The organism is Azospirillum formosense (genome assembly GCF_040500525.1).
In the GTDB taxonomy this organism is placed as follows: domain Bacteria; phylum Pseudomonadota; class Alphaproteobacteria; order Azospirillales; family Azospirillaceae; genus Azospirillum; species Azospirillum formosense_A.
On sequence record NZ_CP159402.1, the window covers coordinates 2,239,388 to 2,294,309 of the forward strand.

The 54,922-nt window shown below is 69.9% G+C and carries 55 protein-coding genes and 1 pseudogene (2 of these 56 cut by a window edge); 30 read left to right on the forward strand and 26 right to left on the reverse strand.

All coding sequences use genetic code 11. The features are described from left to right. On the reverse strand, positions 1 to 679 hold the 5' portion of the coding sequence (locus ABVN73_RS10705) for a universal stress protein (protein ID WP_353857975.1). 161 nt of this gene lie to the left of the window's left edge; 679 of the gene's 840 nt are visible here — the first part of the coding sequence; the start codon lies at positions 677 to 679; the stop codon falls past the left edge of the window. 458 nt (positions 680 to 1,137) lie between these two features. Between ABVN73_RS10705 and ABVN73_RS10710 the strand changes: the two genes are divergently transcribed. After that, positions 1,138 to 2,886 carry an EAL domain-containing protein gene (locus ABVN73_RS10710; RefSeq protein WP_353857976.1) on the forward strand — a complete coding sequence of 583 codons (1,749 nt, stop codon included), beginning with the start codon at positions 1,138 to 1,140 and terminating at the stop codon, positions 2,884 to 2,886. A gap of 49 nt (positions 2,887 to 2,935) precedes the next feature. Here the strand turns inward: ABVN73_RS10710 and ABVN73_RS10715 are convergent, their stop codons facing one another. Beyond that, entirely contained in the window at positions 2,936 to 3,571 is a 636-nt protein-coding gene (locus tag ABVN73_RS10715; protein WP_353857977.1) for a glutathione S-transferase N-terminal domain-containing protein, read from the reverse strand. Between the two features lie 208 nt (positions 3,572 to 3,779). Here ABVN73_RS10715 and ABVN73_RS10720 point away from each other — a divergent pair, with 208 nt between their 5' ends. Further along, the gene (locus tag ABVN73_RS10720) at positions 3,780 to 5,180 is read left to right on the forward strand and encodes an aspartate aminotransferase family protein (RefSeq protein ID WP_353857978.1); all 1,401 of its coding nucleotides are present in this window, start codon (positions 3,780 to 3,782) and stop codon (positions 5,178 to 5,180) included. A 73-nt stretch (positions 5,181 to 5,253) separates the two neighbouring features. Here the strand turns inward: ABVN73_RS10720 and ABVN73_RS10725 are convergent, their stop codons facing one another. Beyond that, positions 5,254 to 5,655, reverse strand: coding sequence for a hypothetical protein (locus ABVN73_RS10725; RefSeq protein ID WP_353857979.1), 402 nt, complete (start codon positions 5,653 to 5,655; stop codon positions 5,254 to 5,256). Between the two features lie 455 nt (positions 5,656 to 6,110). Between ABVN73_RS10725 and hemA the strand changes: the two genes are divergently transcribed. The 3 genes from hemA to ABVN73_RS10740 all read left to right on the forward strand — a co-directional run bounded on the left by hemA (position 6,111) and on the right by ABVN73_RS10740 (position 8,954). Continuing rightward, on the forward strand, positions 6,111 to 7,325 hold the full coding sequence (hemA, locus tag ABVN73_RS10730; RefSeq protein ID WP_353857980.1) for a 5-aminolevulinate synthase: 1,215 nt from the start codon (positions 6,111 to 6,113) through the stop codon (positions 7,323 to 7,325). A 194-nt stretch (positions 7,326 to 7,519) separates the two neighbouring features. Then, positions 7,520 to 8,065, forward strand: a complete 546-nt coding sequence (locus tag ABVN73_RS10735; RefSeq protein ID WP_353857981.1) for a hypothetical protein — start codon at positions 7,520 to 7,522, stop codon at positions 8,063 to 8,065. Between the two features lie 112 nt (positions 8,066 to 8,177). Further along, on the forward strand, positions 8,178 to 8,954 hold the full coding sequence (locus ABVN73_RS10740) for a response regulator (RefSeq protein ID WP_353857982.1): 777 nt from the start codon (positions 8,178 to 8,180) through the stop codon (positions 8,952 to 8,954). Positions 8,955 to 9,157: 203 nt separating this feature from the next. Here the strand turns inward: ABVN73_RS10740 and ABVN73_RS10745 are convergent, their stop codons facing one another. Next, positions 9,158 to 9,895, reverse strand: coding sequence for an SDR family oxidoreductase (locus ABVN73_RS10745; RefSeq protein WP_014239345.1), 738 nt, complete (start codon positions 9,893 to 9,895; stop codon positions 9,158 to 9,160). 142 nt (positions 9,896 to 10,037) lie between these two features. On the opposite strand from ABVN73_RS10745, the gene ABVN73_RS10750 reads away from it, so the two are divergent. Next, complete coding sequence (locus ABVN73_RS10750; RefSeq protein WP_353857983.1) at positions 10,038 to 11,213, forward strand: ChaN family lipoprotein; 1,176 nt, start codon at positions 10,038 to 10,040, stop codon at positions 11,211 to 11,213. Between the two features lie 7 nt (positions 11,214 to 11,220). Here the strand turns inward: ABVN73_RS10750 and ABVN73_RS10755 are convergent, their stop codons facing one another. After that, positions 11,221 to 11,805, reverse strand: a complete 585-nt coding sequence (locus ABVN73_RS10755) for an NUDIX hydrolase (RefSeq protein WP_353857984.1) — start codon at positions 11,803 to 11,805, stop codon at positions 11,221 to 11,223. A gap of 176 nt (positions 11,806 to 11,981) precedes the next feature. Here ABVN73_RS10755 and rmuC point away from each other — a divergent pair, with 176 nt between their 5' ends. From rmuC to ABVN73_RS10790, 7 genes are all read left to right on the forward strand, one after another. After that, a complete protein-coding gene (gene rmuC, locus ABVN73_RS10760; protein ID WP_353857985.1) occupies positions 11,982 to 13,472 on the forward strand; it encodes a DNA recombination protein RmuC in 1,491 nt (496 codons plus the stop codon). 201 nt (positions 13,473 to 13,673) lie between these two features. After that, positions 13,674 to 13,883, forward strand: a complete 210-nt coding sequence (locus tag ABVN73_RS10765) for a cold-shock protein (protein WP_014239340.1) — start codon at positions 13,674 to 13,676, stop codon at positions 13,881 to 13,883. 108 nt (positions 13,884 to 13,991) lie between these two features. Further along, the gene (locus ABVN73_RS10770) at positions 13,992 to 14,222 is read left to right on the forward strand and encodes a hypothetical protein (RefSeq protein WP_014239339.1); all 231 of its coding nucleotides are present in this window, start codon (positions 13,992 to 13,994) and stop codon (positions 14,220 to 14,222) included. 141 nt (positions 14,223 to 14,363) lie between these two features. Further along, positions 14,364 to 14,870 carry a peptide deformylase gene (gene def / locus ABVN73_RS10775; RefSeq protein WP_353857986.1) on the forward strand — a complete coding sequence of 169 codons (507 nt, stop codon included), beginning with the start codon at positions 14,364 to 14,366 and terminating at the stop codon, positions 14,868 to 14,870. 25 nt (positions 14,871 to 14,895) lie between these two features. After that, the gene (gene fmt / locus ABVN73_RS10780) at positions 14,896 to 15,876 is read left to right on the forward strand and encodes a methionyl-tRNA formyltransferase (protein WP_353857987.1); all 981 of its coding nucleotides are present in this window, start codon (positions 14,896 to 14,898) and stop codon (positions 15,874 to 15,876) included. Beyond that, complete coding sequence (truA, locus tag ABVN73_RS10785; protein WP_038526072.1) at positions 15,858 to 16,595, forward strand: tRNA pseudouridine(38-40) synthase TruA; 738 nt, start codon at positions 15,858 to 15,860, stop codon at positions 16,593 to 16,595. The genes fmt and truA overlap by 19 nt, the downstream gene beginning before the upstream one ends. An 84-nt stretch (positions 16,596 to 16,679) precedes the next feature. Further along, entirely contained in the window at positions 16,680 to 18,026 is a 1,347-nt protein-coding gene (locus ABVN73_RS10790; protein WP_353857988.1) for a branched-chain amino acid ABC transporter permease, read from the forward strand. A gap of 21 nt (positions 18,027 to 18,047) precedes the next feature. Here ABVN73_RS10790 and ABVN73_RS10795 read toward each other — a convergent pair whose 3' ends face one another. The 5 genes and pseudogenes from ABVN73_RS10795 to leuC form a co-directional block, all read right to left on the reverse strand. Next, positions 18,048 to 18,488 (reverse strand): EVE domain-containing protein, encoded by a 441-nt coding sequence (locus tag ABVN73_RS10795; protein ID WP_353857989.1) that lies wholly within the window; start codon positions 18,486 to 18,488, stop codon positions 18,048 to 18,050. Between the two features lie 8 nt (positions 18,489 to 18,496). Further along, positions 18,497 to 18,874, reverse strand: coding sequence for a VOC family protein (locus ABVN73_RS10800; protein ID WP_353857990.1), 378 nt, complete (start codon positions 18,872 to 18,874; stop codon positions 18,497 to 18,499). 105 nt (positions 18,875 to 18,979) lie between these two features. Next, positions 18,980 to 19,459 (reverse strand): WYL domain-containing protein, encoded by a 480-nt coding sequence (locus ABVN73_RS10805; RefSeq protein WP_353857991.1) that lies wholly within the window; start codon positions 19,457 to 19,459, stop codon positions 18,980 to 18,982. Between the two features lie 45 nt (positions 19,460 to 19,504). Further along, positions 19,505 to 19,669, reverse strand: a pseudogene (locus tag ABVN73_RS10810) (HTH domain-containing protein); the annotation flags it as partial. Positions 19,670 to 19,751: 82 nt separating this feature from the next. Further along, positions 19,752 to 21,155 carry a 3-isopropylmalate dehydratase large subunit gene (gene leuC / locus ABVN73_RS10815; RefSeq protein WP_094301772.1) on the reverse strand — a complete coding sequence of 468 codons (1,404 nt, stop codon included), beginning with the start codon at positions 21,153 to 21,155 and terminating at the stop codon, positions 19,752 to 19,754. Between the two features lie 238 nt (positions 21,156 to 21,393). Here leuC and ABVN73_RS10820 point away from each other — a divergent pair, with 238 nt between their 5' ends. Continuing rightward, on the forward strand, positions 21,394 to 21,591 hold the full coding sequence (locus ABVN73_RS10820) for a hypothetical protein (RefSeq protein ID WP_109070759.1): 198 nt from the start codon (positions 21,394 to 21,396) through the stop codon (positions 21,589 to 21,591). 109 nt (positions 21,592 to 21,700) lie between these two features. Beyond that, positions 21,701 to 22,615: a DMT family transporter gene (locus ABVN73_RS10825; protein ID WP_353857992.1), complete on the forward strand. Its 915-nt coding sequence runs from the start codon at positions 21,701 to 21,703 to the stop codon at positions 22,613 to 22,615. Between the two features lie 222 nt (positions 22,616 to 22,837). Here the strand turns inward: ABVN73_RS10825 and rplS are convergent, their stop codons facing one another. The 5 genes from rplS to ffh all read right to left on the reverse strand — a co-directional run bounded on the left by rplS (position 22,838) and on the right by ffh (position 26,632). Further along, a complete protein-coding gene (rplS, locus tag ABVN73_RS10830; RefSeq protein WP_094301769.1) occupies positions 22,838 to 23,233 on the reverse strand; it encodes a 50S ribosomal protein L19 in 396 nt (131 codons plus the stop codon). Positions 23,234 to 23,273: 40 nt separating this feature from the next. Next, complete coding sequence (gene trmD / locus ABVN73_RS10835; protein ID WP_353857993.1) at positions 23,274 to 24,074, reverse strand: tRNA (guanosine(37)-N1)-methyltransferase TrmD; 801 nt, start codon at positions 24,072 to 24,074, stop codon at positions 23,274 to 23,276. After that, the gene (gene rimM / locus ABVN73_RS10840) at positions 24,071 to 24,676 is read right to left on the reverse strand and encodes a ribosome maturation factor RimM (RefSeq protein ID WP_353857994.1); all 606 of its coding nucleotides are present in this window, start codon (positions 24,674 to 24,676) and stop codon (positions 24,071 to 24,073) included. The genes trmD and rimM overlap by 4 nt, the downstream gene beginning before the upstream one ends. Before the next feature lie 153 nt (positions 24,677 to 24,829). Further along, positions 24,830 to 25,183 carry a 30S ribosomal protein S16 gene (gene rpsP / locus ABVN73_RS10845; RefSeq protein ID WP_014239325.1) on the reverse strand — a complete coding sequence of 118 codons (354 nt, stop codon included), beginning with the start codon at positions 25,181 to 25,183 and terminating at the stop codon, positions 24,830 to 24,832. Positions 25,184 to 25,264: 81 nt separating this feature from the next. Further along, the gene (gene ffh / locus ABVN73_RS10850) at positions 25,265 to 26,632 is read right to left on the reverse strand and encodes a signal recognition particle protein (RefSeq protein WP_038526052.1); all 1,368 of its coding nucleotides are present in this window, start codon (positions 26,630 to 26,632) and stop codon (positions 25,265 to 25,267) included. 396 nt (positions 26,633 to 27,028) lie between these two features. Here ffh and ABVN73_RS10855 point away from each other — a divergent pair, with 396 nt between their 5' ends. Beyond that, positions 27,029 to 28,393 carry a pentapeptide repeat-containing protein gene (locus ABVN73_RS10855; RefSeq protein ID WP_353857995.1) on the forward strand — a complete coding sequence of 455 codons (1,365 nt, stop codon included), beginning with the start codon at positions 27,029 to 27,031 and terminating at the stop codon, positions 28,391 to 28,393. Positions 28,394 to 28,579: 186 nt separating this feature from the next. Here the strand turns inward: ABVN73_RS10855 and ABVN73_RS10860 are convergent, their stop codons facing one another. From ABVN73_RS10860 to ABVN73_RS10875, 4 genes are all read right to left on the reverse strand, one after another. Next, the gene (locus ABVN73_RS10860) at positions 28,580 to 29,275 is read right to left on the reverse strand and encodes a hypothetical protein (RefSeq protein ID WP_353857996.1); all 696 of its coding nucleotides are present in this window, start codon (positions 29,273 to 29,275) and stop codon (positions 28,580 to 28,582) included. Positions 29,276 to 29,422: 147 nt separating this feature from the next. Continuing rightward, positions 29,423 to 30,064, reverse strand: a complete 642-nt coding sequence (locus ABVN73_RS10865) for a hypothetical protein (protein ID WP_137139302.1) — start codon at positions 30,062 to 30,064, stop codon at positions 29,423 to 29,425. A 26-nt stretch (positions 30,065 to 30,090) separates the two neighbouring features. Beyond that, a complete protein-coding gene (locus ABVN73_RS10870) occupies positions 30,091 to 31,425 on the reverse strand; it encodes a DUF2336 domain-containing protein (RefSeq protein WP_353857997.1) in 1,335 nt (444 codons plus the stop codon). Then, the gene (locus ABVN73_RS10875; protein ID WP_353857998.1) at positions 31,422 to 33,113 is read right to left on the reverse strand and encodes a diguanylate cyclase; all 1,692 of its coding nucleotides are present in this window, start codon (positions 33,111 to 33,113) and stop codon (positions 31,422 to 31,424) included. The genes ABVN73_RS10870 and ABVN73_RS10875 overlap by 4 nt, the downstream gene beginning before the upstream one ends. Positions 33,114 to 33,303: 190 nt before the next feature. Here ABVN73_RS10875 and ABVN73_RS10880 point away from each other — a divergent pair, with 190 nt between their 5' ends. The 4 genes from ABVN73_RS10880 to ABVN73_RS10895 all read left to right on the forward strand — a co-directional run bounded on the left by ABVN73_RS10880 (position 33,304) and on the right by ABVN73_RS10895 (position 36,759). Continuing rightward, entirely contained in the window at positions 33,304 to 33,978 is a 675-nt protein-coding gene (locus ABVN73_RS10880; protein WP_353857999.1) for a pyrimidine 5'-nucleotidase, read from the forward strand. A gap of 123 nt (positions 33,979 to 34,101) precedes the next feature. Beyond that, positions 34,102 to 34,944 carry a 2,3,4,5-tetrahydropyridine-2,6-dicarboxylate N-succinyltransferase gene (gene dapD / locus ABVN73_RS10885; RefSeq protein ID WP_353858000.1) on the forward strand — a complete coding sequence of 281 codons (843 nt, stop codon included), beginning with the start codon at positions 34,102 to 34,104 and terminating at the stop codon, positions 34,942 to 34,944. Between the two features lie 19 nt (positions 34,945 to 34,963). Beyond that, on the forward strand, positions 34,964 to 36,142 hold the full coding sequence (gene dapE / locus ABVN73_RS10890) for a succinyl-diaminopimelate desuccinylase (protein WP_353858001.1): 1,179 nt from the start codon (positions 34,964 to 34,966) through the stop codon (positions 36,140 to 36,142). A gap of 47 nt (positions 36,143 to 36,189) precedes the next feature. After that, positions 36,190 to 36,759: a hypothetical protein gene (locus ABVN73_RS10895; RefSeq protein ID WP_353858002.1), complete on the forward strand. Its 570-nt coding sequence runs from the start codon at positions 36,190 to 36,192 to the stop codon at positions 36,757 to 36,759. A gap of 54 nt (positions 36,760 to 36,813) precedes the next feature. On the opposite strand, the gene ABVN73_RS10900 is transcribed toward ABVN73_RS10895, so the two are convergent. The 3 genes from ABVN73_RS10900 to ABVN73_RS10910 all read right to left on the reverse strand — a co-directional run bounded on the left by ABVN73_RS10900 (position 36,814) and on the right by ABVN73_RS10910 (position 39,633). Then, positions 36,814 to 37,929 (reverse strand): UDP-3-O-(3-hydroxymyristoyl)glucosamine N-acyltransferase, encoded by a 1,116-nt coding sequence (locus ABVN73_RS10900; protein WP_353858003.1) that lies wholly within the window; start codon positions 37,927 to 37,929, stop codon positions 36,814 to 36,816. An 80-nt stretch (positions 37,930 to 38,009) separates the two neighbouring features. Continuing rightward, positions 38,010 to 38,846, reverse strand: a complete 837-nt coding sequence (locus ABVN73_RS10905; protein ID WP_353858004.1) for an ABC transporter permease — start codon at positions 38,844 to 38,846, stop codon at positions 38,010 to 38,012. After that, the gene (locus ABVN73_RS10910; RefSeq protein WP_353858005.1) at positions 38,833 to 39,633 is read right to left on the reverse strand and encodes an ABC transporter ATP-binding protein; all 801 of its coding nucleotides are present in this window, start codon (positions 39,631 to 39,633) and stop codon (positions 38,833 to 38,835) included. Before ABVN73_RS10910 ends, ABVN73_RS10905 begins: the two co-directional genes overlap by 14 nt. A gap of 108 nt (positions 39,634 to 39,741) precedes the next feature. On the opposite strand from ABVN73_RS10910, the gene ABVN73_RS10915 reads away from it, so the two are divergent. Both ABVN73_RS10915 and ABVN73_RS10920 read left to right on the forward strand, forming a co-directional pair. After that, entirely contained in the window at positions 39,742 to 41,073 is a 1,332-nt protein-coding gene (locus ABVN73_RS10915; protein ID WP_353858006.1) for an ActS/PrrB/RegB family redox-sensitive histidine kinase, read from the forward strand. A 14-nt stretch (positions 41,074 to 41,087) separates the two neighbouring features. Continuing rightward, positions 41,088 to 41,672, forward strand: coding sequence for an ActR/PrrA/RegA family redox response regulator transcription factor (locus ABVN73_RS10920; RefSeq protein ID WP_014239303.1), 585 nt, complete (start codon positions 41,088 to 41,090; stop codon positions 41,670 to 41,672). Between the two features lie 73 nt (positions 41,673 to 41,745). On the opposite strand, the gene ABVN73_RS10925 is transcribed toward ABVN73_RS10920, so the two are convergent. The 4 genes from ABVN73_RS10925 to ABVN73_RS10940 form a co-directional block, all read right to left on the reverse strand. Continuing rightward, positions 41,746 to 42,708, reverse strand: coding sequence for a DMT family transporter (locus tag ABVN73_RS10925; RefSeq protein ID WP_353858007.1), 963 nt, complete (start codon positions 42,706 to 42,708; stop codon positions 41,746 to 41,748). Between the two features lie 70 nt (positions 42,709 to 42,778). Next, complete coding sequence (locus ABVN73_RS10930) at positions 42,779 to 43,537, reverse strand: AraC family transcriptional regulator (protein ID WP_353858008.1); 759 nt, start codon at positions 43,535 to 43,537, stop codon at positions 42,779 to 42,781. Between the two features lie 81 nt (positions 43,538 to 43,618). Continuing rightward, on the reverse strand, positions 43,619 to 43,810 hold the full coding sequence (locus ABVN73_RS10935; protein WP_353858009.1) for a DUF2892 domain-containing protein: 192 nt from the start codon (positions 43,808 to 43,810) through the stop codon (positions 43,619 to 43,621). A gap of 77 nt (positions 43,811 to 43,887) precedes the next feature. After that, positions 43,888 to 44,580, reverse strand: a complete 693-nt coding sequence (locus ABVN73_RS10940) for a Crp/Fnr family transcriptional regulator (protein ID WP_353858010.1) — start codon at positions 44,578 to 44,580, stop codon at positions 43,888 to 43,890. Between the two features lie 235 nt (positions 44,581 to 44,815). Between ABVN73_RS10940 and ABVN73_RS10945 the strand changes: the two genes are divergently transcribed. The 8 genes from ABVN73_RS10945 to ABVN73_RS10980 form a co-directional block, all read left to right on the forward strand. Then, a complete protein-coding gene (locus ABVN73_RS10945) occupies positions 44,816 to 47,089 on the forward strand; it encodes a GNVR domain-containing protein (RefSeq protein ID WP_353858011.1) in 2,274 nt (757 codons plus the stop codon). 118 nt (positions 47,090 to 47,207) lie between these two features. Beyond that, entirely contained in the window at positions 47,208 to 48,653 is a 1,446-nt protein-coding gene (locus tag ABVN73_RS10950) for a flippase (protein ID WP_353858012.1), read from the forward strand. A gap of 233 nt (positions 48,654 to 48,886) precedes the next feature. Further along, on the forward strand, positions 48,887 to 50,242 hold the full coding sequence (locus ABVN73_RS10955) for a nucleotide sugar dehydrogenase (protein ID WP_353858013.1): 1,356 nt from the start codon (positions 48,887 to 48,889) through the stop codon (positions 50,240 to 50,242). 81 nt (positions 50,243 to 50,323) lie between these two features. After that, positions 50,324 to 51,322, forward strand: a complete 999-nt coding sequence (locus ABVN73_RS10960; protein ID WP_353858014.1) for an SDR family NAD(P)-dependent oxidoreductase — start codon at positions 50,324 to 50,326, stop codon at positions 51,320 to 51,322. Between the two features lie 14 nt (positions 51,323 to 51,336). After that, positions 51,337 to 52,314 carry a GDP-L-fucose synthase gene (locus tag ABVN73_RS10965; protein WP_353858015.1) on the forward strand — a complete coding sequence of 326 codons (978 nt, stop codon included), beginning with the start codon at positions 51,337 to 51,339 and terminating at the stop codon, positions 52,312 to 52,314. 6 nt (positions 52,315 to 52,320) lie between these two features. Further along, positions 52,321 to 53,607, forward strand: coding sequence for a glycosyltransferase family 4 protein (locus tag ABVN73_RS10970; RefSeq protein ID WP_353858016.1), 1,287 nt, complete (start codon positions 52,321 to 52,323; stop codon positions 53,605 to 53,607). Further along, positions 53,604 to 54,803, forward strand: a complete 1,200-nt coding sequence (locus ABVN73_RS10975) for a glycosyltransferase (RefSeq protein ID WP_353858017.1) — start codon at positions 53,604 to 53,606, stop codon at positions 54,801 to 54,803. Before ABVN73_RS10970 ends, ABVN73_RS10975 begins: the two co-directional genes overlap by 4 nt. Continuing rightward, positions 54,803 to 54,922 carry the start of a glycosyltransferase family 4 protein gene (locus tag ABVN73_RS10980; protein WP_353858018.1) on the forward strand. The gene runs 1,029 nt beyond the window's last position, so the window shows 120 of its 1,149 coding nt (coding positions 1–120); the start codon lies at positions 54,803 to 54,805; the stop codon falls past the right edge of the window. The genes ABVN73_RS10975 and ABVN73_RS10980 overlap by 1 nt, the downstream gene beginning before the upstream one ends.

Genomic DNA, 54,922 nt, shown 5'->3' on the forward strand with positions numbered 1-54,922 from the left:
TCTGGTCGGTCACGATGTGGGTGGCCTCCACCCGGCAGCCGTGGCGCGACAGGTGCTTGGCGATGTCCGCTCCAGGCTCGTCGCCGATGCCGACCGGACCGGCCTTGGGGTTGACGGCCATCACCACCACGCGCTTGGCGGCGGTCAGGATGGGCAGGGCGTCGGCCACCGCACGGGCCGCCTCGCGGCTGCCGTTCCAGGCGACCAGCACGCGCTCCCCAATGCGGGGGAAGCTGCCGGCGTAGGGCACGACGAGCAACGGACGTCCGCATTCGAACACCAGATCCTGCGGCAGGGCGATCGGGCGGTCGCGATCACGGTGCGGATCGGCCTGTCCGACCACCACCACGTCGGCGTAGCGCCCGTGCAGCGCCGCGCTGTCCGTCGGATTCCCATAGAGCGCCCGCCATTCCGAGCGGTCGGTCAGGCCGTTGCGGCGCGCCGCGTCGGTGAAGAGGGCCTCCGCCTTGGCGGCCTGGTTCTCGGTGAAACCGCGCTGCATGGCGCGCACCTCATCCGGCAGTTCGGCCTCGACATAGCCCGGCAGGGTCAGCGGCACGATGGGGTAGAGACCGGTGATGTGGCCGTCGGTGCGCGCGGCCAGTTGCGCGGCGGCATCGATTCGCGCCGCTGCGGCGGCGGTGTCGTCGACGACCACCAGCAGATCCTTGAGTGCCATGGCGATTCTCCCTCGCTCGCGCGGGTGGTGATCGTGGCGCACCACCTCTTCTCGCGCATTGGTCGAAATTATAGCCTGCGGCGGCCGGTTCTGACGACGGTCAGAATGGAGAACGCTGGCATGCCGCATCTGCGCGCCCGTCCGGTGCGGTCGCAGGCCTACGATTCAACCTTCCAATGGCCGGCGGCGGGCCGGCAACCTGTCGTGGTCCGGCGCGGATCGCCACGCGACCCGCCGGCCCGGAACACCGCCAATGCCACAAATCCAATCAACCTCCCTCAAAACATCAACCGTGATTTGCACGAATACCCGAGTATGATGGTTGGCCCGATCGTTCGGCAATTATAGTGGGGCGATGCTTTCCACCATCTTCGGCGGCTTTGGTTTTGACGGGCGGGCATTCTTTCGCGTAAGTGTTGATCGTGGATTTCCCAACGGTGTCTCGACCATTCCCGCCCATGAAGCCGGACCCTCATCTCGCCTCGCTTGCCGCAGCCCTGTCCGGCACCGTTTCCGGGGCTCCGGCGCTCGACACCCTGCGGCAACTTCTCGACGTCATGCCGGCGATGGTCGGCCTGCTCGACACGCAGCGGCGGCACCTCTACGCCAACCAGGCGTATCTGGATTACATGGGCCGCACGCTGGACACCCTCATCGGGACCACGGTGGGCGACATCCTGGGACCGGAAACGCAGCGCAACAACAGCGCCGCGGTTGAGCGGGCGCTCGACGGCGAGACGGTGCAGGTGGAGGGCTGGCTTCCCCGGTCCAACGGCGGCAACGACTATGTGATGCGGGTGCACGCGCCCTACCGCGACCCGGACGGCACCATCGCCGGCTATTTCGTCATCATGCAGAACATGACGGAGCGGCGGCGCACCCAGGACGACCTCTTCCGGCTGGCCTACTACGACCCGGTGACGGGCCTGGCGAACCGGCTGCTGCTGGTCAAGCACATGGCCGATTTCCACGCGATGGGGGAACCCTTCACGGTGGTGATCGTGGACTTCGACCGCTTCGTCGACGTGCGCACCAGCCTGGGCCAGGGCTTCGCCAACGAGATCCTGACCGACGTCGCCACGCGGCTGAGCGTGCGGGCCGGGTCGGTCGACCTGATCGCCCGCATCAGCGACCACGCCTTCGCGCTGCTGATCGGCGGCACGCAGGACCCGCTGGCGGTGGAGGAGCGGCTGTCCACCATCGCGTCGCTGGTCCGCTCCGCCAAGACGGCGTCGGGCGCCTCGGTCTTCCTGTCGGCCAGCATCGGCGTCGCCGCCTCCTGCGACACCCACACCCGGCCGGAGGACGTGCTGCGCGACGCGGAGATCGCCACCGGCCGCGCCCGCGAGCAGGGTGGCGGGCGCCACGCCTGGTTCGATCCGGCCATGCACGCCCGCGTCGTCGAGCAGGTGCGGCTGGAGCACGACCTGCGGCGCGCGCTGGAGCGCGGCGAGGAGCTGTGGGTCGCCTACCAGCCGATCGTCGAGATGGTCACCGGCGGGCTGGCCGGGTTCGAGGCGCTGGTGCGCTGGAACCATCCGGAGCGCGGCAACATCCCGCCCGGCGTCTTCATCCCCATCGCCGAGAGCACCGGCCTGATCGTCACGCTGGGCGCCTGGGTGCTGCGCGAGGCGTGCCGGCAGATCGCCGTCTGGCAGGACCAGCGCCTGCCCGGTTCCGCCAACCTGTTCATGAGCATCAACCTGTCCACCCGCCAGCTGAACGACCCCGACATGGTCGCGCTGGTGCGCGAGGTGCTGCGCGAGACCGGGGCCGAGCCGTCCTGGATCAAGCTGGAGATCACCGAAAGCGCGGTCATGGAAAAGGCCGAGCAGTCGATCCGTCTGCTGCAGACCCTGCGCGGGCTGGGCATCAAGATGTCCATCGACGATTTCGGCACCGGCTATTCGTCGCTCTCCTACCTGCACAAGCTACCCATCGACAGCCTGAAGGTGGACCGGTCCTTCGTCATGGCCATGCACCAGTCGGAGGAAAACCGCGCCATCGTCCGCATCATCATGGATCTGGCGCGGCTTCTCGGCTTCGACGTCATCGCCGAGGGCATCGAGACGAGCGCCGACGCCAACCTGCTGCGCGCGCTCGCCTGCGACTATGGGCAAGGCTACCATTTCGCCCGCCCGATGCCCGCCGCCGACGCCGACCGGCTGGTCGGGGCCGAGCATCTTCCCTGGCAGGTGCCGCGCTGAGCGGCTGATGCCGCTCCGCTTTCAAGACGGAGCGGCATTCCTCCTCCACTCAATAATAAGGGGCGCCGAGCCCTTCGGCTTCGAACGCCGCCTGGACCGCGGGGCGATCCAGCACGCGGGCGAGGTAGGGGCCGAGGTTGGGCAGGCCGCGCGCCGGGCTGCCCATGAAGCGGGTCCAGCGGGCCAGCATGAACAGGTAGGGGTCGACGACGCTGTAGCGGTCGCCCAGGAACCACGCCTTGTCCCCCAGTTCGCGGTCCAGGAGCGTGAAGCGCTCCAGCAGCCGCGCCTCCGCCATCGCCTTGACCGAGGCCTGCGCCTCCGCCCCTTCGGCGTGACGCTCCGGGTAGAAATAGACCAGCATGTCGGCCTGGATGGTGTTGGTCAGGAAAACCAGCCACTGGTAGAAACGCGCGCGCTCCGCCGTGCCGGGCGTGGGGGCCAGCCCGGCGGCCGGGTGCGAATCGGCGAGGTGCAGGCAGATCGCCGCCGCCTCGAACAGCACCAGATCGCCATCGACCAGCGTCGGCACCCGTCCGTTGGGGTTCAGCCGCAGATAGTCCGGCGCCTTGTGCGCGGCGGCGGCGCGGTCCAGCAGGACCAGTTCGAAAGGCAGCCCGATCTCGCGCAGCAGGATGTGCGGCGCCATCGACGCGCTGCTCGGCATTCCATACAAGGTGATCATCTATCCCCTTTCCTTCCGAAATTCCGGAGCCTGCGCCACGGGGCCGGGCGCCATGCAGGATGGGAATGCCCGCCCCACCCCCCGATTCTCCGTCTTTGTCAGGAGGGCCAACCATGCCTATGATCGGGAGCGCCGTTTAACATTTTCAACAGCGGCGGACCAGCACCGGCAACGACCGACTCCGGCAGCGAACACAGGGATAGAGATCATGACCGAACAGGGCGTCGCGGCGACTGAAAATTTTGGCGCAGGAAACTCCGCCGCCAGCCGCGACAAGGCGTATTTCCTCCACCCCTACACCAACCTGCACGCGCACGAGACCCAGGGCCCGCTGATCATCGAGCGGGGCGAGGGCGTGCGGGTCTTCGACGACAGCGGCAAGGAATACATCGAGGGCCTGGCCAGCCTGTGGTGCGTGTCGCTGGGCTGGGGTGAGGAGCGCCTTGTCGAGGCCGCCACCCGCCAGATGCGCAAGCTGCCGACTTACCACGTCTTCGGCCACAAGAGCCACGAGCCGGGCATCAATCTGGCCGAGCGGCTGATCAAGCTGGCCCCGGTGCCGATGTCCAAGGTGTTCTTCGCCAACTCCGGGTCGGAGGCGAACGACACGGCCGTCAAGCTGGTCTGGTACTACAACAACGCGCTGGGCCGTCCCGAGAAGAAGAAGATCCTGTCGCGCGTGAAGGCCTATCACGGCGTCACCGTGGCGACGGCCAGCCTGACCGGGCTGGTGAACAACCACCGCGACTTCGACCTGCCGATCGCGCGCATCCACCACACCGACTGTCCGCACCACTACCGCTTCGCCGAGCCGGGCGAGAGCGAGGAGGATTTCGCGACCCGTCTGGCGGAAAGCCTGGAGGCGCTGATCCTGGCCGAGGGGCCGGAGACCATCGCCGCCATGTTCGCCGAGCCGGTGATGGGCGCCGGCGGCGTCATCGTGCCGCCCGCGACCTACTTCGCGAAGATCCAGCCGATCCTGAAGAAGTACGACATCCTCCTGGTCGCCGACGAGGTGATCTGCGGCTTCGGGCGCACCGGCAATTTCTGGGGCAGCCAGACCATGGGCATGCAGCCGGACATCGTGACCTGCGCCAAGCAGCTGTCCTCCGGCTATCTGCCGATCTCCGCCGTGATGGTGTCGGACGCGGTCTATCGGGCCTGCGTCGAGGAGAGCAAGAAGATCGGCACCTTCGGCCACGGCTACACCTACTCCGCCCATCCGGTGGCGGCGGCGGTGGCGATCGAGACGCTGAAGATCTACGAGGAGCGGGATCTGGTCGGCCATGTCCAGGCCGTCGCCCCGCTGTTCCAGCGCCGGCTGAAGGCCCTGGCCGACCACCCGCTGGTCGGCGAGGCGCGCGGCGTCGGGCTGATCGGCGCCCTCGAGCTGGTGGCCGACAAGGAGACCAAGACGCCGTTCGATCCGGTGGGCCGGGCCGGCGCCGTGGTGAACGGGCTGAGCCAGGAGAACGGCCTGATCATCCGCGCCATGGGCGACAGCGTGGCGGTCTGCCCGCCGCTGGTCATCGGCGAGGAGGACATCAACCTGATGTTCGACCGCCTGACCACGGCGCTGGACGCCGCGATCCCCGTCCTGCGCGGCTGACGGCCGGTTCCGCGACAATGAAGGGCCGCCCCGCCGTCCGGCGCGGGCGGCCCTTTTCGTTCCGAGGCGGCGTTCAGGAGCGGGCGGTGTTGATGACGTGCGACGAGACCGGGACGCCCGCCGCCTCCGCGTCGCGGATCAGCGCATCGGCGGTCGGCCAGACCATGCGCCCGTTCAGCTGCACCAGCGTGTCCTCGCGCACGGCCATGTAGCCGCCCACGCTGGCCATGAAGATCAGACGCGCCAGACGCGCCGCCGGCGGCGCGGACCCGGCGGGCGGCGGCGCGCCGTCGGCGCGGGCCGGCGACGGCACGGCGGGACGCCGCGGCAGGGACGGCGCCGGAGACACCGCGGCGGCGGAAGCCGGGCGGAAGGGGATGACCCTGCTCCCGCCGGAGGCGATGGCGCCACCGCCCAGCTCCGAACCAGACACCCGGCGGCCTCGCGCGCTGTCGAAGGTCAGAACGGCATTCATGGCGCAACACTCCTCGTCAACGTCTTGAGTGAATGCTCTCACCTTCCCTTGTGAGCGTCCATATCACCTTGTTCGTAAAAGAACTCAACAAAGGTATTCGGCGCATCCGGACAGCATAGCCGGCAGACTTTGCGGTCCGTTATACCTTGGGAACATCCGCAATCACTTTGAATCATCAATGAAACGGGAGGACGAAAGGGTGTTTCCCAGCATCGGCAACGGCGCGATGGGCAGCGGGCAGGAAACGCTCCGACCGCGCGATCATCCATAGGTCGAATGGTCCCGCGGCGGTGGATCGGTGAGAATTGCCATCTCGCGGGGCGGACCTATTGACTTCGGTCAATGCCGGGTGGCAACGCGGCGACGATCATGCCATCTTCCTAACGTGCTAGGCCCGGTGGCTGGACCGCCCGGACAGCACCCGCCCCTTCGGATGAACGCGAACGGAACGCGCGATGGATTACGAGAGCTTTTTCCGCACCCAGATCGCCAGCCTGAAGCAGGATGGCCGCTACCGGGTCTTCGCCAACCTCGAACGGCACGCGGGGAACTTTCCGAAAGCCACCTTCCGCGACGCCGCCGGGAAGGAGCGGGAGGTCACCGTGTGGTGCTCCAACGACTATCTGGGCATGGGCCAGAACCCGGTCGTCCTGAAGGCGATGCACGACGCCATCGACGGCGTGGGCGCCGGCGCCGGCGGCACGCGCAACATCTCCGGCACCAACATCTACCATGTGCTGCTGGAGCGCGAGCTGGCCGACCTCCACCAGAAGGAGGCGGCGCTGCTCTTCACCTCCGGCTACGTGTCCAACGACGCGACGCTGGGGACGCTGGGCAAGCTGCTGCCGAACTGCGTGATCCTGTCGGACGCGCTGAACCACAATTCGATGATCACCGGCATCCGCAACAGCGGCGCCGAGAAGCACATCTTCCGCCACAACGACCCCAAGCATCTGGACGAGCTGCTGTCGCAGATCGCCCCGGACCGCCCGAAGGTCGTGGCCTTCGAGAGCGTCTATTCCATGGACGGCGACGTCGCCCCGATCCATGACCTGTGCGACGTCGCCGACAAGCACGGTGCCATGACCTATCTGGACGAGGTGCACGCGGTCGGCATGTACGGCCCGCGCGGCGGCGGCGTGGCCGAGCGCGACGGCGCCATGGACCGGCTGACCATCATCGAGGGCACGCTGGGCAAGGCGTTCGGCGTGCAGGGCGGCTACATCACCGGCTCCACCGCGCTGGTCGACTGCATCCGCAGCTTCGCCGCCGGCTTCATCTTCTCCACCTCCCTGTCGCCGGTCCTGGCCGCCGGGGCGCTGGCCAGCATCCGCTACCTGAAGACCAGCCAGACGGAGCGCGACCAGCACCAGGAGCGCGCGGCGACGCTGAAGCGCCTGATGGCCGAGGCCGGCCTGCCGGTGATGCCCTCGGCCAGCCACATCGTCCCGGTGATGGTCGGCGACGCCCACCGCTGCAAGCGCGCCTCGGACGAGCTGATGGAACGCCACGACATCTACGTCCAGCCCATCAACTACCCGACCGTGCCGCGCGGCGCGGAGCGCCTGCGCTTCACCCCCACCCCGCTGCACAGCGACGCCGAGATGGCCCGTCTCGTCGACGCCCTGCTCGACGTGTGGAGCCGCCTGGACCTGCGTCTGGCGGCGTAAAGTCCGGCGGCACCCCTTCTCTTCCCCCTCCCGCGCGCTTTCCCGCGTGCGGGAGGGGATTCGGTGATCTCCCGGCGATAACGGCATCGGCGCTCTGGACTTGTGGGCCGGAGCGCCTTACCTTTAGACGCTGCTGAGAACGTTTCGCAACGTTCGGTCCGCAGCCGTCGACAGCCACCGCCCAGGGGTTCGCCATGTACCGTGACAACTCGCTGATGCCGAAGGAGGCCGTGCGCCTCGCCGTCCTGGGCACGCTGATCCAGAACGGGCCGCAGCGTTACGCCGAACTGGCCGGCGCGCTCCGCCATTTCCTCGACCGCATCGTCGGCCCGTCGCTCGACCTCATGGGCACGTCGCTGGAGATGCTGCGGTATGAGGGGCTGATCGAGGCGCTGGACGGCACCGGCATGGAGGACAACGCCCTGCTCGGCGCGACCGAGGCCGGACGGACGGAGTTCGACACGCTGATGCGCGCCAACGTGCGCGCCCCCTCGGCGGACGGGCTGAACAAGCTGGTCATCGCGCTGAAGCTGCGTTTCCTGCATCTGCTGGACACCGAGTCGCAGCGCGACCAGATCGACCATCTCGCCTCCCTGTGCGAGACGGAACTGGCGCGTCTGGGTGACCTGAAGCGGGCGAGCGCGGGAACCGACGGCCATTTCGCCGACTGGCTGGAGCATGACATCGCCCAGGCTGAGGAACGGCTAAGCTGGTTCAACAACCTCCTGTCGCGGTTGTGATCGGCGCGGCGTTTTAGCCGCCTTCCATGCGGGCGTTTGTTTCGCGTTAGGGTTCTGGTGTAACTTTCGGGTCCATAATGCCTAACCCGAAAGCATAGTCAGGACCCCCGCCATGGCTTCCCACCTGTCGCCCGACGATCTTGAAGACCGCCTGCGCGTCGAATTCATGGACGACGCCCGCGACCGGCTGGAGGTGATGAACGCCGCCCTGGAAGGCGCGGCTAAGGGCACCCGCGAGCAGAGCGCGGTGATCGGCGTCCTTCGGCTGGAAGCCCACAATTTCAAGGGCATGGGCACCAGCTTCGGCTACCCGACCGTCAGCCTCGTCGCGCACCGCCTGGAAGAGTATCTGTCCGGCCTGAAACGGCTGGAGCCGCGCGAGCTGAACGACGCGCAGGTCTTCGTGGACCGGATCGCCGAACTGGTGGACCGCGCCGAGCAGCCGCAGGTTGCGGAAACGAACCGGATCATCCGCGCCCTTCCGGTGCGCTACCAGTTCGAGATCACCGACATCCAGATCAGCAACGTCGAGATCATGCTGGTCACCCCGTCCAAGGTCGTCGCCAAGAAGCTGGGCAGCGAACTGGCGGCCTGCGGCTTCCGCACCGTGACGGTCAGCGACCCCATCGAGTCGATCAGCCTCGCCGTGCGCGTCCCGCCGGACATGCTGATCGCGTCGATGGTCATGGACGGCCTGTCCGGCCTCGATCTGATCCGCGGCCTGCGCGCGATGAGCGTCACCCACAACGTGCCGATGGCCTTGCTAACCTCGATGAGCCTGGACAACCCGGCGCTCAAGGAAATCCCGCACGGCGTCTCGGTCATCCGCGTCGGCGAGCATTTCGGGGACGACTTCGCGGCGGTGGTGGCCAAGCACAACCTCGGCTGAGGTGGCTGAACACCGTTGCGGGCAAAAATATTTTCACGGATTACACGGATTTTCCTTTGATCTTGCTCAGCAGAAGCGTCTCGAAAAGCCCTTACCGAGCAAGCATCAGAAAAAAATCCGTGTAATCCGTGACAAGATCCGCGAAATCCGTGTGAATCTTGTCCGCCCAGCGCCTCACACCCAACGGGCAACCGCCCCCTGCGTCAATACAGGTGCTGCCCACCGGTGATGAACATCTCCGTTCCGGTGACGTAGCCCGAGTCGGGACCGCACAGGTAGAAGATCACCGCCGCCACATCCTCCGGCGTGCCCATCCGCTTCAGCGGAATGCGCGGGATCAGCACGTCGTATTCGGGGCCGGTCATAGCGGTCTCGATCTCGCCCGGCGCCACGGCGTTGACGCGCACGCCGATCTCGGCGAACTCCACGGCCATCTCGCGGGTCAAACCGGACAGCGCCGCCTTGGAGGTCGAATAGGCCGACCCGGCGAAGGGGTGCACCGAATGGCCGGCGATCGAGGTCACGTTGACGATCGCCCCCTTCGCCCGCGACAGCGGCGCCGCGAAGCCGCGGGCCAGCACCAGCGGGGCGAAGAAATTCAGCTCGAACACCCGGTGCCAGCCTTCGATGGCCCCGTTCAGGCAGCCGAGACGCTCCTTGATCGGCGTCTTGGGCGAGATGCCGGCGTTGTTGATCAACGCGTGCAGCGGCGCCCCGTCCAACGCCCGGTTGGCCTCCTCCAGGAAGCGGGCGCGGCTGTCCGGATCGGACAGGTCCGTGGGGATGTGGTGGGTCCAGTTCGGATCGCGCCGGCAATGGTCCGGCACCTCCTCGCGGGAACAGGAAATGACCCGCCAGCCCTCGGCGCTGAAGCGCTGCACGGTGGCGTGGCCGATGCCCCGGCTCGCGCCGGTCAGAATGACGGTTTTACGGTGCGGCATGATGTCCAAGGATACCCCGCTTCGCCGCACCGCGCCAGCGCGGCCGTCGCCGGTCAGACCACGCGCCGTTGACGGGAGCGCTGCACCGCCCAACCTTCAGCCTGCGTCCAACCGTTTCACCCCGTCCAGGAGGACCGCCGACGTGCTCCCCCGTTTGATGGCCGTCCTTCTGCTCTCCGGCGGCCTGCTGGCCGGACTGGGCGACAAGGATGCGGCGCAGGCCGCCGCCCAGACCGACGCCTGCGTGCCGCCCGGCGGCTGGGCCGACGCCGCCGCCCGTCCGCTGAACGCCGCCGACCTGCTGCGCCGCGCCGCGGCATCGCCCGCCGTGTTGCTGGGGGAACGGCACGACAACCCCGACCACCACCGCTGGCAGCTTCACAGCCTGGCGGCCCTGCACGCGCTGAATCCCGATCTGGCGGTCGGCATGGAGATGTTCCCGCGCAGCGTCCAGCCGGTCCTGGACCGCTGGAGCGCCGGGCAACTGACCGAGGCGGAGCTGCTGCGCGAGACCAACTGGCCGAAGGTCTGGGGCTACGACGCGCGCTTCTACCTGCCGATCCTGCATTTCGCCCGGATGAACCGGTTGCCGGTGGTCGCGCTGAACGTCGACCGCGGGCTGGTCAGCCGCACCGCGCGCGAGGGCTGGGCCGCCGTTCCCGCCGGCGAGCGGGAAGGCGTGGGCGACCCGGCCCCTCCCCCAGCCTCCTACACCGAGCGTCTGCGCCAAGCGATGGCCGCCCACGGCCCGACCGAGCGCCGCTCCGGCAGCTTCGAGCGCTTCGTCGAGGCGCAATCGGTCTGGGACCGCGCCATGGCCGAGCGCATCGCCGACACCCACCGCCGGACCGGCCGCACCGTCGTCGCCATCCTGGGCCAAGGGCACATCGAAGGGCGCGACGGCGTTCCCCACCAGCTGGCCGATCTGGGCGTCCGGAACAGCGTCGTCTTGCTGCCCTGGGACGAGGACCGGCCCTGCGCCGAGCTGGACGGGCGGATCGCCGACGCCGTCTATGGGCTGGGCGAGAGCGAGGCGCCGGCCGAGACGCCCCGCCCCCGGCTGGGTGTGATGCTGGAGCCGGGACCGGAGGGGGTGCGCGTGCGCTCCGTCACCGAAGGCAGCGTCGCCGCCGCCGCCGGCCTGACGGCGGGAGACCTCGTCGTCGCGGCGGCGGGGTCGCCGGTGCGCGAGGCCTCCGACCTGACGGCGGTGGTGCAGCGCCAAGCCCCCGGCACGTGGCTGCCGCTGACCGTGAAGCGCGACCAGGGCACGGCGGAGCTGGTGGCGAAGTTCCCCGCCTCCCCCGCGGTGGAGTGATCGGGGGCTAGAGCATCCGCTCCCACTGCGCCAGCACGTCCGGCGTGGGGTTCACCGCCGGGGCGAAGTCCTGGCGGCCCAGACGCGACCGGTGTTCGCGCAGGGCCCACTGGACGGTCGGGAAGGCCAGATCGTCCCACGGGATCTCCTCCCAGCGGAACAGACCGACCTCCTGGCTTTCCGGCCCGGCGGACACGTCCGGCGACAGCAGGCGGGCGCGGAAGATCAGCTGCACCTGGCTGATGCGCGGGATGTCGTAGACGGCCAGCAGCGAGTCGATGGCGATTTTAGCCCGCGCCTCCTCCCACGCCTCGCGGGCGGCACCCTCCATGGTGCTTTCCCGCTCCTCCATGAAGCCGGCGGGCAGCGTCCAGTAGCCCTTGCGCGGTTCGATGGCGCGGCGGCACAGCAGGATGCGGTCCTCCCAGGTCGCCACCGAACCCACGACGATCAGCGGGTTCTGGTAGGCGATGTAGCCGCAGTCCGGACAGGTCAGCCGCTCGCGGTCCTCGCCGGGCGGGATGGTGCGGACGCGGGGCCCCTTGAGGGGACCGTGCGGGGAGCCGGAGGGGGCGGACGGATCGTCGGGCATCCGTCGGATATGGCGCAGACGGGGACGGCGGGCAAGTCCGCTTCACCGACGCGCAGCGCAAGCGGAACGAAGCCGCGAAGAGGGTTCTTCTTTGTTCATTGCCCGTTCTCTTTCCTGATTCGTTCCTGTAGTCTCGCCTGTGGTCTCGCCATTTGTAGCGATCTTCGGGGAATTTCATGCAGTTCGCGTTCGACGCACAGTCGGTGGCTCTCGGCGGCCTGGCCGGCGCCCTTCTCGGGGCGATCCTCGCCGGCATGATCGTGCGCCTCTATGCCGCACGCGCCGAGGCGGAGGCCGCCGCCGTCCACGCCGAACTGGTCACCCGGCTCGACGTCGCGGAGCGGATCGAGGGCGACCTGCGGGAGGAGGTGGAGGCCCGCGACCACCAGATCGCCCGGCTGACCGGCGAGCTGTCCGCCGCCCGCGAACGGCAGGCGGAGCTGTCCACCACCCTGGCCCGCGAACGCGCGTCGGCGGCGGAGAAGCTGGCCCTTCTGGAGCGCGCGCAGGCCACCCTGTCCGACAGCTTCAAGGCCCTGTCGGCGGAGGCCCTGCGCTCCAACAACCAGAGCTTCCTCGACCTCGCCAAGGAGACGCTGGCGACCTTCCAGGAGCAGGCGCGCGGCGACTTGGAGAAGCGGCAGACCGCCATCGCCGACATCGTCGCCCCGGTCCGCCAGTCGCTGGAGCGCATGGACGGCCAGATCCAGGAGATGGAACGCAGCCGCGCCGGCGCCTACGAGGGGCTGAAGCAGCAGGTGCTGTCGCTGGTGGAGACCCAGGCCCAGCTCCGCGCCGAGACGGGCAACCTCGTCCGCGCCCTGCGCAGCCCGGTGGCGCGCGGGCGCTGGGGCGAGATCCAGCTCCGCCGGGTCTGCGAGATGGCCGGGATGCTCGACCACTGCGACTTCGTGGAGCAGATGAGCGTGGAGGCCGCCGGCGGGCGGCTGCGCCCCGACCTCGTGGTCAAGCTGCCCGGCGGCAAGACCATCGTGGTGGACGCCAAGACGCCGCTGGAGGGCTATCTCGACGGGGTGCAGGCGGCGGACGACGGCGCCCGTCGCGACGGGTTGTCACGCCATGCCCGCCATGTGCGGGAGCATATGAAGCAGCTCGGCACCAAGGCCTATTGGGACCAGTTCGCCGATTCGCCGGAATTCGTCGTGCTGTTCCTGCCCGGCGAGAATTTCTTTTCCGCGGCTCTGGAGCACGACCCGGCGCTGATCGAGGCGGGCATTGACCACCGCGTGATCCTGGCCACCCCGACGACGCTGATCGCGTTGCTGCGCGCCGTCGCCTACGGCTGGCGCCAGGAGCGGCTGACCGACAGCGCCCGCGAGATCAGCGCGCTGGGCGCCGAGCTTTACAAGCGCCTGCACGATTTGGGCGGCCACATGGAACGGCTGGGCGTGCAGCTCGACAAGGCCGTGGGATGCTACAACGGGGCGGTCGGCAGCCTGGAGTCCCGCGTTCTGGTCACCGCCCGCCGCTTCCGCGACCTGCACGCCACCCCGGACAGCGCCGAGGAGATTCCCCTGCTGGAACCGCTGGACCACGCCCCGCGCCCGCTCCAGGCGCCGGAGCTTCGCGCGGCCGAGCCTCGGGCAACGGAATTGAGGGCCGCGGAATTGAGAGCGGCGGAACTGCGAGCGGCAGCCAGGGCGTAGGGCCGAAGTCCGCAACCCAGATTTGCCCGTCTTGTTTCGCCTTGCAAAGGAGGGGAGCGGTCCCAATTTCCCTCCTGTCATTCTGCTTCGGACTGCCGGCCTGCTACGCCTTCGGGTGCCCAGATCGTCGCTATGCCTGGACACAGTCTGATGCGCCGCACCGGCCGATGCGGCGCCTTTCATACGAAACGGAGAGCAATCATGCCCGTCGGTACCGTCAAGTGGTTCAACAGCACCAAAGGTTATGGCTTCATTCAGCCGGACAACGGTGGCGCGGACGTCTTCGTCCACATCTCCGCGGTCGAGCGCGCGGGCCTGCGCAGCCTGAATGAAGGCCAGAAGGTGTCCTACGAGGAGCAGCGCGATCCGAAGCGCGGCAAGACCTCGGCGGAGAACCTGAAGGCCGTCTGAGCCACGTCTCACGGCACGGCATCGGAGGGGGCACCGGGAAACCGGTGCCCTTTTCCGTTGCGCGCTTTTCCTCTACAAGCACCCCCCTGACGTTCGGAGTTTCCCCCCATGGCCAAGACCAAGAAGAAGCAACCGGTGGACAGCGCCTTCGTGCTGTTCGACGTGCTGTACGAAGACGGCGCCCGCACCTCCAACCGCAAGGTCCCCGGCACGCTGGTGGGCGGGCTGGACGGCGACGAGCCGGCCCGCGGCTTCATCGAGGAGCAGGACCGCAAGATCGCCGAGATGTCCGGCAATCCCCGCGGTCCCATCAAGTCGATCACCCGCTCGCCCCTCTGAGGCATGGCCGTCCCGATGGGATCGGCCCCGATGGGATTGGCGGGTCACCGCGGGTTGCGCCTTGCGCCTTCCTTGACCTCGTGGCCCGCCCCCCATATTTTGACGGATTGTCGCACCTCCACGCACCGTTGCTGAGTTCCCATGGCCGTTCTCGATATCCTCGTCGCCCCGCACCCCGTCCTGAAGCAGAAGGCGAAGCCCGTCGACAAGGTCGACGCCCGCATCGCCAAGCTGATGGACGACATGGTCGAGACCATGTACGCCGCGAAGGGCATCGGCCTCGCCGCGCCGCAGATCGGCATCCTGGAGCGGGTGATCGTCGTGGACGTGCACGACAAGGACGAGAAGCCGAACCCCATCCGCCTCGCCAACCCGGAAATCGTCTGGAAGTCGGACGAGACGTCGGTGTGCGAGGAGGGCTGCCTGTCGGTGCCCGACCAGTACGCCGAGGTCACCCGCCCGTCGTCGGTCCGCGTCCGCTATCTGGACGAGAACAACGAGACCCGCGAGATCGAGGCCGACGGCATGCTGGCGACCTGCATCCAACACGAGATCGACCATCTGAACGGCGTGCTGTTCGTCGACTACCTGTCGATGCTGAAGCGCAACATGATCCTGCGCAAAGTCCAGAAGATGCAGCGCGCCTGATATCACCGGCTTTGGACGATCCTTCATGACGCCGCTCCGCCTCGTTTTCATGGGCACGCCGGATTTCGCCGTGCCCAGCCTGCGCGCCCTGGCCGATGCCGGGCACGAGGTGGTCTGCGTCTACAGCCAGCCGCCCCGCCCCGCGGGGCGCGGGCAGCAGGTCCAGAAATCCCCGGTCCACCGCTTCGCCGAGGAGCGCGGCATCCCCGTGCGCACGCCCAAGTCGCTGCGCAACGCCGAGGCCCAGGCGGAGTTCGCCGACCTCAAGGCCGACGCCGCGGTGGTCGCCGCCTACGGGCTGATCCTGCCGCAGCCGATCCTCGACGCGCCGCGCCTGGGCTGCCTGAACGTGCACGGCTCCCTGTTGCCGCGCTGGCGCGGCGCCGCCCCGATCCAGCGCGCGATCCTGGCCGGCGACGCCGAGACCGGCATCACCATCATGCAGATGGACATCGGGCTGGACACCGGCGCCATGCTGCTGAAGGACGCGGTGCCGATCACCGCCGGGACCACCGCCAGCACCCTGCACGACGCGCTCGCCGACATGGGCGCGCGGCTGATCGTCGAGGCGCTCCACGGTCTCGCCGCCGGCCGCCTGACCGCCGAGCCGCAGCCCGAGGCGGGCGTGACCTACGCCGCCAAGCTGACGCGCGAGGATGGCCGGCTCGACTGGACGCGCGACGCCGCTTTCGTGGAGCGGCAGGTCCGCGCCCTCACCCCGTGGCCCGGCTGCTGGTTCGACGCCCCGACGCCGACCGGCGGGGTGGAGCGCATCAAGGTGCTGAAGGCCGAACCGGCCCCCGCCCCGACAAACGACGCCCGCAAGGCGGCGCCCGGCACGCTGCTGGACGACCGCCTGACCGTCGCCTGTTCCGACGGCGCCGTGCGCCTCACCCTGGTGCAGCGGCCCGGCAAGGCCCCGGTGGACGGCGCCGCCCTGCTGCGCGGCTTCAATCTGCCCGTCGGCACCCGTCTCGGCGACGCCGCATGCAGCGCTGGAAACTGACCCTCGAATATGACGGCCGGCCCTTCGTCGGCTGGCAGCGGCAGGACAACGGCCCCTCCGTCCAGCAGACGCTGGAGGAGGCCATCGAGCGCCTGTCCGGCGAGACCGTGCGCGTCCACACCTCCGGACGGACGGACGCCGGGGTGCACGCCCTGGGGCAGGTCTGCCATTTCGACCTGGAGAAGCCCTTCACCGGGCTGAAGCTGCGCGACGCGCTGAACTTCCACCTGAGGCCCGCCCCCGTCGCCGTCCTGCTGGCCGAGGCGGTGCCGGAAGACTTCCACGCGCGCATGACCTGCCTGGGGCGCAGCTACGTCTTCCGCATCGTCAACCGCCGCGCCCCGCTGGCCCTGGAGACGGGCCGCGCCTGGCACGTCATGCGGCCGCTGGACGCCGAGGCGATGCACGCCGCCGCGCAGGTCCTGGTCGGCCAGCATGATTTCACCAGCTTCCGCGCCGCGCTCTGCCAAGCCAACTCCCCGGTCAAGACGCTGGAGCGGCTGGCCGTCGAGCGGGTCGGCGACGAGGTCCGGGTGCACGCCGCCGCCCGCTCCTTCCTGCACCATCAGGTGCGCAACATGGTGGGCACGCTGGAACTGGTCGGGGCCGGCAAATGGAGCGCCGACGATCTGCGCCGCGCGCTGGAGGCGCGCAACCGCTCCGCCGCCGGGCCGACCGCCCCGCCGGACGGTCTGTACTTCGTCGGCGCCCGCTACTGACTTCCATAAGGCGGCGTCTGGCGTTTCACATCGGGAACCGATAGATTCTCCGGCGAACGAACAACCGGCCGGGGTTCCTCCGCCGTGCACCGCCGTCCGACGCGCCTGCTCCCTCCCTTTCTCCTGCTGGTCGCCGCGCTGTTGTTGACCGGCTGCGGCGTGGACGGCGATCAGGCCGCGCTGTGCGGCAAGCTGATCCCCGCCTTCGACTCCGGACCCGTCACCATCCTGGGCACGGAAGCGCTGGGCGGCGACGAGCCGGCCTTGCGCTTGACCTACCGCACGGACGACGGCGGCGCAGAAACCGGGACCCACTGGATCGCCTGCCGCTTCGGCGGACGCTTCTTCGATTCCCGCCGGCACGAGCTGGTGGCGGTGGCGACCGACCGCACGGGGCGGCTGCGGCCCATGCAATTCACCATGCTGCGCATCTGGGCCGGCCTGCCCGCCGCCCGCCTCGGCCTGCCGCCGGAGACGAGCGGGGCGGAACGGGGTCCGCGAACGGACTGGGCGCCGCTGCTGTTCTTCCTGCAGCAGGTCATCAACGCGGCCACGGTGGCCTGCGTCTACGGGCTGCTGGCGCTGGGCTACACGCTGGTCTACGGCATCCTGGGGCAGATCAACCTCGCGATGGGCGAGCTGACCATGATCGGCGCCATGCTGACCGCCATGGGCGCGGCGGCGCTGGGCATGGCCGGGCTGGGCAGCCTGCCGCTGGCGGTGCTGGGCGTCTTCGCCACGGTGATGGCCTTCACCGCCGTCCAGGGCTGGACCATGCACCGGCTGGTGTTCCGCCGCCTGCGCCACGCCCACAACCACACGCCGCTGATCGCCGCCGTCGGCCTGTCCATGGCCTATCAGGAGGGGATGCGGCTCCTGCACGGCGCCCGCGACTGGTGGCCCTCCCCCTTCCTGGCCGACCGGCACGAGCTGCTCAGCGACGGCGCCTTCACCGTCACCGCCCTGACCTCGCAGGCGGTGATCCTGCTGATGACCGGCGGGCTCTACGCCCTGCTGTGGGCGGTCATGCAGCGCACCGCTTACGGCCGCGCCCACCGCGCCTGCGCCGACGACGTCGGGGCGGCGGAGCTGGTCGGGGTGGATGTCGACCGCACCGTCGCCACCACCTTCGCGGTGGGCGGCGCGCTCGCCGCTGCGGCGGGGGCGGTGATCGCGCTCTATTACGGCGGGGTGAATTTCTACACGGGCTATCTGATCGGCTTCAAGGCGCTGGCCGCCGCGGTGGTGGGCGGCATCGGGTCGGTCCCCGGTGCCATGCTGGGCGGTGCCCTGCTCGGCCTCGTCGAGACTTTCTGGTCGGCCTATTTCGCCATCGCCTACAAGGACATCGTGGCCTTCGGCCTGCTCACCCTCTTCCTGATCTACCGCCCGGACGGGCTGATGGGCCGCAGCCGCGGGCGGGGGGACTGAGCCCCCCAGGCCGGACGCCGGTCAGCACAGGACGGCCCCCATGGCCGCGGCGATGGTGTCCAGGTCGCGGTCGGTCACCGTGAACAGCCCGAAACGGAACGGATAGCCCCAGTTCCGCACCCCGGCGGAGAAGTCCAGCCGGTCGAGCAGGGGCAGGATCGGTGTCTCCCGACCCTCCAGCCACCGCACGTCGCGGCGGAAGGGAACGAAGCCCCCGCCCATGTCGAACGGGTAAGGCGTGCCGTCCCGCACGATCCCCACGGCGGTGAAGGACTGCAGGCGGTCCTTTCCCTGGAACCGCTCGGTCGGCGAGTAGTAGGCGACGCGGTCCCCTGGGCGGATGCGGCGCAGCGGCGCCGCCTTGCCGTGGCAGACCTGCATGAAGCCCTCCGCCCGCCCCCGCCGGACATGCTCGGCGGAGGCGACGGCGATCCAGCTGCGGCTGGCGGTGGCCCGATCCATGACGGGCCTCACGCTTCCACGGGCGCGAAGACGCGCAGGCGGTGACCGTCCGGGTCCAGCGCGACGAAGGTGTGGCCGAAATCCATGGCGGTCGGCGGCTGGGCGATGGTCAGGCCGCGCCGCACCCAGTCGGCGTGAAGGCCCTGAACCGCGTCGGCGTCCGCCACGCGGAAGCCGATCTCGCCGCTGCCGCCGAGCGGTCCCGAGGAAGCCGCCGGCTCCACCGTGTCGCGCGACCACAGCCCCAGCATGACGCCGGAGTCCAGGGCGAACATGGCGAAGGTCGGCGACGCCTCGACCGGCGGCTTGCCCGTCAGGCCGGCGTAAAAGGCGGCGCTGGCGGTCGGGCTGTCCACATAGAGGAGGATGATGTTGGCGCTGAACATGGGCTGGTGTCCTCGCTGGTCCCCGGCAGGGCCGATCCCGTCCGGCGAAGCCCAGGCTAGGCGAGGATACTGTCAGTTTCTGTCAGCAGTCGCGCGCTGGCACGTTCACCGCGCTGGGATGCCCTCGGCCTCGCGCCATTCCTTGAGCAGCGCCTGCCGCCGCCGCGGGTAGCGGGCCTCCAGCGCCGTCACCGAGACGATTCGGTCGGCGCGGAAATGGCGGATCGCCCCGCGCAGCTCGCACCATGCGACCATGACGCGCAGCCGGTCGAAGAAGCCAAGCGCGAAGGGCCAGACGATGCGCTCGCTGGCGGCCCCGTCGCGGTCGCGGTAGGCGATGGACAGCTTGCGCTCGCCGCGGATGGCCCGCCGGACGACGGCGAGGTCGACGCCGTCCCCGACGATCGGCTCCCCAGGCCCGACGAGCAGCGCCGAGGCGTCCATGCGGTCGCGGAGGTCCGGCGGCAGCACCGCCGCGATCTTGGCGAGCGCGTTCTGCGCCGCCGCCCCCAACGCGCCATCCGCCCGGTCGGCCACCCAGCGGATGCCGAGGGCGAGCGCCTCGATCTCCTCCTCGGCGAACATCAGCGGCGGCAGCAGGAAACCGGGCTGGAGAAGGAAGCCGACCCCCGGCTCGCCGTCGATGCGGGCGCCCTGGGCCTGGAGGGTGGCGATGTCGCGGTAGATCGTGCGCAGGCTGACGCCGAGTTCGTCGGCGAGGACATGCCCGCTGACCGGCCGGCGGTGGCGGCGGAGGCACTGGATCAGGTCGATGAGGCGTTCGGCGCGCGACAGCGGAGGATGCCCCTAAACACGACGAAGCGGGGACGGCTGGAAGGCCATCCCCGCTCCGGGCGTCACAGCAAACCGTGAGAGCTTACAGGCTGCGCACGTCGGTCAGGTGCCCGGTCACCGCCGCCGCGGCGGCCATGGCCGGGCTCAGCAGATGGGTGCGCCCGCCGCGGCCCTGGCGGCCCTCGAAGTTGCGGTTGGAGGTCGAGGCGCTGCGCTCGCCCGGCGACAGGCGGTCGGCGTTCATGGCGAGGCACATGGAACAGCCCGGCTCACGCCACTCGAAGCCGGCCTCGGTGAAGATCTTGTCCAGACCCTCTTCCTCCGCCTGCTCCTTGACGAGGCCCGAGCCGGGGACGACCAGGGCGCGCACGCCCTCGGCGACCTTGCGGCCCTGGGCGATCACCGCGGCGGCGCGCAGATCCTCGATGCGGCCGTTGGTGCAGGAGCCGATGAAGACGGTGTCCACCTTCACGTCGGTCAGCTTCTGGCCGGGCTCCAGGCCCATGTAGGCCAGCGAGCGCTCGACGGCGGCGCGCTTGCCGGCGTCGGCCACGTCGGCCGGGTTCGGCACGGTCGCGGTGATCGGCAGCACGTCCTCCGGGCTGGTGCCCCAGGTGACCTGCGGGACGATGTCGGCGGCGTTCAGAACGACGGTGGTGTCGTAGACGGCACCCTCGTCCGACGGCAGCGTCTTCCAGTACTCCACCGCCTGCTCCCAGGCGCCGGCCTTCGGGGCCAGGGCGCGGCCCTTCACATACTCGAAGGTCTTCTCGTCCGGGGCGATCAGGCCGGCGCGGGCGCCGCCCTCGATGGCCATGTTGCAGACGGTCATGCGGCCTTCCATCGACAGGCCCCGGATGGCGTCGCCGGCGAACTCGATGACGTGGCCGGTGCCGCCGGCGGTGCCGATCTTGCCGATGATCGCCAGCACGATGTCCTTGGCGGTCACGCCGGCCGGCAGTTCGCCGTCGACGCGGACCAGCATGTTCTTGGCCGGCTTCTGCAGCAGGGTCTGGGTGGCCAGCACATGCTCCACCTCCGACGTGCCGATGCCGAAGGCCAAGGCGCCAAAGGCACCATGAGTCGCCGTGTGGCTGTCGCCGCAGACGATGGTGGCGCCGGGCAGCGTGAAGCCCTGCTCCGGACCGACGATGTGCACGATGCCCTGGCGGACGTCGTCCATCGGGAAGTAGCGGACGCCGAAGTCGCGCGCGTTCTTGTCCAGCGTCTCGACCTGGATGCGGCTCTCCTCCTCGGTGATGCCCTTGGAGCGGTCGGTGGTCGGGACGTTGTGGTCGGGCACGGCGAGGGTCGCTTCCGGACGGCGCACCGGACGGCCGGCAAGCCGCAGCCCCTCGAACGCCTGCGGGCTGGTCACCTCATGGACCAGATGGCGGTCGATGTAGAGGATGCAGGTGCCGTCGTCCTGACGGTGGACGACGTGGCTGTCCCAAATCTTGTCGAACAGGGTGCGCGGCTTGGACATAGCAACTCTCTCTCGCGGCAATTCTCTCTCGCAAACCACAGACCGGACGAACGAAGCGTGCGGTAAGAGGGCCGCACAATAGCCGTCTCTTTCAACCAGGACAAGGCCGAGCCTGTGGGAAACATCCCGCATCCCGCAGCGAAAAATCGCCGCTTCCCCGCCCCGCCCATCGTCTGGCGGGCGGGGCGCTCCTTATGGTAGCGTCCGGCACCGCCCCCATTCGATGAAGGGTCATCCCGTGACGGACCCCACTGTCCGCTGTGAACGCTGCGAACGGCCTTATCCCGCCGACCTGCCCGGCTGCCCGAACTGCCGCCGCATCCGCCAGACCAACATCGCCATCGCCACCACCATGGTCCTTCTGGTGCTGTTCGCCATCGGCGGCTGGTTCGGCATCCAGGTCTTCACCGGCTTCTCGACCGGCGGCACGCCCTAACGCCGTCCCCCTGCGGGGCTGCCGCACCGGGAACGCAGACCTCCCGCCCCCGCCCGCGCCGTAGGATGCGGCCGAATTCGGGGTGGGAGGACTCATGGCGGATCAGGCCATGCCACGCGCCGCGGCCGGACACGGACCCGTGGGTGGTCCGGGGGCCGTGGTCTACGCGCAGCTTGCGGGAATCGTGCTGTTCTGGGGGGCCAACTGGCCCCTGATGAAGCTGGCGCTGTCCGACATCGGGCCGCTGACCTTCTGCCTTCTGCGCTTCGCCGGAGCGGCCGCGGTGCTGGCCCTGCTGTCGCGGGTGCTGCGCTTCCCCCTTCTGCCACCGCCGGGAGAGCGTTGGCCGCTGGCCCTGGTCGGGCTGCTGCAGATCGCCGGGATGCTGGACCTCAGCTCCATCGCGCTGCGGGTGGTGCCGCCGGGGCGGGCCGCGGTGCTCGCCTACACCATGCAGATGTGGGCGCTGCCGCTGGGCGTGCTGCTGGCCGGGGAACGCTTCACGCGCGGGCGGGTGATCGGCGCGCTGCTGACCTTTGCCGGCGTCCTCGTCTTCTTCAACCCGTCGCTGATGGACTGGGGCGACCCGGCGGTGCTCCTGGGCAACGGGCTGCTGCTGGCCTGCGCGCTGAGCTGGGCGCTCGGCGCCACCCTCTACCGTCGCCGCCGCGGCGGCTGGCGCACGCCTTTCTGGACCCAGACCTTCTGGCAGATCGCCGTCAGCGCCGTGGCGACCGCGCCGCTGACCCTGGCGGCGGAGCATGCCCGGCCGATCCATTGGACACCCGCGCTGGGCACCGTCCTCGCCTTCAACTGGGTGATCGCGACCGGTCTGTGCTTCTGGTGGTGGGCGAAGTCGCTGACCGCCATGCCGGCGGCCCAGGCCGGGCAGATCATCTGCCTCGTCCCGGTCACCGCCCTGCTGCTGAGCGCGGTCTTCATGGGCGAGCCGCTGACCGTCGGCGTGACGGTCGCGGTGGCGCTGATCGGCGCGGGGATTTTGACGACGATGCGGGCGCGGTAGGAGAGGTGATCGGGGCGTGGTTTCGTTGAGCCCCCACCCAACCCTCCCCCCGCTCTCGCAGGGGAGGGCTTAAATCTCCTCCCCCCGCGAAAGCGGGGGGAGGTCGGGAGGGGGGCACCGACGCAACCACGTCCTTGCCATCACTAACCCCAACGCCAAACACCCGCCCGGATCGCTCCGGGCGGGTGCTGGTGTAGGCGTACCGAACGAAAGGGCGCCGGATTACTCCGCGGCGGCCTTCGTGTTGTTCATGCCGCGGCCGGTCGTGCGCTCGGCGATACGGGCCGACTTGCCGCGACGGTCGCGCAGATAGTACAGCTTGGCGCGGCGGACGGCGCCCTTGCGGACCAGCTCGATCGACTCCAGGCGCGGGGAGTAGAGCGGGAACACGCGCTCCACACCCTCGCCGTAGCTGATCTTGCGGACGGTGAAGGACGAGTTCACGCCGGCGTTCCGGCGGGCGATCACGACGCCCTCGTAAGCCTGGACGCGCTCGCGCGTGCCCTCGACCACCTTCACGTTCACGCGGACGGTGTCGCCCGGCGAGAACTCAGGAATGGTCTTGCCGCCGAGGGCCTTCTCGATCTGCTCCTGCTCGAGCTGCTGCAACAGGTTCATGACACTACCCCTTTCCATCGGTGCGCCTCGCGGCGGACCGTCACTCTGGTTTCGGGCCGCGCCGGCGACCCCGTTTCCCAATCTGACCCTCGGCCTTGCGCCCCGCCTCGTAGCGGTCCCACAGGTCCGGTCGCCGGGCCTGGGTGATCCGCTCCGCCTCGGCGAGCCGCCAGGCGCGAACCTTCTCGTGGTGGCCGGACAACAGGATGTCCGGGACCGACCGTTCCACACCCTGCCCGTCGGTCCAGACCGCGGGCCGGGTGTAGTGGGGGTATTCGAGCAACCCCCGTTCGAAACTTTCCTCGCCCGCCGTCTCCACATTGCCCATGACACCGGGGAGCAGGCGCACCACGGCGTCGATCAGGCACAGGGCGGCGGTCTCGCCGCCGGACAGCACGAAATCCCCGAGGCTGACCTCCTCAAGGCCGTGCGCGTCCAGCACCCGCTCATCCACCCCCTCGTACCGGCCGCAGAGCAGGGTGACCACCGGGGTGGCCGCCAGCTCCTTGACCAGCTCCTGGTCGAGCACCCGTCCGCGAGGCGACAGGTAGATCGCCCGTCCGCGTCCAGGAGTGCCCGGAGGACCCGCCGTCGCGGTCAGAGCCGCGTCCAGCACGTCGGGCCGCATGACCATGCCGGCCCCTCCGCCGAAGGGGGTGTCGTCGACGGAGCGGTGTTTATCGCGCGCGAACGAGCGAATGTCCACTGATTCCAACGCCCAGACTCCATTTTCCAGCGCCTTTCCCGCGAGGCTGAGCCCCAGCGGGCCCGGAAACATCTCCGGGAACAGCGTCAGAACCTTGGCCGTCCAGGCAAGAGAACCGGAAGCGCCGTGATTCACGGGCGGGTTCCCTTGTCTTGACCGTCGTCTTGAGCGTCTTCAGCGTCATCCGCGCCTTCCGGCGCGTCCACCCCGTCCTCTTCCGCCCCGCCTTCGCGCGCCTCGATGACGGCGGGAAGATCGACCACGACGCGGCCTCCCTTCACATCGACCACCGGGACGCAGGCGCGGGTGAAGGGCAGCATCTCCAGCGGCCCCGATTCGGTGCGGATCTCCAGCACGTCACCGGCTCCGAAGTCGTACAGCGCCTTCACCGTGCCCCAGACGGTGCCGTCAGCGAGTTCCGCACGCAGCCCGATCAGGTCGGCGTGATAGAACTCGTCCTCGTCCTCCGTCTCGGGCAGGGCGGAACGGTCCACATACAGCCGGACACCGGTCAGCGCCTGCGCCTGTTCGCGCGTGGCGATGCCATCGACGCGGACCAGGAACAGGTCCTTCATGGTGCCCTGGAGCGTCAGCGCAAAGCGCCGGGCGCCCCGCTCGTCCGAGAGGGGGCCGTAGGACGCCACGGCCGGCGCGTCCTCGGTGAAGCTTTTCACCTTCACGAGGCCGCGGACGCCGTGCGCCCCGGCGAATTGGCCGACGCAGACTTTTGTGGACATGGCTTGAGCGTGTGCGTTGCGGGGCGTCTCTGCCCCCTCCCTACCCCTCCCCCGCTTCGCAGGGGAGGGAATCTCAACCCTCTCCTGCGAAGCGGGGGAGGGAGGGACCCGCGCGAAAGCGCGGGAGGGTGGGGGCAAACACGCCGATCCTTATCAGCCCTCGGCGGCGGCCTTGGCGGCGGCCTCGGCCTTCAGACGCTCCTGCGCCTTGGCCTTCGGGGCGGACTTCTTCGGGGTCTCGCGGATTTCCGGCTTGGCGATCAGGCCGGCGTTCGCCAGGAACAGGGCGACGCGGTCCGTCGGCTGGCCGCCGACCGACAGCCAATGCTTGGCGCGCTCGGCGTCCAGGACGATGCGCTGCTCGTGCTCACGCGGCAGCATCGGGTTGTAGGTGCCGATCTTCTCGATGAAGCGGCCGTCGCGCGGGCTGCGGGCGTCGGCAACGACGATCGAGTAGAACGGGCGCTTCTTGGCGCCGCCACGGGCGAGACGGATCTTCAGGGACATGGGACAGTCGCTTCCTTGGTGTAGTCGCTTGGTGTGCGGTTGAAGGTGATCGCGCTCATCGCGCGTTGCGGTCGCCGGGGATCAGTTCGGTCCCCGGAAATTCTTCGGCAGGAGGCTCTGCAGCCCGTGGCGCATCAGCCCCTTCTGCCCCAGCTTCTGCACCTGCTTCATCATGCCGCGCATGGTGTCGTACTGCTTGAGCAGCTTGTTCACCTCCTGCACGCTGGTGCCGGAGCCGGCGGCGATGCGCTTGCGGCGCGACGCCTTGATGAGCTCGGGGTGCTTGCGCTCCTTCTTCGTCATCGAGGAGATGATCGCCTCCTGGCGCTTGATCACCCCGTCGTCGATGTTCGCGTCCTTGAGCTGGTTCTTGATCTTGCCGATGCCCGGCAGCATGCCCATCAGGCCGGACATGCCGCCCATCTTGCGCAGCTGCTTGAGCTGGGAGGCCATGTCGTCGAGGTCGAAGCCCTGGCCCTTCTCCATCTTGCGGGCGAGCTTCTCGGCCTCTTCCTTGTCGATGGTCTCGGCGGCCTTCTCGACCAGCGACACGACGTCGCCCATGCCGAGGATGCGGCCGGCGATGCGGTCGGGGTGGAAGGCCTCCAGGGCGTCGATCTTCTCACCCATGCCCAGCAGCTTGATCGGCTTGCCGGTGATCTGGCGCATCGACAGGGCGGCACCGCCGCGGGCGTCGCCGTCCACGCGGGTCAGCAGGATGCCGGTGATGCCGACCTTGTCGTTGAAGTTGGTGGCGACCGTCACCGCGTCCTGGCCGGTCATGGCGTCGGCGACCAGCAGCGTTTCCGCCGGCTTGGTCGCGTCGCGCACGGCCGCGACCTCGGCCATCAGCTCCTCGTCGATGGACAGGCGGCCGGCGGTGTCGAGCATGACCACGTCGTAGCCTTCGCGGCGGCCGGTCTCGATGGCGCGGCGGGCGATGGCGACGGGGTCCTGGCCGGGGACGATCGGCAGCGTGGCGACGCCGGTCTGCTCGCCCAGGACCTTCAGCTGCTCCTGGGCCGCCGGGCGGCGCACGTCCAGCGAGGCCATCAGGACCTTCTTGCGGTCCCGGTTCTTCAGGCGCAGCGCGATCTTGGCGGTGCTCGTGGTCTTGCCCGAGCCCTGCAGGCCGACCATCAGGATCGGCACGGGGGCGGCGGCGTTGAGGTTGATCTCCTCGCCCTGCCCCAGCATCTCCACGAGGTTGTCGTGGACGATCTTGATGACCTGCTGGCCGGGGGTGATCGAGCGCAGGACCTCCTGGCCGATCGCGCGTTCCTTGACCTGGTTGACGAACTGCTTGACCACCGGCAGGGCGACGTCGGCCTCGAGCAGCGCCACGCGCACCTCGCGCAGCGCGGCGTTGACGTCCTCCTCGCTCAGCGCGCCGCGGCGGCGCAGCTTGTCGAAGATGTCGCCCAGGCGTCCGGTCAGGCCATCGAACATGGGTCAGCGGTCCTCAGTTTCGGTCTCCATCCGCTCGAACGCGATCGGCTCAAGCACAAACGAGCCAGTGCGCGAAACTCGCGGACTGGCGGAGGTCCCCGGCACGAAGGCCGATGGTACCCGGTCGATGGCTCGACGGATGCAGGTCGGCGGACTATACGCATCGCGGGGGGCGGAGTCAACCATGCTGCAACGGCCCGACCGAGCGGAGCCTCTTGCGCAACGGCGCGCAAAAGGTCACTGTTTCCATACACAACCAGGGGCTTTGCGGCCCGGGGACAGCGCCGGCGATGGAACGCATTCGAGGCGTACTTGAATAAAGCGTTACCGATTGTTAACTTTTTCTTCGCGGCTCCCCTTTAGAGTGTGCCGCGACTCCAACCCGGGATTTCCCTGATGCCCCCCGCGCAAGGCTTCGGAACGAACACGCCGCGCACCAAGCTGACGCAGAGTCAGCTGAACACAATCCTGCTCCGCCATCAGGCTTTCCGGAAAAGCCAGCCGGGCGGTGTGCGCGCGAACCTGAAGATGCGCGACCTGTCGCATCTGGACCTGTCCGGCATCGACCTGTCCGACGCCGACCTGTCCGGGGCGAAGCTGTTCAGCGCGCGGCTGACCCGGGCCAACCTGACCAACGCCAACCTCTACGCCGCCGACCTGCGGCTGGCCAACCTGGAGAAGGCCGACCTGCGCCGCGCCGACCTGCGCGGGGCCTGCCTGCGCGGCGCCGTCCTCTCGGAAGCCATGCTGGTGGAGGTGGACCTGCGCGACGGCACGCTGCTGCACTACACGCCGTCGGGCGAGATGATGGCGCACAATTTCGAGGATTCGGTGCTGACGTCGGAGCTGACGGCGGCGGTCATCCGCGGCGCCGACCTGTCGCGGGCCAAGGTGGCGAACGCCTTCGTCATGCAGACCGACCTGACCGACGCGATCCTGCGCGGCACCAAGTTCATGCGCGCGAACCTGACGAACTCCAACCTGACGGGCTGCGACCTGACCGACGCCGACCTGTCGGAGGCCAACCTGTCCGGCGCCCGGCTGTCCGGCGCGGTGATGACCAACTGCGCCATCGGGCGCGCCAACTTCACCAACGCCAACCTGATCGGCGCCATCCTGGACGCGGCCCAGCTCCGCTCGCCCAACCTGTCCGCCGCGGTGATGGCGAAGGTTCTGGAGAATCCGGACGACGACCTGCGCGACATCCTGACCCTGCACCTCTCCTGGATCGACAGCGGCGGCAAGGACGGCAAGCGCGCCGACCTCTCGTCCCTCGACCTGTCGGGGCGTGACCTCGACGGCATCAACCTATCGGCCGGCATCCTGCAATGCATCACGCTGCGCGGCGCCTCGATGACGGGCACCTCGCTGGCCATCGCCGACCTGTCGCTGTCGGACCTGCGCAAGGTGAACTTCACCAAGGCCGACCTGCGCGGCGTCAACTTCGAGCGGGCGACCCTGACCGGCGCCAACCTGACCGAGGCCCAGCTTGGCCCCGTGCACATCCAGGGGTCGAGCAGCCATGTCTGGCGGGCCAACCTGCAGCGCGCCCGCATGGGCATGGCCGTCCTGAAGGACGCCGACCTGCGCAAGGTGAACCTGTCCGGCGCCAACCTCGCCGGGGCGGACCTGCGCGGCGCCAACCTGAGCGAGGCCGACCTGACCGGCACCGACCTGACCGGCGCGGACCTCGACGGCACGGTGCTGGACGGCACCAGCCTGACCGACGCCATCGGCATCGAGGAGATGACCGGGACCTGATTTCGCCCCGGCTTTGAAGCGGAATGCCTTCCGCTTCGGACCGCGACGGTGGTCCCGGCCGCCCATGCGGCCGAAGCCCGCCTCTCGCGGGAACATCGTTCCCGCTGGCGGCAGGCGGATGCCATCGGCATCCGCTGAGAGCCGGCGCATGAGGCCATATGAGCCTAAAGCGAATAAAAATTCGCTTTAAGGCCGCCGCCGCGTCCAGGGGCCGGAGCGGTAGGCGGTGCGGACGTGGTTGATCAGCAGGTTGCGCGCGTCGATCAGCTGGGCCATGCGGTCGCGGCAGGCGACCACGCCGGTGTCGGGGTGGTAGACCGGGGCCAGCTCGCGGAAGCGCTTCACCACCCGGTCCTCGTCGAAGCACCATTCGTTGACGAAGCCGAACATCTGCGCGGCGTCGCGCACCTGCGTCAGCTTGCCGTCCAGCGGGCGGAAGGACACCCGCTCCAGCGCGTGGGCCAGCGCCTTGTTGCGGTAGGTCAGGGTTTCCACCGCCCCTTCCAGCCGCCCGGCCTCCTCGGCGGGCATCAGCCGGCAGCCGGGTTCGGCCAGCGCCAGCGCCGCCGCCAGCGCCCGGCGGATCGCCGCGTCGCCGTGGCCGGGCGGCAACCGCAAGTCCAGCACCGCCCGCTCCGCATCATCATCCGGCGCCCCCGGGTCGGGCATCCGCTCGGGCGCCAGCAGCAGCGCGGCGGCGGCGAGCGCGGACAGGTCGGTGCCGCGCCGGGCGGCCAGACGCGCGACGGCAGTCGCGAAGGCGGGGGCGCAGGGAACCCGGTAGGGGATGGCGGGCGGAACGCCGACGCTCCTGGCCGACGGGAAGAACCCGGCGTCCGCTTCGGTCAGCGCGGCGAAGGGATAGCCATCCGGAGCGGTCATGAAGGGCACCAACGCGTCGTGCGTGTGGCGCGACTCTAACGCAATCCCTGGATTCCGCGCAACGGCCCACCCCGTCGCAGGAGGTGTAACGCGGAACGCGTCATCCACCGCCCGCCCGCGCTAGCACAGCCGCGCTCATCCGGCCGGTCAGCGGTGCATCAGCGCCGGCTTGGCCGGCAGCTTCTGCAGCATGTCCTCGATGTAGGCCTCGTCGCTCTTGCCCGACATGGCGGCGAAGCCCTTCAGCATCTGGCTGCCGAAGCTGAAGACGCCGGTCAGGTCGATCTTCCACGCCCCGCCTTCGCGCACGAAGTCGGCGGGCACCAGGGCCGGGCGGTTGTCGACCATCAGGATGGCCGAGGCGCGGTCGCCGCGCACCCGCACCGGGCCGAGCCCGCTGCTGCCGATGACGTTGGGGCCGAGCCAGCCGTTCTTCATGCCGTGGTCGGCCAGCTCGCCGAGCGACATGCGGCGCAGATCCGCCGGGCTGACGTAGCGGCGCAGGCCCATGGCGGCGAACTTCTCCGCCGGCTCCAGCTTGGCGAGGCCGGCGTCGTTGCCGCTGCGGGCGACGCCGCGCACCTGCTCCAGCTTGTCGACCGAGGCGCGGGACAGCAGCGGGACGACCGCCGCGCCGCGCTTCTGCGCCAGGGCGGAGCGGGCGCTCTCGAAGACCGCCGCGACCTCCCGCTCCTCCGGAGAGGCGGGCGGCGGGGCGGCGGCAGCGGGAAGGGAGAAGACGGGAAGGGAAAGACCGAGGAACAACAGCAGCAGGGCCAGGGCGCGCATGAACGGGTCCGTGTGGTGGCGCGGCGTCAGGCTTTCTCCTCGACTCCGAAGAAGGCGAGCTGCCAGCGCATCTCGTCGTCGGACATCGGGTAAAGGACGCCTTCCCTTGCCATAAGCGCGGTTTTTGGCGGAATCTGGGCGATGCGCAATTGCACCTGCCGGGCGAAGCGCATCGACAGGCCGCAGCGCCAGACCAGGGAGGTGACGGCGCGCGGGGCGTGCGTGCCGATGATGCGGTCGATGATCGGCATGGGAAGCTGCGCCAGCTCGCCCAGCCCGGCCAGGACGAAGGCCCGGTCGCCCTCCGCCAGCGCGCCCTCCAGCAGCTTCTCCGTCAGCTTGCCTTCCTTGTTCAGCCTTGCCGCCTTGTCGGACGGGCGTTCGGCCGCCTTGTCCTTGTCGCCCGGCAGATGGCCAAGCTCCTCCTCCCCGAAATCGACGAGACCGCGGGGGCCACCGGGTCCACCGCCGCCGTTGCCCCCGGCCCCGCGGTTGACGCGCACCCGCACGCCCTCGGCCAGGGCGTGGGCGGCAGCGGGGTCGAGGTCGGTGCGCTCGCGCTGGACCTTCAGCAGGTTGTCGGCGACGAAGCTCGCCAGACGCGCCACGGCGCGGGCCGGCAGGCGGGGACGGCGCACCAGCGGGGCGTGCCAGGGCTCGTGCTGCGGCGCCTGGTCGAGGATGCGGTCCAGCGTCTCCTCACGGATCTGGGCCGAAGGGTTGGCGAGCAGCGCGGTCATCGCCGCCTCGTCGTCGGAGCGCGCGATGGCGTCGGCGACGGAGGCCGAGATCTGCTTGCGTCCGGCGATCGCCGACAGGGCGCCGGCCACCGGCCCGCGCATGATGATGTCGGCCAGATCCTCGTCGGTCAGGATCGGCGAGAATTGCAGGACCGGGGCGCAGACCGACAGTTCCACGTCGCGGGCCAGCGTGTTGATGACTCCGTGCGGCGCGCCGGGCAGCTCCTTCAGCGCCTCCGACAGGATGCCGCGCACCTCCGTCGCCTGGTCGCGGGCCAGCGCCTCCAGGCATTCCAGCGTCAGCCGCTCGATCTGCGACGCCTGATCGGCGGAGAGGTCGGGCAGCAGCCGGGCGACCTTCTGGGCCAGCGCGCCGCGCACCGCGACCTCCCGGTCCTTGGCCAGCATCAGGTCGGCCTGCCGCGGCGTGCCGGCGTTGGTGGCGATGGCCTGGCGGACCTCCGCCGCGGTGTCGGCGGCCAGGAAGTAGAGCAGCTCCGGCCGGGTCTGCGGCGACGCGGCGACGCGGCGGCGGACCGCCGGGTCGGCGCTGCGCGCCATCTGCTTGGCCGCCTCGTAATCGGTGGGATCGAGAAGCTGGGGATCGTCGCAGGCGGTCATCGGGACGCCTCCGCCACGGCGCCGTCCATGGGGAGCGGGGCGACGGCGTAATGGCCCTTGCCGCGCTTCTTGGCGTCGTACATCGCCGAGTCGGCGCGGTCGGTCAGCTCCTGCAGGGTCTCGCGTCCCACCCGGTGGACGGCGATGCCGATGGACAGGCCCAGCGGCTTGTCCGGCGCGGCGGACAGGTGGCGCAGCGCGACCATGCCGGCCAGCAGCCGCTCGGCCACCGCCACCGCCTGCGCCTCGTCGGTGCGGCCCAGCCACAGGACGAACTCGTCGCCGCCCAGCCGTCCCGGCAGGTCGCCCGGCCGGACGCCGGTGGTCAGCAGCCCGCCGATGGCCTTCAGCACGGCGTCGCCCTGCTGGTGGCCGTGCAGGTCGTTCACCGCCTTGAAATTGTCGAGGTCCACGTAAAGAAGCGCGGACGGCCCGGTGTCCGCGCGGCCGAGCACCTCCTCGAGCCGCTCGAAGAAGGTTCGGCGGTTGAACAGGCCGGTCAGCCCGTCGCGCTCCGACAGACGGCGCAGGCGCTCCTGGTAGGCCAGATGCGCGTGGGCGATGCCGATGTGGTCGGCCACCCCGGACAGCAGCATCCGGTCCTCCTCGTCCCAGGGATCGGAATCGTCGCCGCGCCAGACCACCACGGCGCCGTTGACGGCCTGCCGGTGCTCGGTCCGGGCGGCCAGCAGCCGGTTCGCCCCCAGGGTCAGCTCCTGCGCGTCCTCGCCGGCGGCGATCGCCTCCAGCACCGGCCGCGACAGGTCGGACAGCAGTTCCTCCGGAATCTCCGCGGCGAAATCGGCGGCGGGGCGCAGGGCCCCGCTATCCGCGGCGCGGTAGATTCGGCAGCCGTCGGCGCCCAGCGCGCGGGCGGTTTCCACCGCGGCGACGTGAAGCGCCTTCTGGGCGTCCAGCTGGTCGCGCAGCGTGTGGACGATGTGGGCGAGCATCTTCTCGCGGTTGCGCACCCGCGCCAGCTCGGCGGAGCGCAGAACCTGCTCCGTCGTTTCGCGGCAGACGCCGCGCGCGCCCAGCCATTCGCCCTGAGGCCCGAACAGCGGCACCGCCGACACCACGAAACAGGCGGGCAGATCGTCCACCCGCTTCAGCCACAGCTCCGCCTGATCGACGGGACGGCGGCTGTCGAACGGCAACGGCAGGTCGCCCCACTCGGCCACCGCCAGTTCCCGGGGGTTGCGACCAATCAACGCATCGGCGCTGTAACCCAGCGCGCCCTTTGGGGTGACGAAGACGAATCGCCCGTCGTTGCCCGTTTCCCAGGCGAAATCGCTCGAAACCTCGACCAGATCCTTGTAGCGGCGGCGCGACTCGATCAGCGTCTGGCGGAGCTGCCGTTCCAGCGTGGCGTCGCGTCCCAGCAGCAGGATTCCGCCGTCGGGCAGCGGCGTGGCCGCCCATTCGACGATCATCACGCCGCGCGGCAGCTCCACCGGAAGGGAGCGAAGGCCGGGCGCCACGCAGCAGGTCGCCAGCCAGCCCTGGATGTCGGCGAGCCAGCGCCCGCCGACGGCCAGCAGCTCGTCCGCGGCGGCGTTGGCGGCGGCGACCGCATGGGCGGAATCCAACCAGATCGCCGGACCGGGAAATGCGGCCAGGAGAATGGAGGCGGGAAGGGTGCCGGACGAGTTGACCGGCGGAACGTCGGATGTTGGGTCTGCGGACACGGTGCGAACCTGAGACTGCGCGGGGCGGAGTATACCGGAAAAATGCGCTTCCTTCCTGAATCTTTCTTCAGGCGGTCCGGGTGGCTGCCATACGCAACCTCCCATTGAGCGGGCGCTCATCCCGGATCGGAAACGGGCCATGCGGCGAAGCGGCTTGCGGGCGGGCCGGCGAAGCCCCATTCTTCAGCCCATGATGGCTTCCCTCCGCGACACCGGGGTCTGGATCTTCGACCTCGACAACACCCTCTATCCCGCCTCCTGCAACCTGTTCGCCCAGGTGGACCGGCGCATCGGCGATTTCATCGCCCGGCATTTCGGCATCACCTACGAGGAGGCGCGCGTCATGCAGAAGCGCTTCTTCCGGGAGCACGGCACGACGCTGCGCGGCCTGATGGTGGAGCACGACGTCGATCCGGTGCCCTTCCTGGATTACGTCCACGACATCGACGTCAGCCCGGTGGCCCCCTGCCCCAGCCTGGCGGGCGCGCTGGACCGGCTGCCGGGGCGCAAGATCATCTACACCAACGGCTCCGTCCGCCACGCCGAGAACGTGACGCGGCAGCTGGGCATCGACGGCTGCTTCGAGGCGACCTTCGGCATCGTCGAGGCGGGCTACGTGCCCAAGCCCGACCCGCGGCCCTACGCCATCCTGGTGGACCATTACGACATCGACCCCGCCCGCGCCTGCATGGTGGAGGACATCGCCCGCAACCTCGTCCCCGCCCATGCCCTGGGCATGACGACGGTGTGGGTGCGCAGCGAGGCCGACTGGTCCCGCCCCGACGAGGGCGGTGTCGGCACCGGCAGCCACATCGACCACACCGTCGACGACCTCCCGGCCTGGCTGGAGGAGATCGCGGGCTGAGCGGCGGCCGCAAGGCCCCTCCCTCCCCCACGGGAACCCATTAAGAACAAGGCAACGTTGACAAGGCGGCGCGGCCCGGCCCATGTTCCGAACCCTCGAACAGACAGCCCAGCGAATGCCGCCATGAGCCACGCCAGCCTCGAATCCGCCGTCAACGCCGCGTGGGAAACCCGCGACACCCTGAACGTTTCGACCAAGGGCGCCGTCCGCGACGCCGTGGAGGAGGCCCTGTCCGGCCTCGACTCCGGCGACCTGCGCGTCGCGCAGAAGACGGACGCCGGCTGGGTCGTGAACCAGTGGCTGAAGAAGGCGGTCCTGTTGTCCTTCCGCCTGAACGCCAACGAGACGATCCCCGGCGCGCCGGGCGGCGCCTCCTGGTACGACAAGGTGCCGCCGAAGTTCGAAGGCTGGTCCGAGGCGCAGTTCCAGGCCGCCGGCTTCCGCGCCGTCCCGGGCGCGGTGGTCCGCCGCTCCGCCTACGTCGCGCCGAACGTCATCCTGATGCCCAGCTTCGTCAACGTCGGCGCCTATGTCGACAGCGGCACCATGGTGGACACCTGGGTCACTGTCGGCTCCTGCGCGCAGATCGGCAAGAACGTCCATCTGTCGGGCGGCGTCGGCATCGGCGGCGTCCTGGAGCCGCTCCAGGCCAACCCGGTCATCATCGAGGACGACTGCTTCATCGGCGCCCGGTCCGAGGTGGTCGAGGGCGTGATCGTGGAGCGCGGCGCCGTGCTGTCCATGGGCGTCTTCATCAGCGCCTCGACCAAGATCATCGACCGCAACACCGGCGAGGTCTTCGTGGGCCGCGTCCCGGCCTACTCGGTCGTGGTTCCCGGCACCCTGCCGGGCAAGCCGCTGCCGGACGGCACGCCGGGTCCGGGCCTCTACTGCGCGGTGATCGTGAAGCGCGTGGACGAGCAGACCCGCGCCAAGACCTCCATCAACGACCTGCTGCGCGACTGACGCCGGAGAAGACGCCACGATGACCACCGCCGCCGCTCCCTCCTTCGACCCCTGCGATCCCGTCGCGGTGGCGCAGGCCCTGATCCGCTGCCCCAGCGTGACGCCCGAGGACGGCGGCGCGCTCGGCGTCCTGGAGGCGGCGCTGGCGCCGCTGGGCTTCGCCTGCCACCGCCTGCGGTTCGAGGAGGAGGGCACGGCGCCGGTGGACAACCTCTACGCCCGTCTGGGCACGGAGGGGCCGAACTTCTGCTTCGCCGGGCACACCGACGTGGTGCCCCCCGGCGAGCTGAAGGGCTGGTCCATCGATCCCTTCGCCGCGGAGATCCACAACGGCCGCCTCTACGGCCGGGGTGCGGTGGACATGAAGGGGGCGATCGCCGCCTTCGTCGCCGCAGCCGCCCGCCACGTCAAAGCAGGCGGTCCCCCGAAGGGCTCGATCAGCCTGCTGATCACCGGGGACGAGGAAGGGGTCGCCATCAACGGCACCCGCAAGGTGCTGGACTGGATGCAGGCCAAGGGTGAAACGCTCGACGCCTGCGTGGTCGGCGAGCCGACCAACCCCAAGGCGCTGGGCGACATGATCAAGATCGGGCGGCGCGGCAGCATGACCGCCTTCCTGACCGTCCACGGCGCGCAGGGGCACGTCGCCTACCCGCATCTGGCCGACAACCCGCTGCCCCGGCTGGCCCGCATGCTGGCCGCCATCACGGCCGAGCCGCTGGACGCCGGCACCCCGCATTTCCAGCCGTCGAACCTGGAGCTGACCACCATCGACGTCGGCAACCCGGCGCACAACGTCATCCCGGCGCAGGGCAAGGCGACGCTGAACATCCGCTTCAACGACCTGCACGGCGCCGACACGCTGGTGGCGTGGCTGCGCGAGCGGCTCGACCGGGTGGGCGGCTCCTACGAGCTGGACCATTTCGTGTCGGGCGACAGCTTCCTGACGCCCCCCGGCCCGCTGACCGAGCTGGTGGCGGACGCCGCGGAGCGCGTCACCGGGCGCCGCCCCGAGTATTCGACGACCGGCGGCACGTCGGACGCCCGCTTCATCAAGAATTTCTGCCCGGTGGTGGAGTTCGGCCTCGTCGGGCAGACGATGCACAAGGTGGACGAGCACACCGCGCTGGACGACCTGACCCGCCTGACCGACATTTACGGCGAGGTTCTGCGGAACGTCTTCGACCGGATCGGTTGACGTAAGGCTTCCTCCGCCCGCTCCCTCCACCCTCCGGTGACCGCAACATGCCGCTGACCGCCCGGGACGTCGCCTCCTCCGTCTTCGGCGCCTATCGTCTGGCGCGGTTCGACCCAACCGGCCTGCAGCATATGGACCGCAGCCCCGAAGGGGCGTGGAAGTCCTTCTACGCCGCGGTGATCGTCGCCCCGGCCTGGACGCTGCTGCTGGCGATCCGGCTGTGGGGTCAGGTGCCGGACACGCCGCTGTTCCAGCTCGTGGTGGTGGAGGCCATCGCCTACGTCATCAGCTGGACCGCCTTCCCCGTGGTCATGCACGGGGTGAGCGGGCTGCTGGACCGGCAGAGCCGCTACATCGATTTCCTGTGCGCCTACAACTGGTCGTCGGTCGTGCAGATGGGCATCTATCTGCCGGTGGTGATCCTGGCCGCTACGGGACTCCTGCCCGGCCCGATCTCCGAAGGGCTGGTCTTCGGCATCATGCTGGCGATGCTGACCTACCAGTGGTTCGTAATGCGCACGGCGCTGGACATCTCCGGCGTCGCCGCGGCGGTCCTGGTGCTGCTCGACCTGTTCCTGTCGGCACTCATCACCGACTTCGCCGACGGGCTGCTGTAAGGCCGTGGGTGGGGGCGGACGCCCCCTTGCCCGGACCGTAAGGGCGGGTGCCCCTTACTCGGACTTTCCCCCGCCGTCCAGCGCCCCGACCCGCTTCTTCAGGTCGGTCACGTCCGCGTGCATCCGCTTCAGCCGGGCCAGCCCCTTGTACTGGTCGAAGGCGCGGTCGCGCGGCACCGCCGGGTAGCCCATGTAGACGGCCTTCGCCGGGATGTCCGTGCCCACGCCGGAGTTCGCCGCCACCACCGCGTCGTTGCCGATCTTCACGTGATCCGCCACGCCGACCTTGCCGGCCAGCACCACGCGGTCGCCGATGGTCGTGCTGCCGGCGATGCCGACATGGCCGCACAGCATGCAGTTGGTGCCGATCTGCACGTTGTGGCCGATCTGCACGAGGTTGTCGATCTTGGTGCCCGAGCCGATGCGGGTCGCCGTGATGGTGCCGCGGTCGATGGTGGCGTTCGCCCCGACCTCCACGTCATCGCCCAGGATCACCGTGCCGATGGAGTTGACGCGGTGGATCAGCACATTGGTTCCGACCACCTTGCCCGTCGCCTTGGCCGACTCGACGCTGCCCGGCTCCGGAGTCACGAAGCTGAAGCCATCGTTGCCGACCGCGGCGTTGGGGTGGATGATGCAGCGCTCGCCCATCACCACCCGCTCGCCGATGCGGGCGCCGGGGTGCAGCAGGCAGTCCTTGCCGATCACCGCGTCCGCCCCGACCGTGGCGTGCGGCATGACGATCACGCCCTCGCCCAGCACCGCCCTCGGCCCGACATAGGCGAAGGGACCGACCGACACGCCCGCCCCCAGGATGGCCTCCGGCGCCACGAAGGCGGCGAGATGGACCCCCGGCTCGGCGTGGACCGGCTTCTCGAAGACCGTGGTCAGGCCGGCCATGGCGAAGCGCGGGCGCTTGACGACGATCCAGCCCTTGAGGTTGGCCGGCACCTCCGCCCCCTCCGCGATCACGGCGGCGACGGCCCGGCCGTTGGCCAGCAGCTCCGTCAGGCCCTTTTCCATGGCGAGCGCCAGATCCTCCGGCCCCTCGGCCTCCGACGGGTGGACGGCGCGGGAGATTTGCAGGGTGCCGTCGCCCTCCAGCGCCGCGCCCAGGGCGGCGGCGATCTCGGCGAGGGTGACCGGGGCGGCGGGGGAAACGGGGGTCATGGCGGCGCTCTGGCTGTCGGTCCGAAGTGGCCGGGACGCTAGCACGGCGGGCCGGTGCTGGCGAGGGCCAGCGCTTTTTGTCATTCCCCGGTCTGCAGCAGCGCCCCGCGCACCCGCGCCTGACGGAAGGAATAGAGGAAGGCGGCGCTGCACAGCGCCATGAACAGGGCGTTCAGCCCCACCGCCCAGGCCAGATGGTCCCAGCGCATCGTGCCGTCGAACAGGATGGCGCGCATGCCTTCGAAGACATGGGCGGAGGGCAGCGACAGCGCCACCCATTGCAGCCAGCCCGGCAGGACGCTGACCGGGTAGTAGACGGCGCTGACCGGCGCCAGCATGAAGACGACGATCCAGGCCAGCCCTTCCGCCCCCATGCCGTAGCGCAGGATCAGCGCCACGATGACCAGCCCCAGCGACCAGCCGAAGACGATCAGGTTGATGAAGAAGCCGGCCAGCGGCAGCCCGAGGTCGAACAGCGAGTAGCCGAACAGCGGGATCGCCAGCAGCGCCGCCGGGACGACGCCGATGACGGTGCGGATCAGGCTCATCCCGAACAGCGCCGCCACCCACTCGCTCGGACGCAGCGGGCTGACGAAGAGGTGGCCGAGGTTGCGCGACCACATCTCCTCCAGGAAGGAGACCGACACGCCGAGCTGGCCGCGGAACAGCACGTCCCACAGCAGCACGGCGCTGACCAGCACCCCCGCCCCCTGCGCCACCCAGGCACTGGAGGAGGCCATGAACTGGTTGATGTAGCCCCACAGGATCATCTGCATGGTCGGCCAGTAGGCCAGTTCCAGGAAGCGCGGCCAGGAGCCGCGCAGCAGATACCAGTAGCGCAGCACCATCGCCCCGACCCGGCGCAGCGAGAAGGCGGGGTTGGCGTGGCCCAGGACGGCGGCGTCACTCGGCGGCATCGGCGGCCTCCCGGCTGGCGCTCTCGCCGTTGGCGCGGTCGCGGGCGATGTCGAGGAACACGTCCTCCAGCGAGGTCCGGCCATAGCGGGCGAGCAGCCCGGCCGGCGACCCGCGGTCGACGATGCGCCCCTGGCGCATCATCAGCACGTCGTCGCACATCCGCTCCACCTCCAGCATGTTGTGGGAGGCGAGCAGGATGGTGGCCCCCGACTCCAGGCGGTAACGCTCCAGATAGGTGCGGATCCAGTCCGCCGTGTCGGGGTCGAGCGAGGCGGTCGGCTCGTCCAGCAGCAGAAGCTCCGGCCGGTTGAGCAGCGCCTTGGCCAGCGCCACCCGCGTCTTCTGCCCGGCCGACAGCCCGCCGGAGGGGCGCTCCAGGAAGCGGGTCAGCTCCAGATGCTCGGCCAGCTCCTCCACCCGCCGCTTCACCCCCTTCAGCCCGTACAGATGGCCGTAGACGGTCAGATTCTCACGCACGGTCAGCCGGTGCGGCAGCTCGACATAGGGGGAGGAGAAGTTCATGCGGGGCAGCGCCGCGTGGCGGTGGCGCACCATGTCCACCCCCAGCACCTCCACCGTGCCGGAGGTCGGCAGCAGCAGCCCCAGGAGCATGGAGATGGTCGTCGTCTTGCCGGCCCCGTTGCCGCCGAGAAGCCCGGTGACCGACCCCGCCGCGACGGTGAAGGAGATGCCGTCAACGGCGGTGACCTCGCCGGACCGGGCGGTGCCGTAGCGTTTGGTCAGACTCTCGGCCCGGATGGCGTGCTGTTTTGCGCATTGATCCATAGGCGGAGAATATGGCCGCTTGGCGCGCAAACGCCAGAGTGGCAAAACAGCACCCGAGCCATTCGATGTGACGCCGCGGGAAGAGCGGCTCTGCCGGAAAGTCCGTTCATGTCCGCAACCGCCGCCGCCTCCCTCCGCCACGCCATGACCCAAGCCGGCCGGCCGGGTCCGGCGCAGTGGACCAACCTGGACGGGCGCGTCACGCTGCGCACCCTGATCCTGATCCGCTGGATCGCCGTGATCGGGCAGCTCGCCACCGTGGCGACGGTGCAGCTCGTCATGGGCTTCCCATTGCCGCTGGGGCCGGTGCTGGCGGCCATCGGCGCCTCGGTGCTGCTGAACCTCGTGGCGATGGCCCAGCGCGGCGGGCGGCTGCGGCTGGCCGACCGGGACGCGGCGCTCTATCTCGGCTACGACATGCTGCAGCTCACGCTGCTGCTCTATTTGACCGGCGGCCTCGCCAACCCCTTCGCCATCCTGCTGCTCGCCCCCATGACGGTGGCCGCGGCGATCCTGTCGCGCTACAGCGTGGTTCTGCTGACCGGACTCAACCTCGTCTGCCTGACGGTGCTGGCGCTGTGGCACTTCCCGCTGCCCTGGCCGGAGCCGATGCCCTCGGTCGCCCCGCTCTACGCCTTCGGCATCTGGCTGTCGCTGTCGGTGTCGGCCGGCTTCATCAGCGGCTACGTCTTCCGCGTGGCCGAGGAGGCGCGGCGCTTCGCCAACGCCCTGTCGGCCTCCCAGGTGGCGCTGGCGCGCGAGCAGCGGCTGTCCTCGCTGGGCGCGCTGGCCGCCGCCGCCGCGCACGAGCTGGGGTCGCCGCTCGGCACCATCGCGGTGGTGGCGAAGGAGCTGCTGCACGACATGCCGCCCGACAGCCCCTACACCGAGGACGTGGCGCTTCTGCAAAGCCAAGTGATGCGCTGCCGCGAGATCCTGGCGGAGCTGGCTCGCAAGCCGGAGGCCGACGGCGGCGACCCGTTCGAGCGGCTGCCGCTGACCGCGCTGGTGGAGGCGGCGGGCGCGCCGCACCGGCTGGGCCACATCCAATTCACGGTCGAGCGCAGCGACGGTTCCGTGGGGGAGGAGCCGATCGTCCGCCGCAGCCCGGAGATCATCCATGGCCTCGGCAACTTCATCCAGAACGCCCACCAGTTCGCCAACGGACGGGTGACGGTCGCCGCCTCCTGGGACGCCCGGTCCGCGACGGTGGTGGTGATGGACGACGGGCCGGGCTATCCCGCCCATCTGCTGAGCCGCATCGGCGAGCCCTACCTGTCCGCAAGAAGCGAGCGGTCGGGCCATATGGGGCTGGGAATCTTTATTGCACAAACGCTGCTAGAGAAAACGGGTGCCCTTGTAGCCTTTAGCAATAACCGTAGCGGCGGCGCGCGAGTTGTCGTACGTTGGGACCGTGGTGTCTTAGAACCAGAGGACTAGTGGTGGATAGCGCGATGACCACGGACGAGAGTCCAACGGGCGAAACCGCCAAGCTGACGTTCACGGGTGACGTCACCCGCAGCCTCCTCATCGTCGACGACGACGCGCCTTTCCGAACCCGCCTCGCGCGCGCCATGGAAAAGCGCGGTTTCAACGTGGTCGCCGTGGACAGCGTGCAGCTCGGCATCGACGTCGCCCAGGAATCGGCGCCGGCCTTCGCGGTGGTCGACCTGCGGCTGGCCGACGGCAGCGGCCTGGACGTGGTCAAGACCCTGCGCGACGCCCGCCCCGACGCCCGCATCGTCATGCTGACCGGCTACGGCAACATCGCCACGGCGGTCGCCGCGGTGAAGGCCGGCGCGGTGGACTATCTGCCGAAGCCTGCGGACGCCGACGCCGTGGAATCCGCCCTGCTGGCCGACGGCCGCCCGCTGCCCTCCCCGCCGGAAAACCCGATGTCCGCCGACCGCGTTCGGTGGGAGCACATCCAGCGCGTGTTCGAGCAGTGCGACCGCAACGTCTCCGAAACCGCCCGCCGGCTGAAGATGCACCGCCGCACCCTGCAGCGCATCCTGAACAAGCACGCTCCGCGCGGCTGACCTCTCTCTCCTCCCGACGCGAAAGCGCCCCCTCTCCACAGCGGTGAGGGGGCGCTTTCGTTTCAGGCTCGCCTCACGCCGGGGCCGGCTGCCGCGCGGTCTCCGGCAGCTTCGGGCGATGGGCCGCGACGCAGGACAGAACGCTGCCGGTCACGCAGACGAGGGCGGCAAGCTCCATCCCCGTCGGCAGCCGCTGCTCCCACAGGAAACCGTAGAGCAGAGCGAACAGGGTTTCGAACAGGATCATCTGACCGACCAGGGTCAGCGGCAGCAGCCGGCTCATCCGGTTCCAGAAGGCGTTGCCGACGATGGAGGCGAGGATGGCAAGGCCGGTCACCACGGCGGCGAAGCGCAGCCACTCCCCAGGGGCGTGGCCGCTCGGAGCCAACAGGAAGGCGGGAACCGCGAGCAGCAGCGCCTGCGCGCCGGTCACCACGCCGGTCAGCAGGCTCCAGTCATGCGCCGAGACATGGCCGAGCCGGGCGAGCCAGCGGCTGTTGCCCACGGCGTAGACCGTCCAGGAGACGAGCGCGCCGACCGCGCAGAGCAGACCGGTCAATTCCGCCACCGGCATTCCCGTCCGTCCATCGCCCAGAGCGCCACCCAGCGATTGCCAGCCGATGCACAGGATGCCGGCCGCGCCGAGCAGCAGCGACGGCAGAAGCTTGCGAACGGGAACCGCCCCATGATCCCGGCTGCCGATGACGGTGACCGCGACCGGCAGGAAACCGATGACCAGCGAGGTCATCGCCATCCCGCCGACTTGAACGGCGGTGGCCAGCAGGGCGTAGTAGAGGATGTTGCCGAGCAGGCTCAGCCACGCCAGCGCCCACCATTCGCGCAGGCCGAGGCCGGAGCGCAGGGCGCGCCAGCGTGGCAGCACGAGCAGGACGGCGAACAGGCCGTAGGCGAGATAGCGACCGGCGGCGAGTTGGAGCGGCGTGAAGGCCGAGGCCAGCTCCGGGGCGAGGAAGACCAGCCCCCACATGGCCCCCGCGACGATGCCGCAGGCGATCCCCAACCACGTCGTGCCCATCCTTGCTCCCGACCCTCTCTGGTTTCCGGGGCGAGGGTGGCATGGGGCACGGCTGCGGTCTTGTCCCGGGCTACGGACTTTTGTGCCGGGTCTCGCGGCTTTGGCGCCGGTAGGCCGCGGGGGTCAGGCCGGTGGCCCGCCGCATCGCCCGTGTGAAGGCGCTCTGGTCGGCGTAGCCGGCGCGGTAGGCGATCTCCGCGATCGGCAGCTCCGACCGCGCGAGCCAGTCGCGCGCCCGCTTCAGACGGACCTCCGCCAGCCACGCGCGCGGGGTGGTGTCCAGTTCGGCGCGGAACAGGGCGTGCAGCCGGCTGACGCTGACGCAGGCCCGCTGGGCCATCGTCTCGGCGGTCCACGGCTTGGCAAGCTCGGGCTCGACCGCGGCCAGCAGGCTCCCGAGCCGCGACCAGGGCCGCGCCGGTTCCTCGGCGAGCGCGTCGAGCAGCAAGGGCACCCAGAGGCGCAGGGTGTCCGCCGACACGCCGCCGCTGTCCAGCATCAGGCCCATGTAGTCGATCAGCTTGCCGGCCACCGGGGTCAGCGCGACGAAGGGATCGCGGATCAACCGGTCGCCGACCGCCGGTTCCAGGATCACCGGATCGAGATCCAGGATGAGCGAGCGGTTCGGCCCGTCGCTTCCCTGGGTGTGCGGAGAGCCGGATTCGACGAACGCCGCCCGGCACGGCCCGAGACGGCCGCCCTTTCCGGCGATGTCGATCTCAAGGGCGCCGCTCAACGGCAGAACGAGCTGGGCGAAATCATGCCGGTGGGCGCTGTGCGCCGCCCCGTAGCTGCGGACATCGATGCTGAGGCGCGGCGCTGTGGACATCGCCTTTCTATAACCGAAACCCGGCGCGCCGGCCACCCGCCGAAAGGAGACGGCGGGGGCGGCGCCCTGCCCTCCGGCCCTTCACTCCTTGACGGAGCAGCTCCGGACACCGAACAGGGTGTAGGCCGGGCAGAAGCCCACGACCGCGGTCAGCAGCGGGACGAGGCCGATCCAGCCCCACGGGGTCTGCGGGCCGACAAAGACGAGGGCGAGCAGGACGAGGCCGACGATGGCGCGCAGCGCGCGGTCGATGGTGCCGACGTTGACGGGCATGGGTGCACCTCTGGAACTGGGGTGGGCGGTTGGCGCGCCCATCCAAGCCCCTTTCCGTCCGCCGGTCTGTGACTCCGTCACACCCCGTCCGCGCGCTCCAGCGCCAGCAGCGCGTCGGGATCGCGCACCCCGACGCGGCCGCGCGACAGCTCCACGAGGCCGCGCCGCTCGAACTCCTTCAATTGGCGGCTGACCACCTCGCGCGCCGTGCCGAGCTCGACGGCCAGCGTCTGGTGGGTGGTGTCGAGCCCGCCGCGCGCGTCGCGGTGGTCGACCAGGAAGCGGGCCAGCCGCAGGTCGATGCGCCCGAAGGCCACCTCCTCCACCAGCATCATCATGCCGAGCAGCCGCGTGCCGAAGGAGGCGAAGACGAAGTCGCGGAACACCGCGGAGCGCGCCAGCAGCTCGCGGAAGGCCCCGGCCCCGAGCGCGATGGCGTCGAGATCGGTTTCCGCCACCCCCTCGGCGCTGTAGTCGCCCCGCGTCATCAGGCAGGCGGTGGTCAGGATGCAGGTCTCGCCCGCCCCGACGCGGTAGAGGACGATTTCCCGGCCGGTCTCCGCGGTCATCTGGACCCGCACCGTTCCGCCCAGCAGCATGAGAAAATTGTGGCACAGGCCGCCGGCGCGGAACAGCACCGTGCCGCGCGGCACCGCCATCCGCGCGCCCTGCGCGCGCAGAAGAGCGCGCGCGTCGGGCTCCAGCGCGGACAGCGCCGGAAACGCGCCCATCCAGGCGACATCAGGCTTTTCAACATGTTGCGACGGCATGCCCGGCCCCCTTCGATCGGCGATGACCATTATCCGCGAAGGGGCTTCCCCGGTCCACCCCGAGCCCTCGCCATCCCCACTCCACCCAATGGCGACTCCGGGGAGGGTACCCAATGAGCGTGTCTTCCCCACCATATGCACTGCGGGCAGCATGAAACGGCCGGACGGTCGATGACGTTCTAGGCACCGTAACGCCCCGAACGGGGTGCCGTTCGGCATGCGAGGAGGACCCGCTTTGGCGACCCAGGACATTCAGGATCAACCCCAGCGGCGGCAGACGGCCCCGGCTTCGGCCCCGGTCTCGTTCGACCTGTCGACCGCAGCGGCCAGCGCGGTGCGCCGCACCACCGGCATGCTGCTGCGCCACAAGCTGCTGATCGGGACCGTGATCGTGCTGGGGACAGGCATCGCTGCTCTCGTCGCTCTGCGCATGACGCCGCTCTACACCGCCCAGACCCTGATCATGGTGGAGCACCGCAAGAACCAGGTGATGAACTACCAGGAGGTCGTCTCCGGCCTCTCGACGGAGCTTGGCGCCCTGCAGAGCGAGGTGGCGATCCTGAAATCCCCCGCCTTCGCGGAAAAGGTGGTCGACAAGCTCGGTTTGATGAACGACCCGGAGTTCAACGCGGCGCTGCGGCCGGAGCAGACCAACTGGTTCTACTATCTGAACCCGAAGAATCTGGTGCCGGACTCCTGGTGGAACAGCGCCCGCGGCGACCGGCCCGAGATCGCGCTCAGTCCGGAGGAGAAGACGGCCAACGAGAGGACCTCGGTCGTCAACAGCTTCATCGAGAATCTGGCGGTGCGCCCGCAGGGCCGCTCCTACGTCATCGCCGTGGATTTCGACAGCGAGGACCCGCGCAAGGCTTCCCTGATCGCCAACACGATCGGCGAGATGTACCTCGTCGACCAGCTCGACGAGAAGTTCAAGGCGGCCAAGCGCGCCACGGCCTGGCTGGAGGAGCGCATCACCGAGCTGCGCCGCGAGGCCAAGACCACCGGCGAGGCCGCGGAGAAGTACCGCGCCGAAAGCGGCCTGACCAACGCCAACGGCGAAACCACCCTGATCGCCCAGCAGCTGGCCGAGCTGAACACCAGCTACGTCCTGGCCCGCACCAAGCGGCAGGAGGCGGAGGCCAAGCTGCGCGAGGTCTCCACCCTGGCGCAGAGCCCGCGCGGCGTGTCGGCCATCGGCGACGTGCTCGGCTCCCCCCTGATCCAGGCGCTGCGCCAGCAGGAGGTCGAGCTTCAGCGCAAGATCGCCGACGCCGCCAACAAGTACGGCGCCCGCCACCCGACGCTGACCGCGCTGCAGAGCGAGCTGCGCGACCTGCAGGGCCAGATCAAGGCCGACGTGGGCCGGATCGTCCAGAACCTGAGCAACGAGGTGGAGGTGGAGCGTGGGCGCGAGGCCGCCCTGAAGGCCAACCTCGACCAGCTCCAGGCCCAGCGCAACCAGCAGCAGGAATCCAACGTGACCCTGCGCACGCTGGAGCGCGACGCCGAGACCTCGCAGACCATGTACGAGGCGATGCTGACGCGCTTCCAGGAGATCGCCGGCCAGACCGAGATCCAGCAGCCCGACGCCCGCATCGTGTCGGAGGCGGCGATTCCCCTGAACCCGTCGCAGCCCAACAAGAAGATGATCGTCCTGCTGGCCCTGGTCGCCTCCGCGACGCTGGGCGTGCTGCTGGCGATGCTGCGCGAGCAGTCGGAGCGCGGCTTCCGCAGCCCCCACCAGTTCGAATCGGCGACCGGCGTGCGCTCGCTGGGCATCGTCCCGGCCATCGGGCGCCGCCGCCGCGGCACGTCGCCCGCCGACTACGCCGTCGACAAGCCGATGTCGGCCTTCGCCGAGGCCATGCAGAACCTGCGCACCACGCTGCTGCTCGCCAACCCGGACGGCCACCAGCGGGTGATCCTGTTCAGCTCCTCCGTCCCCGGCGAGGGCAAGAGTTCGATCGCCGCGGCCTTCGCCCGCATCTGCGCCAACGCCGGCCAGAAGACGATCATCCTGGACTGCGACATGCGCCGCAAGGGGCTGCACCCGATGCTGGGGCTGGAGAACCGGCACGGCCTGTACGAGGTGCTGTCCGGCGAATGCGCGCCGAACGAGGTGATCCAGACCGACCCGCGCACGGGGCTGCACTTCATCGCGTCCGGCCGCGGCTCCGCCCTGCCGCAGGACATGCTGGGCTCCAGCCGGATGCACCAGCTCATCTCGCGGCTGGCGCTGGAATACGACCGGGTGATCCTGGACAGCCCGCCGGTGCTGGCGGTGTCGGAGGGCAAGCTGCTGGCGGCGCTGGCCGACCAGACGGTCTTCATCGTGCATTGGGGCAAGACCAAGCGGGAGACCGCCATGGCCGGGCTGAAGGAGATCGTCGAGGCGGGCGGCGAGGTGGTCGGCGTCCTGTTCTCCCAGGTCGATATCCGCCGCCACGCCCAATACGAGTTCCCGGACAGCGGGCGCTACCACGGCTACCGCCGCTACTACGCGAACTGACGGCGGCGCTTGAGAGAAGCGGGCGCTGGCCCCCCTCCCGACCTCCCCCCGCTGCCACTGGGGGAGGGTTGGGTGGGGGCCCGTCGCCCGCACCTGCCATCACACCCGAAAAGACCCGATGACCGCCGGACGACGCATTTTCCTGAACATCCGCGCGCTGGGGCTGGCCCGCGTCGCCACGCTGCTGAGCGGGCTGATCACCACGGCCTGGACCGCGCGCGCGCTCGGGCCGGACGGGTTCGGCGTGCTCGGCTTCGGCACCTCCATGCTCGCCTACGCGGCGCTGTTCGTTAACCTGGGCCTCTCCACCTACGCGGTGCGCGAGATCGCCCGCGACCGGGAGAAGGCCGCCGATCTCGCCGATCACGTGCTGACCCTGCGGATGCTGCTGGCCGTGCTGGTCGGCGGGCTCTACGCCCTGTTCGTGCTCCAGCTCGACCGGACGGCGCTGGTCAAGGCGGTGCTGCTGGTCCAGGCGGTGCAGCTGCTGGGCAACGCGCTGCTGCTCGACTTCGTCTATCAGGCGACGGAGCGGATGAGCGTCATCGCGGTGCGCGAGATCGGCACGTCGCTCGGCAACATGGTCGCCGTGCTGGCGCTGGTGCGGGGGCCGGACGATCTGGCCGTCGCCGCCGGCATCACCGCCGTCTCCTTCGTCATCAACGCCGCCCTGATGCTGGCCCGCTTCAGCCGCGATTTCCGGATGCCGCGGCCGCGGGTGGACCTCGCCAAATGGCGGGAGATCCTGAGGACCTCCGCCCCGATGGCGGTCAGCGTCTTCGCCTGGGCGCTGTTCTCCCACCTGGATCTGGTGATGCTGGGCTTCATGGCCCCGCAGACGGAGGTCGGCTGGTACGCCGCGGTGACCAAGCTGCTGGTGCTGTCGCTGACCGCGGGGAACATCATCCTCAGCGCCTTCATGCCGCAGCTCGCCGCCGCCTATGGCGACCGCGAGGCGATGCAGGCGCGGATGCGCGACTACGCCGCGACCATCCTGTCCATCGGCGCGCTGATCGCGGCGGGCGGCTTCACGCTGGCGCCGGCCATCCTGGGCACCGTCTTCGGCCCGGCCTACGCGCCGGCCGCCGACACGCTGCGCCTGCTGATGATCGCGGTCGCCATCGTCCACGTCAACCTGACGATGGGCAACCCGCTGCTCGTCTGGCACCGGCAGACCGGCTACATGACGGCCATCCTGGTCGGCGGCCTGACCAACGCGGCGCTCAACCTCATCCTGATCCCGCGCTACGGGATCGAGGGGTCCGCCGTCGCCACCATCGTCGCCGAGCTGACCGCCATGACCGGCCTCGCCTGGCTGCACCGGCGGGCGGTCGGCCAGCTCTATCTTGGAATCGCCGCTCGGGCGGCGCTGTGCGGCGCCCTCGCCATGGGGGCCACGATGGGGTTGACCCACGCGCTGCCGGAGCTGATGGCCCCCGCGCACCCCCTGCCCGCCCTGCTGATCGGCGGCAGCGTTCTGGTCGCGGTCTATGCGCTGGCGGCGCTGCTGACCGGGCTGGTCCGCCCGTCGAGGCTGCGCCGGCTGATCGCGGCGGCGGCATGACGCGCCCGCCTCATCCCGAATCCCGGAGGACGCCAACCGGACGCGCCCTTGCCACGGTTCCGGGGTACCACGAACAAAACAATGCTCGATCAACGGCATAGCCAATTCACGCCATCCCGAACGGCCGGAACAATGCCGCGTTGCAAGACGTTCGGATTGCGCATGGCGCGGGTGGCGGATGGCGGCGGCGCCTTTGGATGCATGCTCCAATCACTAAGCAGGATCGAAAGACTATGCTCCCAAAGTCCTTTCCCGACCGGAACGTCTGCGTGCTCGGTCTCGGCTATGTCGGGCTGACGCTGGCCGTCGCCATGGCGGACGCGGGATTCCAGGTGCACGGCGTGGAAGTGCGGGACGAGGTGCTGGACAAGCTCGCCCGCGGCGTCCCCCATTTCCATGAGCCGGGTCTCGCCGAGAAGCTGCGGCATGTGATGGAGCGCGGGCGCTTCACCTTCGGCCGCACGCCGGAAGGCAGCCGGGATTGCTCCGTCTTCATCATCACCGTGGGCACCCCGCTGGACCGCGACGGCCGCGTGCGCACCGACATGATCGAGGCGGCGACCCGCCAGGTGGCCGACCGCATCCACGACGGCGATCTGGTGATCCTGCGCTCCACCGTGAAGCTGGGGACCACCCGCGAGGTGGTGGCGCCGATCCTGCGCCGCACCGGCAAACGCTTCGACATCGCCTTCTGCCCCGAGCGCACGCTGGAGGGACAGGCGCTGATCGAGTTAAACCAGCTGCCCCAGATCATCGGAGCGGAAAGCGTCGAGGTGGCGGCCCGCGCCTCGCAGATCTTCGGCATGCTGACCCCGACGACGGTGAAGGTCTCGACGCTGGAGACGGCGGAGATGATCAAGCTCGTGGACAACACCTACCGCGACGTCACCTTCGCCTTCGCCAACGAGATCGCCCGGCTGTGCAACGCCATGGAGGTCTCGGCGCTGGAGGTGTCCCGGGCGGGCAAGCTGGGCTACCCGCGCACTCAGCTTCCGCTGCCGGGCCCGGTCGGCGGCCCCTGCCTGGAGAAGGACCCGCACATCCTGATCGAGTCCGCCCGCGAACTGGGGGTGGAGATGGACATCACCGCCGCCGGGCGCCGCATCAACGAAAGCCAGCCCCACGAGGTGTCGCAGTTCCTGGAACGGCTGACCGGCTCCATGCAGGGCTTCCCGCAGGAACCGACCATCAGCCTGATGGGCCTCGCCTTCAAGGGCCGGCCGGCGACCGACGACCTGCGCGGCACCATGGCCAAGCCGCTGTTCGAGGAGCTGCGCACCCGCTTTCCCAAGGCGCGCTGGCGCGGCTTCGACGCGGTGGTGGCGGCCGACGACATCCGCAGTTTCGGGCTCGAACCGGCCAACAGCATGGCCGAGGCGGTGGATGGCGCCAACCTGGCCGTCATCCTGAACAACCACCCCGTCTTCACCTCCATGCCGCTGCCCGATCTGGCCCGCCGCATGGACCGGCCGGGGGTCATCTACGACTTCTGGAACAACTTCAACAGCCGCGAGGTGGACCTGCCCGAAGGCACGGCCTACGTGGCGCTGGGCAGCCACGGCGCCGCCCGCTTCGCCCATGTCGCCTGAAGAAACGTCGCCTGAAGAAACATCGCCTGAAGAAACGTCGCCTGAAAAGCGTCCCCTGACGCTGTCGCCTAAGGAAAAGCAATGCCGAAACATTATCTCGTGACCGGGGGCAGCGGCTTCATCGGCGCCGCCCTCGTCCGCCGGCTGGTGCGCGACGGGCATCGTGTCCGCGTGCTCGACGACAACTCCCGCGGCCACCCGCGCCGGCTGGGCGACGCCGCCCAGGCGGTCGAATTCGTGTCCGGCGACATCCGCGACCCCGCCGCGGTGGACAAGGCGGTGCGCGGCGTCGACGGCGTGCTGCATCTGGCCGCCGTCAACGGCACCAAGCATTTCTACGAGAAGCCGGAGGTGGTGCTGGACGTCGGCGTGCGCGGCATGCTGAACGTGCTGGACGCCTGCCGGGCGAACGGGGTGGGCGATCTCGTCGTCGCCTCCTCCTCCGAGGCCTACCAGACCCCGCCGATGGTGCCGACCCCGGAGGACATCCCGCTGGTCGTGCCGGACGTGCTGAACCCGCGCTACAGCTACGGCGGGTCGAAGCTGATCTCCGAGCTTCTGGCCGTCAACTGGGGCCGCACCGGCTTCGACCGCGTCGCCATCTTCCGCCCGCACAACGTCTACGGTCCCGACATGGGCTGGGAGCATGTGGTGCCGGAGTTCGTGCGCCGCGCCGTGGACGCCATCGACCGCACGTCGGAGGTCCTCGTGCCCTTCCCCATCCAGGGCGACGGCACCCAGACCCGCGCCTTCGTCCACATCGACGACGCGGTGGACGGCATCATGACGGTGATCGAGCGCGGCGAGCATCTCGGCATCTACCATGTCGGCAACCCCGAGGAGATCTCCATCGCCGAGCTCGCCCGGCAGATCGTCGGCGTTCTGGGACGGGTGGCGGACATCCGGATCGGGCCGCCCGCCCCCGGCGGCACCCAACGGCGCAGCCCCGACATCGCCCGCCTCTCCGCGCTCGGCTACACGCCGCGCATCCCGCTGAAGGACGGTCTGCCCGGCGTGGTGGACTGGTACGCCGCCCGCAGCCGCGACGGCGACGCGCCGATCGCCAGCGCCGCCGAATAAGGGAACCGAGACCCATGGAGCGAAACAGCCGCATCTTCGTCGCGGGGCACCGCGGCCTCGTCGGCTCGGCCATCGTCCGCCGTCTGGTGGAGGGCGGCTACAGCGACCTCGTGCTGCGCGGCCGCGACGAGCTGGACCTGACCGACCAGGCCGCGGTGCGCGCCTTCTTCGACCGGGAGAAGATCGACTACGTGATCCTGGCCGCGGCCAAGGTCGGCGGCATCCTGGCAAACGAGCGCTTCGGCGGCGACTTCATCCGCGACAACCTGCTCATCCAGACCAACGTCATCGACGCGGCCTGGCGGGCGGGGGTGAGAAAGCTGCTGTTCCTCGGCTCCTCCTGCCTCTACCCGAAGTTCGCGGAGCAGCCCTTGAAGGAGGAGGCGCTGCTGACCGGCCCGCCGGAGCCGACCAACAAGCCCTACGCCATCGCCAAGATCGCCGGCATCACCCAGTGCCAGGCCTACCGGCGGCAGTATGGCTTCAACGCCATCTGCGCCATGCCGTCCAACCTCTACGGCCCCGGCGATCATTTCGACCCGGAGGGGTCCCACGCCATTCCCGGCATGATCCGGCGCTTCCACGACGCGAAGACGGAGGGTGCGCCCAGCGTCACCCTGTGGGGCACCGGCACGCCGCGGCGCGAGTTCCTCTATGTGGACGACATGGCCGACGCCTGCCTGCACCTGATGGAGCGCTACGACGGCGAGGACATCATCAACGTCGGCCCCGGCGAGGACATCGCCATCGGCGATCTGGCCCGGCTGATCCGTGGGATCGTCGGCTACGAGGGAACGCTGACCCAGGACCTGAGCAAGCCGGACGGCCACCCGCGCAAGCTGATGGACGTGTCGCGCCTGTTCGCCACCGGCTGGCGGCCCAAGGTCGGGCTGGAGGAGGGGCTGAGCCGCACCTACGCGTGGTTCCTGGAGAACGCCGCCCCGACGGCGGCTCCCCGGCCAGCCACCACGACCGGCGAAGCCGCGGAGTGACCGCCGATGCCCGATGACTCCACACCCCTGCGCGCCCCGGCCTCCGAAGGACCGGCGGTGTCGGCCGCCCTGCCGCCATCGGTCCTGCCGCCGTCGGTCCTGCTGGTGGCGATGAGCTATTGGCCGGAACCGGCCGGCAGCGCGCCGATGATGACCGACCTCGCCACCGCCTTCGCCGCGGCGGGGACGGACACGACCGTGCTGACCGCCCGCCCCAACTATCCGGGGCAGGCCATCTACGACGGCTACGCCGACGGGGCCGAGGACCGCCGCACCGTGAACGGCGTGCGCATCGAGCGGCTGTTCACCATCCCGCCGAAGGGCGGGGGCATGAAGGCCCGGCTGATCCACGAGGGGGTGCTGCACGCCGGCTTCCTGGCGGCGCGCGCCCGCGGGCGCGTCGCGCGGCACAAGGCCGTGCTGTCGCTCTGCCCTTCCATCTTCAGCGTCGCCGTCGCCGACCGCTTCCGCGCGCCGGGCGGCCGGCACATCGCCATCGTCCACGACATCCAGTCCGGCCTCGCCGGCGCGCTGGGCATGGGCGGCGGCGGGGCGCTGAAGGCCATCCAGGCGGTGGAGCGCACCGCGCTGAACCGCGCCGACGGCATCGTCGTGCTGTCGGAGGCGATGGCCGACGTGCTGCGCGACCTCGGCGTGCGGCGGCCGATCACGGTGATCCCGCCCCATGTCGACGCCGACGCCATCCGCCCCCTGCCCCGGCCGGAGGGCCAGCCGCCGACCGTCCTCTACAGCGGCGCCTTCGCCCGCAAGCAGGGGCTGGACCAAGTGCTTGAGATGGCCCGCCACCTCCACGCGCTGCGCCCCGACGCCCGCGTGCTGCTGCGCGGCCAGGGCGGGTTGGAGGAGGAGCTGAAGGCCCAGGCCAGGGCGATGGCGCTGCCCAACGTGGAGTTCGCGCCGCTGATCCCCTCCGACCGCCTCGCCGAGGGGTTGGCGGAGGGCGACGTGCATCTGGTGCCGCAGCGTCCGGAGGGGGCGGCCTTCGCCATGCCGGGCAAGGCGGTGACCATCCTGGCCGCCGGGCGGCCCTTCGTCTGCACCTGCCTGCCGGGCTCGGCGCTCGACCGGCTGGGGACGGAGATCGACGCCTTCCGGCGCACCCCGCCCGACGCGCCGGAGGCCATGGCGCAGGCCGTGGCCGACCTGTTGAACGACCCCGCCCGGAGCGCCGCGATGGGCCGCCGGGGCCGCGCCTGGGTGGAGGGCAACGCCAGCCGCAGCGCCGTCCTGGCGCGCTACGCCGCGCTGCTGCTGGGAGACGACGCCGCATGACGAAGCCCGCCCTGGTCTTTTCCTGGGAGATGTTCGGCCCCTACCACATGGACCGGCTGGAGGCGGTCGGGCGGCGGCTCGGCCATCTCTACGACGTGGTCGGCCTGGAGGTCGGGTCGAAGTCCCACACCTACGCCTGGGACTCCACCGGGGAGGGGCAGCATTTCCGCAAGGTCACGCTGTTCCCCGGACGCTCCAAGGCGGACATCCCGTCCTTCCAGGTCTACCGCGCCCTGCTGCGCGAATGCCGCAAGGCGGGGGCCAGCCACGTCTTCCTGTGCCATTACGAGGAGCCGGACGTCTTCGCCCTGGCGGTGACGATGCGTCTGATGGGCCGGCGCGTCGTCAACATGAACGCCTCGAAGTTCGACGACAAGCCGCGCGTCCTCTGGCGCGAGGCGCTGAAGTCCCTGCTCTACAAGCCCTATCAGGCGGCGATCGGAGGCAGCCACCGCACGGTCGACTACTACCGCTTCCTCGGCCTGCCCAAGGACCGGCTGTTCATCGGCTACGACACCCTGTCGCTGGAGCGGGTGCGCCGGCTGTCCGGCATGACCCCCGCCCCCGACGGCGTGCCCTTCGCCGAGCGGCACTTCACGATCATCGCCCGCTTCGTGCCGAAGAAGAACCTGTTCCGCGCCGTCGAGGCCTACGACCTCTACCGCCGGCTGGCGGGCGACGCGGCGCGGCCCCTGCACCTCTGCGGCTCCGGCCCGCTGGAGGCCGACCTGCGGGCGGAGGTCGCCCGGCGCGAGCTGGAGGGGCACATCCTCTTCCGCGGCTTCCTCCAGGAGAAGGGGATCGCGGAGACGCTGGGCTCCACCCTGTGCCTCCTGCTGCCCTCGCTGGAGGAGCAGTTCGGGCTAGTGGTGAACGAGGCGCTGGCCATGGGCGTGCCGACGATCCTGTCCGACCAGTGCGGCGCCCGCGACGTGCTGATCCGCAGCGGGTTGAACGGACACATCGTCGAACCCGACAACCCCGAGGGGTTGGCCCGCCACATGCTGTCCGTCGCGTCGGACGAGGCGGAATGGCGCCGCCTCAGTCTCAACGGACGGCCCTTCCAGGCGCTGGCCGACGCCGGCTTTTTCGCGGAGGCCGTGGAGAAGGCCCTGCACAGCCTGGGCGCCCGCAAAGACGCTGCCCAAAGCACTGATGAAAGCGCCCGCAAGGGCACCCGTGAAAGCGAAGCCTGATGACCGACCGCCGCAACACCCCCCACATCGTCGTCTCGGGCCGCCTTCCCCCGCCCACGGACGGGATGAGCCGGGTCACCGCCCTGGTGCTGGACCGCCTGCGCAGCCGCGGGCCGGTG

Bases quoted from the DNA above. Each gene is read 5' to 3' on its own strand.
- fmt (WP_353857987.1), top strand. From the start codon at position 14,896: ATGACGCCGCTCCGCCTCGTTTTCATGGGCACGCCGGATTTCGCCGTG.
- ffh (WP_038526052.1), bottom strand. From the start codon at position 26,632: ATGTTCGATGGCCTGACCGGACGCCTGGGCGACATCTTCGACAAGCTG.
- ABVN73_RS10940 (WP_353858010.1), bottom strand. From the start codon at position 44,580: ATGCCGTCGCAACATGTTGAAAAGCCTGATGTCGCCTGGATGGGCGCG.
- ABVN73_RS10920 (WP_014239303.1), top strand. From the start codon at position 41,088: ATGACCACGGACGAGAGTCCAACGGGCGAAACCGCCAAGCTGACGTTC.
- rimM (WP_353857994.1), bottom strand. From the start codon at position 24,676: ATGTCCACAAAAGTCTGCGTCGGCCAATTCGCCGGGGCGCACGGCGTC.
- ABVN73_RS10860 (WP_353857996.1), bottom strand. From the start codon at position 29,275: ATGACCGCTCCGGATGGCTATCCCTTCGCCGCGCTGACCGAAGCGGAC.
- ABVN73_RS10710 (WP_353857976.1), top strand. From the start codon at position 1,138: ATGAAGCCGGACCCTCATCTCGCCTCGCTTGCCGCAGCCCTGTCCGGC.
- rmuC (WP_353857985.1), top strand. From the start codon at position 11,982: ATGCAGTTCGCGTTCGACGCACAGTCGGTGGCTCTCGGCGGCCTGGCC.
- hemA (WP_353857980.1), top strand. From the start codon at position 6,111: ATGGATTACGAGAGCTTTTTCCGCACCCAGATCGCCAGCCTGAAGCAG.
- ABVN73_RS10900 (WP_353858003.1), bottom strand. From the start codon at position 37,929: ATGACCCCCGTTTCCCCCGCCGCCCCGGTCACCCTCGCCGAGATCGCC.
- dapD (WP_353858000.1), top strand. From the start codon at position 34,102: ATGAGCCACGCCAGCCTCGAATCCGCCGTCAACGCCGCGTGGGAAACC.
- ABVN73_RS10855 (WP_353857995.1), top strand. From the start codon at position 27,029: ATGCCCCCCGCGCAAGGCTTCGGAACGAACACGCCGCGCACCAAGCTG.
- ABVN73_RS10965 (WP_353858015.1), top strand. From the start codon at position 51,337: ATGGAGCGAAACAGCCGCATCTTCGTCGCGGGGCACCGCGGCCTCGTC.
- ABVN73_RS10915 (WP_353858006.1), top strand. From the start codon at position 39,742: ATGTCCGCAACCGCCGCCGCCTCCCTCCGCCACGCCATGACCCAAGCC.
- ABVN73_RS10935 (WP_353858009.1), bottom strand. From the start codon at position 43,810: ATGCCCGTCAACGTCGGCACCATCGACCGCGCGCTGCGCGCCATCGTC.
- truA (WP_038526072.1), top strand. From the start codon at position 15,858: ATGCAGCGCTGGAAACTGACCCTCGAATATGACGGCCGGCCCTTCGTC.
- ABVN73_RS10910 (WP_353858005.1), bottom strand. From the start codon at position 39,633: ATGGATCAATGCGCAAAACAGCACGCCATCCGGGCCGAGAGTCTGACC.
- ABVN73_RS10715 (WP_353857977.1), bottom strand. From the start codon at position 3,571: ATGATCACCTTGTATGGAATGCCGAGCAGCGCGTCGATGGCGCCGCAC.
- ABVN73_RS10770 (WP_014239339.1), top strand. From the start codon at position 13,992: ATGGCCAAGACCAAGAAGAAGCAACCGGTGGACAGCGCCTTCGTGCTG.
- ABVN73_RS10765 (WP_014239340.1), top strand. From the start codon at position 13,674: ATGCCCGTCGGTACCGTCAAGTGGTTCAACAGCACCAAAGGTTATGGC.
- ABVN73_RS10805 (WP_353857991.1), bottom strand. From the start codon at position 19,459: ATGTTCGCCGAGGAGGAGATCGAGGCGCTCGCCCTCGGCATCCGCTGG.
- ABVN73_RS10870 (WP_353857997.1), bottom strand. From the start codon at position 31,425: ATGACCGCCTGCGACGATCCCCAGCTTCTCGATCCCACCGATTACGAG.
- dapE (WP_353858001.1), top strand. From the start codon at position 34,964: ATGACCACCGCCGCCGCTCCCTCCTTCGACCCCTGCGATCCCGTCGCG.
- rpsP (WP_014239325.1), bottom strand. From the start codon at position 25,183: ATGTCCCTGAAGATCCGTCTCGCCCGTGGCGGCGCCAAGAAGCGCCCG.
- ABVN73_RS10745 (WP_014239345.1), bottom strand. From the start codon at position 9,895: ATGCCGCACCGTAAAACCGTCATTCTGACCGGCGCGAGCCGGGGCATC.
- ABVN73_RS10735 (WP_353857981.1), top strand. From the start codon at position 7,520: ATGTACCGTGACAACTCGCTGATGCCGAAGGAGGCCGTGCGCCTCGCC.
- ABVN73_RS10970 (WP_353858016.1), top strand. From the start codon at position 52,321: ATGCCCGATGACTCCACACCCCTGCGCGCCCCGGCCTCCGAAGGACCG.
- ABVN73_RS10955 (WP_353858013.1), top strand. From the start codon at position 48,887: ATGCTCCCAAAGTCCTTTCCCGACCGGAACGTCTGCGTGCTCGGTCTC.
- rplS (WP_094301769.1), bottom strand. From the start codon at position 23,233: ATGAACCTGTTGCAGCAGCTCGAGCAGGAGCAGATCGAGAAGGCCCTC.
- ABVN73_RS10740 (WP_353857982.1), top strand. From the start codon at position 8,178: ATGGCTTCCCACCTGTCGCCCGACGATCTTGAAGACCGCCTGCGCGTC.
- ABVN73_RS10755 (WP_353857984.1), bottom strand. From the start codon at position 11,805: ATGCCCGACGATCCGTCCGCCCCCTCCGGCTCCCCGCACGGTCCCCTC.
- ABVN73_RS10975 (WP_353858017.1), top strand. From the start codon at position 53,604: ATGACGAAGCCCGCCCTGGTCTTTTCCTGGGAGATGTTCGGCCCCTAC.
- ABVN73_RS10800 (WP_353857990.1), bottom strand. From the start codon at position 18,874: ATGTTCAGCGCCAACATCATCCTCCTCTATGTGGACAGCCCGACCGCC.
- ABVN73_RS10720 (WP_353857978.1), top strand. From the start codon at position 3,780: ATGACCGAACAGGGCGTCGCGGCGACTGAAAATTTTGGCGCAGGAAAC.
- ABVN73_RS10925 (WP_353858007.1), bottom strand. From the start codon at position 42,708: ATGGGCACGACGTGGTTGGGGATCGCCTGCGGCATCGTCGCGGGGGCC.
- ABVN73_RS10895 (WP_353858002.1), top strand. From the start codon at position 36,190: ATGCCGCTGACCGCCCGGGACGTCGCCTCCTCCGTCTTCGGCGCCTAT.
- ABVN73_RS10825 (WP_353857992.1), top strand. From the start codon at position 21,701: ATGCCACGCGCCGCGGCCGGACACGGACCCGTGGGTGGTCCGGGGGCC.
- leuC (WP_094301772.1), bottom strand. From the start codon at position 21,155: ATGTCCAAGCCGCGCACCCTGTTCGACAAGATTTGGGACAGCCACGTC.
- ABVN73_RS10950 (WP_353858012.1), top strand. From the start codon at position 47,208: ATGACCGCCGGACGACGCATTTTCCTGAACATCCGCGCGCTGGGGCTG.
- ABVN73_RS10905 (WP_353858004.1), bottom strand. From the start codon at position 38,846: ATGCCGCCGAGTGACGCCGCCGTCCTGGGCCACGCCAACCCCGCCTTC.
- ABVN73_RS10865 (WP_137139302.1), bottom strand. From the start codon at position 30,064: ATGCGCGCCCTGGCCCTGCTGCTGTTGTTCCTCGGTCTTTCCCTTCCC.
- ABVN73_RS10930 (WP_353858008.1), bottom strand. From the start codon at position 43,537: ATGTCCACAGCGCCGCGCCTCAGCATCGATGTCCGCAGCTACGGGGCG.
- ABVN73_RS10880 (WP_353857999.1), top strand. From the start codon at position 33,304: ATGATGGCTTCCCTCCGCGACACCGGGGTCTGGATCTTCGACCTCGAC.
- ABVN73_RS10960 (WP_353858014.1), top strand. From the start codon at position 50,324: ATGCCGAAACATTATCTCGTGACCGGGGGCAGCGGCTTCATCGGCGCC.
- ABVN73_RS10725 (WP_353857979.1), bottom strand. From the start codon at position 5,655: ATGAATGCCGTTCTGACCTTCGACAGCGCGCGAGGCCGCCGGGTGTCT.
- def (WP_353857986.1), top strand. From the start codon at position 14,364: ATGGCCGTTCTCGATATCCTCGTCGCCCCGCACCCCGTCCTGAAGCAG.
- ABVN73_RS10795 (WP_353857989.1), bottom strand. From the start codon at position 18,488: ATGGATCGGGCCACCGCCAGCCGCAGCTGGATCGCCGTCGCCTCCGCC.